Source organism: Hoeflea sp. TYP-13, from assembly GCF_040932035.1.
Taxonomy (GTDB): domain Bacteria; phylum Pseudomonadota; class Alphaproteobacteria; order Rhizobiales; family Rhizobiaceae; genus Hoeflea_A.
Map to the genome: position 1 here is coordinate 634,485 of NZ_JBFRBB010000003.1, position 45,498 is coordinate 679,982.

The window sequence follows — 45,498 nt, forward strand, 5'->3', positions numbered from 1 at the left end:
ATGACGCGCCGGAAAAAGCCAGCAGTGCGGAAAAGGTAGCCGATCCGAATATGATCAGCAGCGCCATGGTCGTTACTTTGAGCGCACCCTTGACTGATTTAATGATGCTGTCCCATGTGAGCGAGCGGTAAAGGACCGCAAGGACAACGACACCCAGGCACCCGAATGCCGCGCTCTCGGAGGGTGTTGCAATGCCAAACATGATGACCAGGATGACGCCGATAACGATCGATACCATGGGTATAATGTCAAAAACGACCAGGCGCAGTCGCTCCTTCCAGCCAATGGGCTGAACCTCATAGGCGGGTGCCGCGCCGGGGTCGAATATCGCCATTCCAAGCACAAGGATCACGTAGAGGCCGGCCAGCATGAGGCCCGGAACAATGCCGGCGATCAGCAGCGCGCCGATGTCGAGCTCTGCAAGTGTTGCGAGCAGCACGGCGAGTGCCGAAGGCGGGATCAGCATGGCAAGGCCGCCGGTGCCCAATATGGGGCCGATCGCCATGTGTTTCTTGTAGCCGCGCTTTTGCATCTCCGGCACCATGAGCGAGCCGAGCAGAGCGGTTGATCCCATTGAGGAGCCTGAAAGCGTCGCAAATGCCGTACCACCCGCAATCGTCACGAATGACAGGCGTGCCGGCAGGCGGCCCATGAGGTGGTCGACGGCGGTAAACATGCGGGTGGCAAGACCGGTGAAGAAGAAGATCTCGCCCATGAGCAGGAACATCGGTACCGGCATCAGATTGAAGCTGGTCACCGTCGGGATGGCATTGTTGGCCAACTGACCGATGCCACGGCTGACCTGTGTGGCGAGCGAGCCGCTGCCGCCCATGAAATAGGCCGCTCCAATCATGTTGGCCGCGAGAAATGCGATGGCCACCGGCATTCCGAGGAACATGAAAAACAGGATCATGCCGAGCAGGAAAAAAAGCGCTTCAAACCATTCCATTATATCTACTCGTGCACGCCCGGCTTGCCGGAATGGAGGATTTCCCGTCCGATGGTGAAACGGCCGAATTGTATGGCCATCAGCCCGAAGCAGATGGGCATTGCCCCAAGCAGCAGAAATTTGGGCATGTCCAGAGAGCGCATTTCCGCGTCACCGAACCGGTAGGCCTTTTCTGTTGCCAGAAACGTGTACCAGGTCAAAACCAGGCACACGATCACACACAGACCCGAAACGCAGCGGCTGAGGATCGGCTGAACCCTTTCGGGTACTGCGGCCGTCAGCAGTTCGATGAAGACATGCCCCTTCTCGCGGGCCAGCCACGGCGAAGCCGCCATGACGATGTACAAAAGCCCGAACTCGGCGAAAGTGAAGATGTGAGATGAGCCGGAAAAACCCAGCGTTCGGACCGTCGCGCTGAAGACGATCCCGAGCATGATGGCGACCAGATAGATGCCGGCCAAAACGGCCAGGACGTCACAAATGCGATCGATAATGCGCAAAATGTCCTCCCCGGGGACTGCGGCCGGGCGAACCCGGCCGCTGCTTGATGGTTACCCGATTTTATTCGGCCCCATAAAGCTTGCGCAACTGATTATAGGTTTCTTCGTCGCCTTCCATGCGGCCTTTCATGCGATCCCAGGCAGCATCTTCCGCGAGTTTCACATAGGCTGCACCGCCTTCGGGGCTGTGTGCAACAAACTCGACGCCGCGCTTTTGCAATTCAGCAGCGTCGTTAATCCGATCCTGCTCGCGGGCTTCATAGGATTTGCCTTCCCATTCGATGACAACATCCTGGATGATCTTTTGTGATTCCGGCGACAGGTTGTTCCAGCTGTCGAGGTTCACGATAATGCCGAGATCGGTGTTGTAGAACTGCGGGTCTACACGATATTTGAGAAACTGGTCCCACTTCAGCTGCATAAGGCCGATGGATGTCCACGCGGCTGAATCGACCACGCCCTTTTCCAGCGCTGCATAGACTTCGGTGGCCGGCATCGATGCCGTCGTCGCGTTCAGGGCCTCGAAAAATGCGTGATAGATAGGGTTGTCGCGCAGCTTGACTCCGGTCAGGTCGAGAATGCCGTCTTCATTGAATTTCGGCTCGTCCTTCATGTAGATGTGGAACTGAACCCCGCCGTCAACCCAGCCGAGGTGCTTGACGTTGAAGCGCTTCTGGTGAGCCTTGTCCATCAACTCGGCGCCGCCATTGGCGCGCGCTTCCATCGGCGTCACGCGTGATGCGACCATGGCATCGATTTCCGGCACGTTCTTACCGTAAAAGCTGCCGGGAATGTGAACCATATCGACAACACCGTCGCGCACAGCAGCGGGCTGCTGGAACATGCCGATGGCTTCAGGTCCGCCGCGCACTTCGATTTCCACGACGCCTTCGCCGCGTTTGTTGATTTCCTCAACCATCGACAGGAATGACTGCGTATAGACCAGGAATGGCGGAAAGGCGTGGACGGCTGTTATCTTGTCGACGGCAAAAGCCGGACCGGCCGCAATGACGGTGCCGATTGCCGTCGCAATGGCCGCGAATTTCTGAATCAGTCCCATTGAGAACCTCCCTTGTTCGGATCGCATCCATGCACCCGTTTTTATATGCATTTACATATAAAACGAATTTTCAAGCAGAAATCAATCGGCTTGTTGCAGTTTCGTGCAGACCCACAAGACAAACAGTAGCGCGTTGTTTCGGTGTTAGAAATAGCGGTTGATTTGACACAGGATCTTACCGCGACAGGCTTCACTCCAAATTCCGGCCGTAACCTGGTGCATTTCGGGACATTCAGGTGACGTGTCGCTTTTTGCCAGAAACCTTCGCTAATTTGATTGCCGCGCAAGTCTTTTCGGGGTCAGTTTTCCTCATTGGAGTGAGGACGATGTCATGACTGAAGCTGCAATTCGGCGTTCCGGCAGGGGTGGACGCAGTGCCCGGCGGGCGCAAAGGACTGCACCTGACTTTGCCATGCTGCCGGGTCTTAAGAGAAACCTGCCGCTGTGCGAGCCCATGGACGAGGAGCAGATCCACAAGATTGATGATGCCTCCATGGCCATTCTGGAAGAAGTCGGAGTCGTTTTCCGTGATCCCGTAGCGCTTGAGGACTGGAGAAAGGCCGGAGCCCGTGTCGACGACGAGCGCGTCCATCTCGACCGGGGCTTGGTGCGCGAACTGATCTCGACTATTCCCTCCGACATCACCTATCACGCGCGAAATCCGCAAAAGAACGTCAGGTTGGGAGGATCACATTCGATCTTCGTGCCCATGACGGGTGCGCCGTTCATCAGCGACCTGGAGGCAAAGCGGCGCTGGCCGACGCTTGATGATCTCGCCATGTTCCACAAGCTGGCCCATATGTCGCCGGCGCTGCATTCGTCCGCACACCACATCGTCGAGCCGATGGACCATGTGGTGAGCCACAGGCATCTGCGCATTACCTATTCGTCGATGAAATATTCAGACAAGACCTTCATGGGCATGACGACCAGCGCGAAAAACGCCGAAGATGTCCTGGATATGTGCGCTATTCTTTTCGGCGCGGATTTTATGGAGGAGCATCCCGTCACCACCGGCAACTGCAACGGCAATTCGCCGCTTGTGTGGGACGAAACCATGCTTGGCGCCATGCGCGCGTTTTGCCGCAGAAACCAGCCGGTTCTGTGCTCGCCCTTCGTCCTCGGCGGTGCCAATACGCCCGCTTCCACCGCGCCGACCGTGGCGCAGCTCAACGCCGAGGCGCTCAGTGCCCTTGCCTATACGCAGGTTATTCGCAAAGGCGCGCCTGCAATCTATGGACATTACCTATCGACGGTTTCGATGCAGTCCGGAGCACCGATGGCCGGCACGCCCGAAATCAGCCTGATGAATTTCATGATCGGTCAGATGGCGCGTTTTTATGGTGTTCCCTGGCGCACTTCAAACACGCTCGGCGGTGCGAAAACCTTCGATGCCCAGGCCGGCTACGAGAGTGCTGCGACGCTTTCGTCGGTTCTGCATGCGGGCGCCAACTATATCTGGCATTCGGCCGGCTGGAACGAGGCGGGTATGCACTGCTCGGTGGCGAAATTCGTGGTCGATGCCGAGCAGTGCGCCATGGGCTACCGCATGGCGGAAGGCGTGCGGTGGGACGATTTCGACGAAGCGCTTGCCGCTGTGCGCGATGTCGGCCCGGGCGGGCACTATCTCGGTCATCCGCACACGCAGGAGAATTTCGAAAGGGCGTTTTTCATGCCGAGGCTGTTTGACAACAACTCCGTCGAGCAATGGCAGGCCGAAGGCGCGAAGGAGATTACCGAACGTGCGCTGGAGCATGCAAAGCGGCTTTTGTCCGAATATGAAGAACCCGGCCTTGATCCGGCCAAGGATGAGGAATTGCGCGACTACATTGCCCGCCGCGAGCGCGAGATTCCGGCGGAGGATGCCCTTAACCAGGATTACTGAGCGGGGCTCTATTCCAGCCAGAAACCGGGGCTGAGTATCAGCAGACCACCAATGATTTCCAGCCGGCCGAGGATCATTTCGAACGCCAGCAGCCATTTGACGAAATCCGGAAGAGGCTGGAAGTTTCCGGCCGGGCCGATGATGGGACCGATGCCAGGGCCGACATTTGCGAGGGCTGTGATCGAGGCACTGAGGCTGGTCTCAAGGTCCAGGCCGGTCACCGAATAGGCCAGTGCGAAAAGGGCGAATGTGCCGGCATATAAAATGGTGAAAATCAGGATGCTTTCTGACACCGATTTATTCACGATCTGACCCTCAAAGTGCGGTTGGGCGATGCGGTGGGGCCTCACCATGATGCGTAGTGCGGAGCGCACGACACTTACCAGTATGACGATCCTGAATATCTTGAAGCCGCCGGCCGTCGAACCGTTGCATCCACCGATAAAGGTGAGCAGAAAAAGGGCTGCGACCGCCGCAGGTCCCCATAAAAGGTAGTCGGACGCCGCATAGCCGGTTGTCGTCACCACCGATACGACGTGAAATACCGAAAGGGTCAGCAGCTCGAACGGAGCGCCTGGCTGATGCCACCTGATCACCAGGAAAACGAACAGGCTGCTTGCCGCCAGTATTGAAACGAACCAGATGACCTGTTGCGTCGCCCGCACGCCCGATCTGTCCGTCAGCCTGATCAGGAACAGGAAGGGCAGGCTGCAGACAGTCATGAAAACGATGGCGATCCAGTCGATTGTCAGGCTGTCGAACCTGCCGAGCGACTGGTCAGATGTTGAAAACCCTCCGGTCGAAACCGTGGTCAGCGCATGGTTTGCGGCGTCGAATGCACTCATGCCGGCGAGCAGGTAGAGCATACCGCAGGTAAGCGTCAGCCCCCCGTATAACATCAGCAGCCGGCGGATGAATGGCTGCAGCGGTCCGACCGTCCAGGCCCTGTTTTCAGACGATTCTATCGAGAAAAGCTGCTGTCCCCCGACACGCAAGACCGGGAGCAGCCAGATGCCTATGACGATTATTCCGACGCCGCCGATCCATTGCAGCAGCGAGCGCCAGAGCAGCAGACCGGGCGGCAGGCCGTCAAGGTGGGTGAGTATGGTCGAACCGGTTGTTGTCAGTCCCGAGGCCGCCTCGAAGAAGGCGTCTGTGATGCTGATATCGAGCCCGCTTGCAAGCAGCGGGACGGCTCCCACAATGCTGAAGACGAGCCAAGTGACCGTTACCAGAATGAACGCCTCGCGCGGCCGCAGCCGCGTGTCCGTTCCCCGGAACGCAGCTTCGGTCAGACATCCGGCAAGGCCAAAGACGATGGCCGAAACCAGGAAGGCTTTCCAGTCCGGATTCCCGGCGGCAAGATCGGCGCTGGCAGGCAAGATCATGATGCAGGACACCATGATCAGAAGTCGGCCGATTGGCAGGATGATGGATGGATAGTTCATATTTCAGCTAGAAATCATTCCGGCGGGGCGTGCATCAATTACCTGAAAATGTGGTTGGTTTCCACCGGCATGGTTGCAAAGTTGATCGCTACCCTCCCGCGGCGGCTCTAGTCTGGCCCAAATTGACCCGGCGATCCGGTTGCGCTGTCGAGGGTGAGTATGGTCTCCGACAGCATTTCGCAAAAGTGTTCAGCGGCCCGGGAAAGCGGCCGGTGGGCTGGCGTGAGAATGGAAATCGGAAACGTCATAGTTGGTCTGAAGGGCACAAAGACCAGCGAGGGGTCCCGCTCGCGATAGATTTGATAACTTGCGGCCGTGATGGCGTCGCAGACCGAATAACACAAACGCTGTTCGACCAGTTCAAGCGCCGGAAGGAAAGTCTGCAGTTCGAAATGCTGGTTAAAATGCGCTTTGGCATCAGCGAAAGCAGCTTTGGTTTTCTGGAGCGTAATGTGGTCGGCAAAGAGCGCTGCCATCGGTTTTTCATGCAGATCGCCTGCAGACAGCCATTCCCGCGACGCCAGAGGGTCTTCCTTGTGAACGGCGCATACGCAGTTGAGTTCAAAGGTCTGCATGGAGATTGTGCCGCGCGGGGCAGGGGTTTCCGCCAGGCCGATGTCATATTGCTGTGAAGCGATCAATTCCTCGATAATGCGCGACGACCGCATCATGAGCGACATGCGGATGTTTGGTCTCGTCTTGACGAAACGCGACATCAGCCGCGGCATCAGGAAACCCGATGCAGCCGGCAGACAGGCAATACGGATGCGACCCCGTTCCAGATTGCCGATCTCCTGCATTGTCCGTGCCGATTGCGCCAGCCGGTCGAGTACGAGATTGGCCTCCTCGAGGAAATAATGTGCCTCTGGTTTCGGTATCAGACGTTTGCGTTCGCGAACAAACAGATCGAAGCCAAGTTCGCTTTCCAGATTGGCAATCATGGCGCTGACCGAAGGCTGGGTTCGCCCGAGCGCGCGCGCTGCCTGGGAAATCGACCCGGTGCGCATGACTTCGCGAAAGGTCCTAAGTTGCCGAAAAGACAGGTTCATATTCGAGAACATAGACAAAATCTATATTTTTAGCAATTTAAACAATTTGTTTCTATTAGCGGCAATGGTTATGCAGAAATAGCCGGCGGCCGTTCGGGTGGCCGGCCTGTTTGGGGAATGCCACTCATGGACAGATTTGCAAAATACCTGCTTACGGGTCTCATCTGTATCGTCGCCGGTGGGCAATTCGTACAGGTCGTGACGCGATACGTTCTGGAAATTCCGGTCATGGGACTGGAAGAGACGATGGTCTATCCGACCATCTGGCTGTACTTGCTTGGCGCCGTCAACGCTTCGCGCGAAGACACGCATATCCGCGCAAATGTGCTCGAAATATTCCTCAAGACGGAACGCCAGCATGCTGTTCTGGCGGTGATCGGCGAGGTGGTCAGCCTGGTTGTCGGCCTGTGGCTGCTGAGCTGGGCGTGGGATTTCACGCGCTATTCGCTGCGCGTCGGCAAGGAAAGCCCGACGCTGTATATCCCGACCTTTTACGCCGACGTGGCGCTCTTTGCCGGCATGGTGCTGATGATGCTCTACACCCTCCTGCACCTCGTCAAACATATCCGGATCATTCTAACGGCGGAGAAAGCACCGTGATCGAGATTGCTCTTCTTTCCGTCGTCGTTCTCGTTGTTCTGCTGACCCTCGGTGTTCCGCTGCCCTATTGCTTTGGCGCCGGGCTGATGGTCATGAGCCTTGTCGGCGGCACCACCATGAAAGGCAATATGCTTTGGGGTGTCGGACAACTGGGCAATCCCATTCTGCTGGCGCTTCCGCTGTTTGTGCTTTCGGGAGCGATCATGAGTGCGAGCGGCATTGCCGCCAGTCTGTTGCATTTCGTCAACATATTCGTCGGCCACATACGCGGCGGGCTGGGCGTCGTCGCGGCTGTGAGCTGTGCAATTATCGGGGCTATCTCGGGCTCGGGTCTGACCGGTGTCGCGGCGATCGGTCCGCTGCTGATACCGGAAATGGAAGAGCGCGGCTATCCGCGCGCCTATGCGACGGCGCTGGTCGCGAATTCCTCCATTCTCGGGCTTCTAATTCCGCCGAGCGTGACCATGATCATCTATGGCTGGGTCACCGACACGTCGATTCTTGCCTGCTTCCTGGCAACTCTTGGACCCGGCCTCCTGATCATGATTTCGTTTTCGATCGTCAATCTGATTATGGCGCGCAGGTTCCCGCTTGTTCTTGAGGCAAGGCCCGTGGGCAAGGAGTTCGTGAGCGAGGCGGCAAGCCGCATCGGCTCCGCGACGCCGGCGCTGCTGATGCCAATCATCATTCTGGGTGGCATTTACGGGGGCATCATGACCCCTACGGAGGCCGCCGCCGTTGCCGTCATCTATGCGATCCCGGTGGGCTTTTTCATCTATCGCGGTCTGACGTGGGACACTTTTCTTGCAGCGGGTAAGGATTCAGCCACAGCCGTCGGCGCCATCATGTTCATGATCCTTTTTTCGATGATGCTGTCACAGATGTTCGTCTTTGAAGGCGTGCCGCAGGCATTGGTATCGAGCGTATTCGAAATCACCCAGAACAAGGTGATTCTGCTGATCCTGATCAATCTCATGCTCTTTCTCGTCGGCATGGTGGTCAACGATGTGACGGCCATCATTCTGATTGCACCGCTGTTGCTGCCGCTGATGGCGGCGCTGGATGTATCGCCGGTGCAGTTTGCCGCCATTATGGGAGTCAACACCGCCATGGGCGGCGTCACACCTCCCTATGCTTCAATTCTATATTTCGCGGCCCGCATCGGCGGCGTGAAAGTCACGAAAGTCATCAGGCCGGCCATGATCCTGATCATCACGGGCTATGTGCCGGTTGTCTTTCTGACCTCTTTCTGGCCGGACCTTTCGCTCTTTTTCCCCCGTCTGTTCGGCTACTGACCAAACCATCAACCTGGAGGAACCATCATGAACAAGTCATTGATAGCGAGTGCAGCGATAGCTGCCATGGCACTCTTTCCAAGCCTTGCCGAGGCCGTTGAGCTGAAAATCAGCCATGTACGCCCGCAGGGCGCGCAGATCGATATCGATATCAACAAATATGCCGGAGACGTCGCAAATGCGACCGGCGGCGATGTTACGCTGAAGGTCTTCGCGGCCAGTGCGCTCGGCAACTATACAACGGTGCAGGAAAAAATCTCGCTCGGTGCGATCGATATGGCCATCCAGCCCGGCGCAGCGGGCACCGACCGGCGCATGCAGATCAGCTATTTCCCGTATCTTGCCAAGGACTATGGCCACGCCAAGATCCTTTATGGCGAGGGCGGAGCGGTTCGCACGGCCATCGAGGACATCTTCAAGGCGCAGGACATCACGGTCCTTGCTGCCTATCCGGTATATTTCGGTGGCATCTCCTTGAACCGTGACGCAGTCGATCCGGGCAATCCGGATGCCGCCAAGGGCATCAAGGTCCGCGTTCCGGGCGTGAAGAGCTTTCAGATGCTTGCCGACAATCTCGGTTACATCGGCTCTCCGATCCCGTTTTCGGAAGCCTTCACTTCGGTCCAGACCGGTGTTGTCGATGGTGTAATCGGTTCCGGTGCGGAAGGCTACTATGCCTCCTTCCGCGATGTCACAAAGACCTTCATCCGCGCTAACACGCATTTCGAGGTCTGGTACCTGATTATCAACACCGAGACGTTCAACGAACTTCCGGCCAAGGACCAGGAGGCGCTGAAATCCGCCGCCAAGACGTTCGAGGACAGCCGCTGGGAAGCCGCTGAACAGGATCAGGTTGCCAACGAGAAGAAGCTTTCAGATGCGGGCGCCACGATCGTTGTCCTGAACGACGAGGAACTGGCTGCCGCGGCAACCAAGGTGCGTGCTGAAGTGTGGCCGGAGGTCGTCGGTGATCTTGGCGAGGACTGGGCTAAGCCGATCCTCGATGCTGCTGCGAAGTAGTAGTAACCTGTCGCCGGGGCGGTGCCGACCAGGTGCCGCCCCGAGGGTCAACCTGGATGTGTCCGAGTGTGATGGAAACTGAATTTGCGATCATCGGAGGCGGTGTGGTTGGCCTGTCCGTTGCCTATGGGCTGCGTAAACTCGGCAAGCAGGTGACGGTTTTTGACGAAGGCGACACGGCCTTTCGGGCTTCGCGCGGGAATTTCGGGCTTGTTTGGGTGCAAAGCAAGGGGCTGAACCAGCCAGCCTACGCACGGTGGACAAGGCGTTCGGCCGCTGCCTGGCGCGATTTCTCGGATGAGCTTTCGCGGCAGACCGGAGAGGACCTGAAACTTGTTCAAAACGGAGGGTATATCTTCCATCTGGATGAGGAGGAACTCGACGCCGAGCGCAAGAAATACGAACAGTTGAAGACGGAGCTGGGTGGCGACTATCCGTTCGAAGTCATGGGAGCCAACGCCCTCAAAAGGGAAGAACCGCATATCGGTCCGAAGGTGGCCGGCGCGCTTTTTTGTGCAGAGGATGGACATGTCAATCCGCTCGGCCTGCTGCGCTCGCTGGCGGATGCGGGACGCAAAAGCGGCGTCGTTTTTCACGTCAATTCCAAGGTGACGGAAATCACGCCGGCTGTCGGCGGATTCGATATCCGCGTTGGATCCTCGCGGGCATATTTTGCCGAAAAGGTCGTTTTGACAGCCGGCCTCGGAGCAATGCAGCTCGGGCCTTCCCTTGGCTTCAGGACACCGATCAGGCCGCAGCAGGGGCAGGTGTTGATTACGGAAAAAATGCCTAAACTCCTCAATCGCCCGTCGGTCGAAATCCGGCAGGTCGATGAAGGCGGCATCCAGATAGGCGCAACCAAGGCCGAAATCGGTCTTGAAGACGGCGAAACGCTGCAGGAGACCGCCAAGCTGGCAAGACATGCCATCGATATTCTGCCAGCCCTTGCCAAGGCAAAACTGGTGCGCAGCTGGGCGGCGCTGCGGATCATGTCCCCCGACGGTTTGCCGATTTACCAGCGATCGGGGTCATGCCCCGGCGCGTACTTCATAACCTGCCATAGCGGCATCACCCTTGCCGCGGCGCATAGCGAGTTTTTGCCGAAATGGATCACGGGTGAGGCGGATGCGCCCGATCTGTCGGTGTTCGGCGAGGAGAGGTTCGATGTTCAAGCGGCTCAGTGATCACGGCGCGAAAACTGTCCGGTTTACCTTTGACGGTCAGACCGTTTCGGCCCGCGAGGGAGACACAGTGGCTGCTGCACTTTTTGCCGCCGGCTATGCTTCGATCAGAAAGACCCCAGTGCATCTTTCCGAGCGCGGACCCTTTTGCATGATGGGTGCTTGTTACGACTGTCTGGTCGAAATCGACGGCATCACCGTGCAAGCCTGCATGACCCCCGTTCGACCGGGCCTGGTTGTCAATCGCGCCGCGCCGGCACACACATTCAGCGGAGATGCCGGGTGAATACCGTTGATGTTGTCATAATCGGCGCTGGTCCGGCAGGGATGGCCGCCGCCTCGCAAGCAGCTGATTTCGGCGCCAGCGTTGTCTTGCTGGATGAACAGTGCGGTCCCGGCGGGCAAATCTACCGTTCGATAACCGGGATCGATCCCCAACGGGAAAAAATTCTGGGAAAGGACTACAGCAAAGGCCGTGCCCTGGCTGGTGCCCTGCAGCACGACAATATCCGCTACACCGGGCGGGTTACAGTTTGGCGGGTCGATGGCGACGGAACCGTTACCTATTCCAAAGGCGAGAAGTCAACACGGATCAAAGGGCGTCAGATCATCATTGCAACGGGTGCGCTCGAGCGGCCGGTTCCGCTGCCCGGCTGGACACTGCCCGGGGTGATAACCGCAGGGGCTGCGCAAATCCTGCTGAAATCGACGGGGCTGGTTGCCGATAATGCGGTTCTTGTGGGCTCGGGGCCGTTGCTTTATCTGCTGGCCGCTCAGATGATCGCCGCCGGAACAGCGCCAGCGGCGATGATCGAAACCCAGAGTTTAAAAAGTCACCTTTCCGCATGCGCCCATTTGGGTGGGGCGATACGGGGTTGGCGGATGCTGGCAAAGGGTGTTCGTCTGCTTGGCGAAATACGAAGGGCCGGCGTTCCGCGTTACAGGGCGGCGCAGGCGATCCGCATTGCCGGTACCGAAAAATCCAAGACGGTTTCCTTCAGGTCCGGCGGCAAAGACCGCAGCGTCGCCTGCACAACGGTGTTGCTGCATCAGGGCGTTGTGCCGAACACCCAGATCAGCCGGTCTCTCGGTCTGGATCATGACTGGAACGCTGCGCAGCGGTGTTTTCATCCGCGCACCGATCAATGGGGCGAAACGACAAATTCCATCTTCAACATTGCGGGTGACGGCGCTGGAATTGCCGGCGCGAGCGCCGCCGAATATGCAGGCCGCTTAGCCGCTTGCAACGTCGCGTTCAAGCTTGGTCTCATTGTAAAATCCCGCCGGGATGAATTGGCCGCTCCCATTTTCAAGCAGCTGGCGAGTGAGCGTGCCGCCCGGCCATTCCTCGATACGCTTTACATGCCGCCTGAGGAAATCCTGCGGCCAGCAGACGACACGCTTGTGTGCCGCTGTGAAGAGGTGCGCGCCGGCGATATCCGCCGCTATGCCAGGATCGGCTGTGTCGGACCCAACCAGACCAAGGCCTATGGCCGCTGCGGAATGGGGCCCTGTCAGGGGCGCTATTGCGGTGCGACGGTGACTGAGATTCTTGCCGCGGAAAACGAACTCCCGCCGGACGAGATCGGATCGTATCGTATCCGCTCGCCGCTCAAGCCTGTGACCCTTCAGGAGCTTGCCAGTCTTTGTGATACAACAGCCGACTGAACGAGCGCTGGCCTATTCGGCTCCCGCCCGCCATTCCTTCCACCGCAACAGGGCGTTGGCGCCGAGAAACGCAATGGGTTCGGGCGGCAGGCGCCGTGGCTCCGGCTCACTCTGCAACGTCGAAACGGTTTCAGTCCGTACGCCGCTGCACAGTTCCGCGGCCGCCAGACCCGAGAGGGTTCCCCTTGCTGTTCCAAGCCCGTTCTGGCAGCAGGCGGAATAAACACCCTCCTCGATTTCGCCGAACGCCGGCACATTGTTCCAACTCAGGCACAAATGCCCACCCCAGCAATATTCCATGCCGGTGTCTGACAGCATCGGGAAGCGGTCGAGGAACTTTTTGCGGTGAACGCGCGCAACATTTTTCAAATAGCCGTCGGTAACTTCCATGGACGGGTTATAGGAAAAGCGGGAGCGTACAACGATGCGGTTGCCGCTCGACCCGCTGATCCTGCGGACCGTTACACCCATTGGATCCGCCGGCGTAACGGCCCAACTGGACTGACCGCCAAGCGCGCGAACCTGTTCGCCGGTCATCGCATGAGTCATCGAGGCATAGGTAAAGACATGCATCAGCCGGCGTCTGAAGAAACCAAAACTTTCCGCATGGCCGTTGACCGCCAGGATCACCTTTAGCGCGGCGACACTGCCCATATTGGTTTTCAGCTTCCAAGAATTCAGTTCGCGCCGTATTTTGACGACGGGTGAGTTTTCATACAGATCAATCACGGGCCTCAGGCCGTCTGCCATTGAGCGGATATAGGCCGCCGGCTGCAGCATGACGGTGTGCGGTGTATAAAGGCCGGAGCGGAAATAGCCCGAGCCCGTCACGGCTTTCATGGCGTCGGCGTCTAGCAACTCCGACGGCTCATCCATTTTCTCAAGATGCTCGGCGAAATCCTGATTATGCTTGTGGCCGCTTTCACTTGCCGCCGCGTTGATTTTGCCGCTGGGATCGAAAATCTCACGATCCATTGCGTATTCCTCGGCTGCGCTGCGGGCAAAATCGATGCCGGTGCGATTTAGCCGGATTTGCTGTAGGTCGTTTTGTCCGCTGCCGGAGTAATTGTCCGAGGAAAGATCGTGCGGCAGGTCGATCATGAAGCCGGAGTTGCGGCCGGCCGGGCCTTCTGCGACGCGTGAGGCTTCAAGGACCGCAATCTTTGCGCCCGGATTAAGCTGCGCCAGACGCCGGGCCGCTGACAGGCCGGCAAAGCCGGCTCCGATGACGGCAAAATCGGCCGATACATGCCGTTCAAGCCGTTCGGGCTGTGCCCGCGGCGGCAAAATTGCGTTCCACGCGGCAGGTCCCGGAAATCGTGGAACCCGCCGGGCACAATATTCAGCCAACCGTTTCATCCTGTCGGTCGCTCAGATCGATCCAGATGGTCTTGAGCTGGGTATACTGGTCGTGAGCATGAAGGGAATTGTCGCGCCCGCCAAAGCCTGATTGCTTGTAGCCGCCAAAGGGCGTGGTGATGTCACCTTCGCCGAAGCAATTCACCGTTACGGTGCCGGCGCGCAATGCCCGTGCGCCACGCAACGCCCGTTTGCCGTTGGCCGTGAAGATGGACGCGGCAAGCCCGTATTCGGTGTCGTTGGCCATGGCGATGGCTTCGTCAAATCCTTTGACTGTAAGAACGGAAAGGACCGGGCCGAAAATCTCCTCGCGCGCCATCGGGTCATCATTGCCTGAGAGTTCTACGATGGTGGGTTCGACGTATACGCCATCGTGAGAGGCGCCGCCCAGAAGCACCTTTTGCCCGCTCTCCAGGTAAGAGCAGACCTTGTTGAAGTGGTCCTTGGATACAAGCGCGCCAACGCGGTTTTCGGGACCGAGCGGGTCGCCCACGGGCCACTCCCGGGCATGGGCAAGCATGTGTTCAAGCAGCCTTTCCTTCACACCTTCCTGCACGATAAGCCGCGAGGACGCGGAGCAGTTTTCGCCCATATTCCAGAACGCGCCATTGATTACGTGGGCTGCTACCAGGTCAAGATCCTCGGCATCCTCGAGAACGACACAGGGATTCTTGCCGCCCATTTCAAGGATCACCTCCTTGAGATTGCTGTCGGCTGCATAACGCAGGAAGCGGCGTCCCGTCTCGGTCGATCCGGTGAAGGACACGACATCCACATCCATATGTCTGCCGAGCGGTTCGCCGACTTCAGGCCCGGTTCCGGTGACAACGTTGAATACACCGCGCGGAATACCTGCTTCCATGGCAAGTTCAGCGATGCGAAGGGCGGTAATCGAGGTTTCCTCGGCAGGCTTGACGATCACCGAGCACCCGGCTGCCAGAGCCGGACCGATCTTCCAGGCAAGCATCAGCAGCGGGAAGTTCCACGGAAGCACAAGGCCGACGACACCGACCGGCTCGCGCACAATCATTGCGACATGATCGTCTGAAGCGGGCGGCATCTGGTCGTAGATCTTGTCGATCGCCTCGGCATGCCATTTCAGGCAGTGGATTGTTTCCGGCACGTCGACGGTTTCGCAGTCGTAAATCGTCTTGCCGCTATCGATGCTCTCCAGAACGGCAAGTTCGCGGGCGTTGCGTGTGATCAGCTTGCACAGGCGTATCAGCACATCCTTGCGGTCCGAGGGCGGCAGGCGCGACCAGCGGCCATCGTCAAATGCTTCCCTTGCTTTCAGGACAGTATAATTGACATCTTCAACACCGCAGGCGGCAATATCTGTCAATTTCTCGCCGGTGGCAGGATTGATGGTCTCGAACGTGTCGCCGGATGCGGCTTTTTTGAAACCGCCGTCGATGAAGGCGCAATTGGGAAAATCGATTGCCTTTGAAAGTGCCTGATATTCCTGATGGGTCAGAAGGTCTGCCATGGTCAGATTTCCGCTTCGATGCTTGCAACGGTGGTTTTAAGGACACGCAAGACCTGCTCAAGCTGGCGCTTGTCGTCCTTGTTCAGTGCTTTAAGGGGAGGACGCGGCGGTCCGGCGCCCATGCCTGCAAGTTCAACGCCGTGCTTGACGCACTGGATGAATTTTCCGCCCTGTTCGAGGACCCGCATCAACGGCATCATTGCCGACATAATCTTGCGGCCCTTGTCGAAATTGCCCTCGACGGCACAGGCCCTGTAGAGAGCAATGTGTTCTTCGGGCAGGAAGTTCGAGCCGGCGCAGACCCACGACCGCGCACCCCAGGCAAAGAACTCAAGCGCCTGGTCGTCCATGCCGCAGCTCAACTGGATCTGCGGATAGTCGCGGGCGAGCAGATGCACGCGGTTGATGTCGCCGGAGCTTTCCTTGATGGCGCAAATATTGCTGGAGCGGCCGACGCGGTCGAGGAACTCCTCGCCCATATTGACGCCCATGCGTCCGGGGTAGTTGTAGAGCATGATGGGCAGACCGGCGGCGCGATCGATTGCCAGTGCATTGAGCGCATTTTCCCGCTCCGTCGGCACGGAGTAGGGGGGCGAGCCGACGAGAATGGCATCGGCGCCGGCTTTGCGGGCTTGCCTTGCAATTTCGAGGGAATCCTCCTGCCTGATCGCGCCCGTGCCGATGATCAGCGGCAGACGGCCGGCAATGACTTCCTTGGCCAGATTGAGCAGAGATACGCGTTCATCGACGCTCTGCGCATAATATTCGCCGGTGGAGCCGCCGACGATAATGCCGTGAACGCCGGCGGCGATCAGATGGTCCGCCATGGCGGCGAAGGCGTGGTGGTCGATGTCTCCGTCAACTGTGTGCGGGGTGATGATCGGCGTGTAGATGCCTTCGAATTTCATTTTGTTCATCCTCACGCTTGACGAGCCGGGCTCGCGACATCGAGAGGAATGTCGAGCCCTGCGGGCGTGACATAGAGTTCGATCTGGTTTCGCGACAGTTCCCAGTGTTCAACGGCCAGCCGGGCGATGGACTGATCGTCGCCGACCTCGATCAGGGCGATGAATTCGTCGTGCTGTTCTGCGGCTGCCTTGAGATTTTCAGCCATCTGTCTTGAGCGGGGTTTGTAGAAGGTCATGCCGATACGGGCATGATCGATCAAGAGACGCGTCAAGCTCGGCTCCAGATAGATATTGTCGGCCATTTCACCGATGATGGCATGAAAGCGCTCATTGTTGAGCGCGCGACCTTCGACATCGCCGCTTGCGATTGCAGCGCGGAACTGCTTTTGCGTTTCCTTCAGTTTCTGGATCTGCAGGTCCGTTGCGTTCTTTGCCGCCAATTGCGAGACGGCCGAATAGATCATTGGTGCTGCAATGAAAAAATCGCGCAGCGTTTTGTGGTTCATGCCGGAGACCTTGGCGCCGCGGTTTTCCACGAGCGTGATGTAGCCTTCGCCCGCCAGCTGGCGCAGGACTTCGCGAAACGGCGGACGTGAAATCTCGTAAGCCTGGCTCAAAGCCGCCTCGTCAATGTCGCTGCCCGGCTCCATTGCCATAGTCAGGATCTTGCGCTTCAGATCCGCATAGCACCGCGCTTTTCTTACCCTCGCTTCGTCTTTCATTCCGCTTTCCTTGAGCATGGTCACTTCGATTGCGATCCGGCCTGATTGTTTGTGCATTGTAAAAAGAATTCAAAAAAAATACAATTATAATTCAGAGTGGAAATCTGAGGTGATTTGTGGTTCCCTCAATTAAAGTGAACGGTCCGCCAAGATCGGCGCAGCAGCGTTTCCCTATAGTGCCGGGAGCCGGGCTGGCGGTTATGGGTTGCCGTTTGCGGGCTGCGTTTGCCGACACAAGACGCGTGAATTGAGAGCGAGTTGACGCTTCAGGGAATTTCGGAGACCAATGCTGCAAGACACAGAGAGTTTTGTGTTTTTACTGATTGAGGATTTTTCGCTGTTGGCTTTTGCCAGCGCCATCGAACCCCTGCGCATTGCAAACCTCGTTTCGGAAAGACCGCTCTACAGCTGGACGCTTGCGGCTGAAAACGGCAGAACCGCGCGCTGTTCAAACAACTCGATCACACAGGTCGATCAGGGACTTCAGCCACTGACCCGCAGCGACCGGCTTTTTGTCGTATCCGGCATCCATGTCCAGGCCCGCATTACCGACAGCATCTGCGGCTACATTCGCCGGGAGGTGCGTCGCGGCGTGCGGCTCGGTGCAATTTGCTCGGGTGCATATGTCCTTGCGACGGCCGGTCTGCTTGAAGACGTTCCCTGTGCGATCCATTGGGAATTTCATGACGGGTTTACCGAATCCTTCCCGGGCGTGCCCTTGCGGAGAAGCGTATTTGTCGCCGACCAGAAAATCATCACCGCCTCGGGCGGTGCGGCATCGGCTGACCTGATGCTGCACCTGATATCGAAAAAGCACGGATCCGATCTTGCCGTCGAGGTTGCCAATCAGATGGTCTACAACTCCGTGCGGCCGGAAACGGCCGAACAGAAAATTTCCTTCCAGTCCCGGCAGGGCATGCGCAACGAAAAGCTGGCAAAGGCCGTGAAGCTGATCGAGGACAATCTGGAGGAGCCGCTGCCGCCTCCGGCGATCGCGGAAATGCTGGGCATTACGACGCGGCAGCTTGAGCGGTTGTTCGGGCGTTACATGAACTGCTCGCCCAAAAAATTCTATGTGGACATGCGGCTGCAAAAAGCGCGCAACCTGCTCCTGCAGACGGAGGATTCGATTACGGAAATTTCCATGGCCTGCGGCTTCAACTCCACGGCGCATTTCGCAAAGGCGTTCAAAACCCAATTCGGCACTCCGCCGGGGTCATATCGAAGCCTTCGAAGCGAGGCGGAAACGCAATGAACCCCGTCTTTTTTTCAGGAATGCGGTGGGAGGCCAGAGCCGGATGGCCTCGGCCTGCAAGGTCATATTGAGGAGATGGCATGCACTATTTTGAAGGAAAGCACGCGCTCGTAACCGGCGCTGCCGGCGGCATCGGTGCTGCCATTGTCGGCATGCTGCGGGAACGCGGCGCGCTTGTGGCGGTCGCCGACCGGGATGTTACTGGCGTGGATGGCGAGGCGCACCTGCCCGGTGATCTCACCGACAGCGCCTATGCCGACGCATTGCCGGCTGCGGCGGCGGAGGCACTCGGTGGTTTGGACATCGTCGTAAACAATGCGGGGATCATGCGCCGCGGGCCTGTGACGGCAAGCAGCGATGAAGATTTCGCCATTTCCGTTGCGGTCAACATCGAGGCGCCTTTCCGGATATGCCGGGCGGCGATTCCGCTTATGGCGAAAACCGGAGGAGGGGCCATCGTCAATACGGCATCGTGCTGGGGTGTGCATCCGGGGCCGGATCATGCGATCTACTGCATGACGAAGGCCGCGATCGCTTCTTTGACGCAATGCATGGCGCGCGATCATGCCCAAGAGGGCGTACGCATAAACGCCGTTTGTCCCAATGAAGTCGACACGCCCATGCTGCGAACGGGCTTTGAACAGCGCGGATTCGATCCGGCAGGCGCCGTTGCCGAACTTGATAAATCGGTACCGCTTGGACGTATCGCCCAGCCAGATGACATTGCCGATGTGGTGTTGTTTCTGGCCTCCGACCAGGCGCGCTACATGTGTGGAGCGCTGGTTGAAGTCAACGGTGGGAAATCAGTGTCATGAAACGATTTGACGACAAGGTCGCACTGGTGACCGGCGGGCGCAGCGGTATCGGCCGGGCAATCGCAACGCGACTGGCGGAGGAGGGCGCGCATGTCTTTACCGCCCAGCGGGGCGAAGACGATGCGTTTGACTGGATCGCTGCCGATTTCGCGGATCCTGAAAGCCCCGGCCGTGTCGTCGGTCACGTCATCGAAAATGCGGGCGCGATTGATGTTCTGATCAACAATGCGGGCATGATGCAGGAAGCCGGTATCGAGGAGATGTCCCTGCCGGACTGGAACCGCACTTTGCAGATCAATCTCACCGCGCCGTTCCTCATGATAAAGGCCGCACTGCCGTATCTGCGTGAAAGCCGCGGCTCGATTGTCAATATCGGATCGATCGAAGGACTGGGATCAAACCCGTCGCACGCGGCCTATTGCGCTTCCAAGGCGGGGCTTCACGGGCTTACGCGCGCGGTGGCTGTGGACCACGGCGCAGAGGGTATCCGCTGCAATGCAGTGGCGCCGGGCTGGATCGATACCGATCTCAACCTGGATTTCATTGAGGCTATGGGAGATCCGGTGGCTTTTCGCCGAGATATCGGCAATATCCATCCGGTCGGGCGCACCGGAAGTCAGGAAGAGGTAGCCGCGCTGGTTGCATTTCTGGCGGCGGAAGAAAGCGGCTTTATTACCGGCCAGATTTACACGGTAGACGGCGGCAGGATGGCCAAGCTCAGCCAGCCTTGAATGACAGGAGCCAATCTATCGATTGGCAGATTTGAGGCGGTGGAAATCGGCGATGGTGACTGCAAAGAGAGGCAATTCGGCTTCGAGAATGTGGGCGGTTTCATTGTCATAACTGCCCGGCCTGTCCATGAGATTGAGCAGACCGATGGTCTGATCGGCAACAACGACCGGGTAATTGACGAGGGACCCAAGCCCGATACCGGCAAACCCGTCGAAGTCGGGCAGCCATGCAGCAATTTCGTCGGTGTTCGCGGCTATAATTGGCGCTCTATTGTCGAACAGCTGGTCGAACCAGGGTGATTTTCGGATCTCATCTGCCAGCCCTAGCGGATATCCGGCAGTATCGGTGGAATAGATTCGGCGCAAATGGGTTCCGGAAATGTCGGGTGCGAGAATTGTTAGCAGCTCGAAGCCGACCAGCGACTTCAGCCGCCGGGCTGTAAGATCGCACAAAGCGTCAACATCACCTTGCATGGCGTACTGCAACACGAGCGGGTATTCCAGCCGTTCCATTTCGTCAGCCGATAATGGTCAGTTCACGGTCAAATCCGCTCAGGGAAATGCTCCCCTCATCGGTAATCAGAACATCGTCCTCGATACGCACGCCGATGTCGCCCGGGCGGTAAAGGCCCGGCTCTACTGTGAAAACCATGCCGGACGACAGTTCCTGCCGGTTGCCTTCCATGATCTGCGGCGCCTCATGCACGTCGAGACCGAGGCCATGACCGGTCTTGTGGACAATCAGATCGGCAAAGGGTGAATCCCTCAGCACTTGCGTCGTTGCCGCATCGACATCGTGCGCGGTGAGGCCGGGCGCGGCCACGTCGCGGCCTTTGGCATTGGCCCTTTTTACGGTTTCGTAGATTTCGCGGTGTTCGTCGCTGGCATGGCCGCAAAAGAACGTACGGGTGAGATCGGCACTGTAACCTGCATAGAGCGCACCGAAATCGATCAGCAGCGGATCGCCGTTTTGCAGGCGGCGCTCACCACTTGGTTCGCCATGCGGATCAGCAGACATGCCACCGGCGAGCACAATCGCCTCGAAAGCAAAGCCTTCGGCACCGTTTTCAAGCATGGCGACCTGCAGCATCTGCTGGATTTCGCGTTCGCTCATGCCGGCGCGGACTTTCGCAATGGTGGAGCCGAGTGCCGCTTCGCTGATGGCAATGGCCCTTTGCTGGCATTCGACTTCGGACCGGTCCTTTTGAAGACGGATACCGGCAATGAGCCGCTGCGCGTCGTCCACGGAGCCATCGCCGAAATGCTTGCGCAGAACATTGCTTTCGAACACCCGCATGCGCTGGCCTTCGACGCCGAGCTTTGCGGCTTTCATGCGCGCGGCGATGCGGGAGAACGCCTCGTCATAGCCTTCACTATCCTGCCAGTATTCGGTGTCGACGCCGGGCATGCCGGCCTGCCAGCGGTTTTTTTCAAGTTCCGGAATGACGCCGTGCAAGCGACCATCCGCGCTGACGAGCAGGACGGTCGGGCGTTCCATCAGGTGGAGGTTGATACCCGTCAGATAATAAAAACTCGGCCCCGGCACCAACGCCGCGCATTCCAGGCCGTTGTTGCCAAGCACATCGACGAGCCTTGCGATACGTGCCTTCAATACCGACTGCTCAACCATCGTTTTCAATCCTTTTTTGAGGCTGCACCGCCGGTGGTTATTTCCATTTCGAAACCGACCTGCGGATCGAGTGTGCGCTTGATCACATTGAGTTCTGACCGCACGTGCTGCGTAATGGCCGCATCGGCCCGAGCTGCGTCCTGGCTTTCGATGGCGCTGATCAATTCCCTGTGCTCTGCAAGGCTTGTCTTTCTCTCCTCTTCGCGAAATTCGGGATAGTAGTGCAGGACATAGGCGCGGCGGCCGCAATCGAGACTGAGGTCGTGAAACTTGCGGGTGAAATGATTGTGGCAGCTTCGGGATATTTCCCGGTGCAAGGCAAGGTCAGAGCCGTATATCTGATAGACGTCGTTGGTTTGCAGCGCCTCTTCATAGGCGCTTGCGGCCAACCGGATCCGCTCAAGGTTCTCTTCAGTGCGGAACTGCGCTGCCATCCTCACCACAGCCCGCGCCAGGAGAAGGTGGGTGTCCAGATGCTCGTTCATATTGTCCAGCATGTGTGGCGTGACAATGCTGGTCCTGTTTGGAAGGAAAGTGACGAGATCGTCGCTCTGAAGCATGACAAGCGCTTCACGGATCGGCGTACGGGACATGTCGAACCGTTTTGCAAGGGCCACCTCGTCGAGGACGGAACCGGGTTCGATCCTGATCCACAAAATGTCTTCGCGCAGTTCCTCGTAAACCCGCGCCGAACCCCTCTTGCGCTTCGGCTTTTCACCGTCGGTCAGGTCCAGCCTGATCGGCGGAAAATCCTTGCGCTGTCCTGTTTCGAGTTTCTTCTTCTGCCTCGATGGGTTCATCAGACCAATTGCGACCATATTCTGCCTCCTGAAACCCGCCGTTTGCAAACCTTGTGCGGTTGCAAAGCGAAGGGCGTTATTTCCGCATCACCATAAGCCTGGCCGGGACTTAAGCCCTTGGCTCTGACCATTGCAATCGTGCTTATCACTTTTGTCGCCAGATAGCTTGCATAAAGTTTGCATAATTTGTCTTGCATAAAGTTTGTATAATTAATATGCTGCCTTGTCCAATGAATTTGGGCCTGCAAAGGGAGGAAGCAGTGATCAACAAATTTACAATGACGGCCATTGCCGCCGGACTGGCGGTTGGTGGCCTGTTTTCAAGCGCCGCGCAGGCGGAAGATCTCAAGATCGCCTTTTTTGCCGCGTCATCGCAGAACGGCTTCAACCAGGCGATCTATGCTGGGATCGAGGAAAAGGCCAAAGAGCTCGGTGGTGTGACCACCGAAATCTATGACGGGCAGTTTAATGCCGCCCACCAGTACAGCCAGATCGAGGATGTGCTTGCCAGCGGCAAGTTCGACGGCTTCGTCCTTGCAGCCAATGACACGGTCGGCATTGCCGGCGCGGTCGAGCAGGTGGCTGCTGCCGGCAAACCGATCGTGACGACGCTGTTTCCGATCGGACCGGATCTGACAACACTCAAACGCCAGGTCGATGGCTTGACTTCAACGGTCGCCTCGCCGCCCGCCGACGGTGCGAAGGAGCAGGCCAAGACGGTTGTCGAAGTATGCAAGGATCGCAATCCCTGCAATGTCGTGATCATTGTCGGGCAGCTGATATTTCCGTTCGACAATCTTCGCTACGAATCCTTCCGTGAGGTTCTCGATGTGCACGACAACATCAAGGTCGTGGCAACGGGCGAGGGCAGCTACAGCCCGGATGTCTCGCTGACCGCGATGACCGATATCCTTCAGGCCAATTCCGATATCCATGTGGTGCTTTCGAATGCCGACCAGCATCTTGTCGGTGTGGAAATCGCGCTGGAAGCGGCTGGCTACAATGTTCCGGATGTCTTTTTGTCAGGCGGCGGCGCAGCAAACATCGCGATCAACGCTATTCGCGAGGGACGCTGGGATGCAACGCTTGCATATTTCCCGAAGACCATGGGTGCCATGGCGCTCGATATTGTCGTCAAGGAACTCAAGGGCGAGGATGTGCCCGAGTTCATCAACATGGATGAGGTCGGCCCCATGCCGCCGATCATCGACAAGGCCATACTTGATGCCAACCCCGACTTTGTCGGCGAGTGGGAACAATAGGTTCTCCTGACGAATAATGGCGGAAGGCCGCGTGCTTTCCGCCTCCATATCCAGGTAAAAACGGAACACGTCCCGTGACCAGCAATAGCTACCGCATTTCCGCCGACATCGGCGGGACCTTCACCGATATTGTCTATCAGGACCGCGAAAGCGGCATCTGCGGCGCAGCCAAGATCCTGTCGACACCCGACAATCCTGCACTCGCCGTCATTGAAGGCATCAACAGCGTCGTGCCCGAGGATGCGAAAATCGACTTTTTCGTGCATGGCACGACTGTTGGCCTCAATGCGCTTTTAACCCGGCGCGGAGCCAAGGTGGCGCTGCTGACCACCGAGAATTTTCGCGACATCTACACCATCCAGGGAAACGACCGCGGTGAGATTTTCTCGATCCGCTGGAATAAGCCGGAGCCGCTGGCGGGCCTTGAAGACACCTTCACCGTCCGTGAACGCATCGCCGCCGACGGCGAAATCGTAACGCCGATCAACACCGACGATCTCGACCGACTTGTCGAGGCAACCCGTCAGAACGGCTACGAGGCAATCGCCATCTGCTTGCTGTTTGCCTTCCGCAATCCGGAACACGAGCTGGCGGCCGAAGCTTATCTGAGCGAACGCCTCCCGGGCGTATCGATTGCGGTGTCGCATCGCGTCTCGCCGGAGTGGCGGGAGTTCGACCGGACATCGACGACGGTTATGGACGGCTATCTCGCACCGGTCGTGCGCCGTTATATCGAGACCCTTGTGGGCGAACTCAGTCACCGGCTCCCCGAAGGGCTGCATGTTATGGAATCGAACGGCGGTGTCATGTCGGCGGCGTCGGCCAGCCGCACGCCGCTGCAGACGCTGCTTTCGGGGCCGGTCGGCGGCGCTATCGGCGGGCGGGCGTTGGCGGAAAAGACCGGACGCAAAAACCTCATCTGCGTCGACATGGGCGGCACCTCATTTGACGCCAGCCTGGTCATCGACGGGCTGCCGTCATCATCGACGGAGACCAAGCTCGAAGGACTTCCCGTTCAGATTTCGGTGGTCGACATCCATGTCATCGGCGCCGGCGGCGGCTCCATCGCCTGGACCGAGGCCGACGCCGCACGCGTCGGGCCGCAATCGGCAGGTTCGAAGCCGGGTCCGGCCTGTTACGGGCTGGGCGGAACCGAACCGACGGTGAGCGACGCTAATCTGGTGCTTGGCCGGCTCGACGGCGCCAATTTCTCCGGCGGAGAAATGACACTCCACCGCGATCTTGCCGAAAAGGCCGTGGGAGAGATGGGCGCCAATTTCGGCATGAATGCGCAGGAAATGGCGCAAGGCATTATCGACATCATCAATGCCAAGATGGCCGACGCGATCCGCACCATCACGATCCGCCGCGGCATCGACCCGCGCGATTTCTCGCTTGTCGCCTTTGGCGGCGCCGGACCGGCTCAGGCGGCGGCGCTGGCGGAGGAACTCGAGATCGGCGAAGTGATCGTTCCGGTGCATCCCGGTGCATTTTCCGCCTGGGGCATGCTGCAAACGGATGTCCGGCACGATTTCAAGGAAACGCTCTACGGTTTCTGGGATCAGTTGGAGGTCAGCGAACTTGAAAAACGGTTTGCGAAGCTTGAAGCCGACGGTCGCGCCTATCTGATCGATGAAGGTGTCAGGGACGCGGCCATCAGCTTCGAGCGAAGCGCCGATTTCCGCTATCACGGGCAGGAATATGTGCTGACCATTCCGATCCCGCCGGGACCGATCGATATGGATGCGACCCGCGGGGCGTTCGACAGGGCCTATGACCGCCAATACGGTCATTCGAGTCCCGAGGGACGTGTGGAAATCGCCAATCTGCGCGTGGCGGCGATCGGCAAGCTCGACCGGCCGGAAAATGCCGATCCTGAAACCGGGGAGGCCGGGCCAACCAGCTCGCGCATGGTGTATTTCAGCGGACGGGAACAGGAAACGGCGATTGTCGACCGGGCAGGCCTTGCCGCCGGATCGGTCACGCCCGGCCCGGCCATCATCGAGGAGGGAACCGCGACCACGCTGGTGCCTCCCGGCTGGCAGGCGGAGGTCATTGTCGGCGGCCATCTGTCGGTGACGAGAACGGAGAATGCAAAATGAGTGTCAAGGCTGATCCGATCACGACCGAAGTCGTGCGAAATTTCGTCATTTCCTGCGCGGAAGACATGAATGCATCGCTTTGGCGTTCGGCATTTTCCGCCATCATTTATGAGGGCCGCGACAGTGCGGTCGCCCTGCTCGATGAAAAAGGCAACATGCTTGGCCAGTCGACCGGTGTGCCGCTCTTTATCGGCGCCATCGATGCCTGCGTCCATCTGGTGAAGGAACGCTATGGCGACGACATGGCCGAGGGCGATGTCTTCCTCATCAACGACAGCTATCTGCAGGGAACGCACCTGCACGACATCACTGCCGTCGGCCCGATTTTCCACGAAGGTGAGCTTGTCGGTTTCGGTGCGGCACGCGCCCACTGGAACGACATTGGCGCCATTGATCCCGGCTCCACGATGGGATCCACGTCGATCTATCACGAAGGTATCCGGCTTGGTCCGACACGCATCATGCGCAAATTCGAGCCGATCGAGGAATGGTACGACCTCTTGAGGCGCAATACGCGCATGCCGGACATGTCCATCGGCGATCTCAATGCGCAGATCGCCTCGATCCGCACTGGCGAGCGGCGGCTCGGTCAGTTGCTCAACCGGATCGGCGTCGAAACCTACCGCAGCGCCTGCGAGAACATATTCGAGCAGGCGCGGCGGATGGACCGGGAAGCGATTGCGGCCCTCAAGGACGGCACGTATTCGCGCGAAGGCTATCTCGACGATGACGGTGTCGGCGACGAACCTGTGAAAATCGCCATGTCGATGACGATTGCCGGAGAGCGGATGATCATCGATTTGACCGGAACGTCCGGTCCGGTCCTCGGCTCCATCAATTGCGGCGCGGTGCAGACCAAGTCGCTGCTGCGGCTTGCCTACAAGACGATGATCAATTCCGACAGGGCGATCACCGGCGGATCGTTCGAGACCATGACCGTGAACATTCCGGACGAGTGCCTTTTCAATGCGCGCGAGCCGGCCGCATGCGAGTGGTATTTCACTGGTCTCGGCCTTCTGGCTGACCTGATGATCTCCTGTATGAGCGAGGCGATGCCCGAAAAGGCAAAGGCCGCCCATTACGGGGACTCTATGGTTGCCGCGTTTTTCTCGATGGATGAAAAGCGCGGGCAGTGGATTTCGGTGGAGCCGACCGCCGGCGGTTGGGGCGGCGGCGTTGGCAGCGACGGCCAGAGTGCGCTCGTCAATCTGGTGAATGGCGGCTTCAGGAATATCCCGGCGGAAGTCTATGAAACGAAATTCCCGGTTCGGATCGAGGAGTTTTCGATCCGGCAGGATTCTGGCGGTCCAGGCAGGTGGCGCGGCGGCTGCGGCGTGGTTCGCACCTACAAGCTGCTGGAGGACTGTTTCAGCGCCCTTTGGTTCGAACGCGCCAAGACACCGGCCTGGGGGCTCGAGGGAGGACACGACGGAGCGGGACCGAAAAACACCATCACCCAGCCGGACGGCTCCAGGGATCACCTGCTTAAAATGCGGGCGCGGGAGTTTGCAGCCGGAACGGTTGTCGAGACCATGACCGGAGGCGGTGGCGGCTTCGGCAATCCAAAGGCGCGGCTGTTCGAAGAGGTGCTTGCCGACGTTCGACAAGGCTACGTCTCTGTTCAGGCGGCCTGGGATGATTATGGTGTACGCATAGCCGGAGATCTGAGCGTTGACGAAGCCGCATCCGAACCACGCCAAACAGCCTGAAGTTCGCAAGGGCCATGGCAAGTAGACAGGCATCCGCCGGGGGAGAGCCCTGCATCAGCCTGCGCGGCATCGGCAAGTCGTTCGGTGGCGTGTCGGTGCTCGGCGATATCGATCTCGATATTGGTCTTGGCGAAATTCATGGTCTTGTCGGCGAAAATGGTGCCGGCAAGTCGACCCTCGGCAAGATCATCGGCGGATATTATTCGGCGAGCACCGGCAGCATCGAGGTATTCGGTGAACAGGTCAGCGCCTGGACGCCGCCGCTGGCGCTTGAGCGCGGCGTTGCGATGATGCATCAGGAACTGCAGCTCGTTCCCGCACTGAGCGTCGCGCAAAATGTGTTTCTGGGCATAGAGGACCAGCGTTTCGGCGTGCTGGCGAACACGGAGAACGCCCGGCTTTCAGATGTGATGGCGGCGTCGGGCTTTTCGCTCGATCCGGCCGCGATTACTTCGCATCTTTCCATTGCGGACCAGCAGAAAATCGAGATCATGCGGGCGCTGGCGCGTGAGGCGCGGGTGATCGTCATGGACGAGCCGACCTCGTCCCTGACCGCTGACGAAGCCGAGCTTTTGCATGAAACCATGCTGCGGCTGAAGCAGGGCGGGGCAACCATCATCTATGTCTCGCATTTTCTCGACGACATTCTCGCGGTCTGTGACCGCGTTACCGTGTTGCGCGACGGGCGTCTCGTGCGCACGAGCGATGCAGCGGAGGAGAGCAAGGGATCGCTTGTTTCTGCGATGCTCGGCGGCGGCCAGACCGAAACGCCTTACCCGCCGAAATCGGTCCCGGAACCCACTGCTGGCGAGCCGGCTCTCACGGTTGAGAATCTGACGGCTCCGACCGGCGTGTCGAATGTGAGCCTTAACGTCAATGCTGGTGAAATCGTGGGCCTGATCGGGCTTGTCGGCAGTGGACGCACGGAAATCGCGCGGGCGATATTCGGTGCTGACCGGGCCAGCGGCGGTGCTGTCGTGCTGGGCGGCGAACATTACAATGACCGCACGCCCGCGGATTCTGCCGAACGCGGCATGGTGATGGTTCCCGAAGACCGGCGCAAGCAGGGTCTGGTGATGACTCTGCCGGTGCGGGCCAATATGACGCTGCCGCATCTCAGCCATTTCATCATGATGGGCGGTATGCTCAGAACGGCGCTTGAAAAAGCCCGCGTCAGGGAACTGATCGACTATTTCCGCGTCTCGCCGCCCAATGTCGATGGCGAGATCCCTTACTATTCGGGCGGCAATCAGCAGAAGGTGCTTTTGGGTAAGTGGCTGATGAGGGATCCCGGCATCGTTATCCTCGACGAGCCGAGCCGTGGCGTCGATGTCGGCGCGCGCCAGCGCATCCACGAGGCGATCGCCGATCTGGCCGCCAAGGGAACCGCCGTCCTTTTGATCTCGTCGGAAATCGAGGAGGTGCTGGGTCTCGCACACCGTGCCTATCTCGTTCATGACGGCGGTCTTGTCGGAGAGGTCGATCCCGAAACGTCGACGACACAGGACGTTCTGTGGGCTCTTTTCCATCAGAATGAATACAATTCCGAAGCATTGAGGGGTAACGCGCCGTGAATTCCGCGCTTTCTTCAGCTCAGGTCGCACGGTTCTTCCAGACCTACGCGGTTCTCATCATGATTGCGGCCCTGATCGTGGCGCTGACCATGATGAGCGACAGTTTCCTGACGTTCCGGAACCTGCAGAACATACTCAACCAGAATGCACCGCTGGCGATCATGGCGAGCGCCATGACGCTGGTGATCATCGGCGGCGGGTTCGATCTTTCGGTCGGCTCGATCTTTGCAGTGGCGGGCGTATCGGCAGCATGGATCGCGCTCAATGTCGATCCGGTTCTGGGGCTGGCGATCGCACCGTTTATCGGCCTTGCGCTCGGCGTGATGAACGGTGTTGTGATCACCTCGCTCAACATTCACTCGTTCCTGGCGACCATTGCCACCAGCATGGTATTCAAGGGCGTTGCCATATTGATTACGGACGGACGGCTCATTCCCGTGCGCATTGCCGAATTCACCTGGCTCGGCCGCGACAAGATCGGCGGAATTTTCGTAGCCGTCATCGTGCTCATTGCCTTCGCCCTGATCCTGACATTCGTACTGACGCGCACGTCTTTCGGGCGCAAGGTCTATTCGGTTGGCGGCAACGAAGAAGCGGCGATCCTTTCAGGCGTGCGCACCAACCGGATCAAGATAGCCACATTTGCGATTGCGGGAATGGCGGCAGGTCTTGCGGCGGCGATCTCCGTCTCGCGCATTTCCATGGGCCAGCCGAGCGCCGGTATCGGCATGGAGCTGCAGGCGATTGCGGCGGTCATTCTCGGCGGCACCAGCATCTATGGCGGGGCGGGGGCTGTATGGCGCAGCGTTGCCGGCGTTTTGTTGCTGGCATTGATCAATAACGGCTTTAATATCCTCAACGCCGATCCGTTCTATCGCGATCTGACGACCGGCCTTATTATTTTGGCAGCCGTCGGTATCAGCGCATCGGGACAGCGGCGCTGACGGTTTACAAAAGGCGTATCGAGTATGGCGAACCACACATTCCAGTGCATTGACGGACACACCTGCGGCAATCCGGTCCGGGTCGTTAGCGGCGGCGCACCACGTCTTGAAGGCGCCACGATGCTGGAGCGCCGGGCGCATTTTCTGGAAGAGTTCGACTGGATACGCACGGGGCTGATGTTCGAGCCGCGCGGGCATGACCAGATGTCCGGTTCGATCCTTTACCCGCCGACCCGCGGAGATTGCGACGTCGGCGTGTTGTTCATCGAAACATCCGGCTGCCTGCCGATGTGCGGGCACGGCACCATAGGCACGGTGACGACGGCCATAGAGCACGGGCTGGTATCGCCGAATACGCCGGGTGTGCTGCGTCTCGATACGCCCGCCGGGCTGGTCGTTGCCGAATACCGCCAGGAGGGCCGGTTTGTCGAAGAAGTGCGGCTCACAAACGTGCCGTCATTTGCATATAAATCGGGACTGTCCGCGCATGTCGACGGGCTTGGCGAAATCACCGTCGATGTAGCCTATGGCGGCAATTTCTATGCGATCGTCGAGCCGCAGGAAGCATTTGGCGACATGGCGGATCACCGCGCCACAACACTTGTCGGCTGGAGCCCGGTTTTGCGTGCCGCCCTCAATGAAAAATACGATTTTGCGCATCCGGAACATCCCGACATAAAAGGCCTGTCGCACATCATGTGGACCGGCAAGCCCACACAACCGGATGCCGATGCCCGCAATGCCGTCTTCTACGGCGACAAGGCCATCGACCGTTCGCCCTGCGGCACCGGCACCTCGGCGCGCATGGCGCTTGAGGCGGCGCGGGGCAATCTTGCTGTCGGCGATACGTTTGTCCATGAGAGCATTATCGGCTCGTTGTTCAACGGCCGCGTGGAAGCAACTGCAAAGGCTGGCGATCTGGACGCCATTGTGCCGTCCATCGGCGGATGGGCGCGCGTTACCGGCTTCAATACGATTTTCATTGATGACCGCGATCCCTATGCACACGGATTCGTGGTGACCTGAGAGGCAGAACATGCGTTCGAGCAAGACCATTCACGTTGTCAGCTGTCACGCTGAGGGGGAGGTGGGCGATGTCATCGTCGGCGGCGTTGCGCCTCCACCGGGCGATACGATTTGGGAGCAGCGTGCATTCATTGCTAAAGACGAAGGTTTGCGCAATTTTGTCCTTAACGAGCCGCGCGGCGGGGTATTCCGTCACGTCAATCTCCTGGTTCCGCCGAAACATCCGGACGCCCATATGGGTTTCATCATTATGGAGCCGGAAGATACACCGCCGATGTCAGGGTCGAACTCAATGTGTGTTTCTACCGTCCTGCTCGACACCGGCATCGTGCCGATGCAGGAGCCGGTAACGGAGCTCGTTCTGGAAGCGCCCGGCGGACTGGTTCGCGTGAAAGCAAGCTGCAAAAACGGCAAGGCCGAAAGCATCACCGTGCAGAATCTGCCCTCGTTTGCAGACCGGCTGGATACGGCGCTGGAAGTCGAGGGCCTGGGCACGCTGACGGTGGACACGGCCTTTGGCGGCGACAGTTTTGTGGTTGTCGATGCCGCGGCACTGGGATTTGAAATTACTGCGTCGGAAGCGCGCGACATTGCGCTGACCGGGATCAGGATAACCAATGCCGCCAACGAACAGATCGGGTTTCGCCATCCCGAATTGCCGGATTGGGACCATATTTCATTTTGCCTGTTTGTCACCCCGCCAGTGAAAACCGAGCAGGGTTATTCAGGCCGTTCGACCGTCGCCATTCAACCGGGCAAACTGGACCGGTCGCCCTGTGGAACCGGTGTTTCGGCGCGTATGGCAACACTGCATGCCCGGGGGCTGATGAAAGCCGGCGATCTGTTTGAGTCCAAATCAATTATCGATTCGACCTTCCGGGGCAGGATTGCAGAGGAAACCCGGGTCGGGGGCAACGCCGCCATCGTACCTGAACTTACAGGGCGGGGCTGGATCACCGGCACGCATCAGCACATGCTTGATCCCGATGATCCGTGGCCGCAGGGCTACCGGCTGAGCGACACGTGGGGCGCACGCTGACGATCCAGGTGTCCGCGTTCAGTCAATCGATGCGTGTTTGAGCCGACGCACGAGCTGGTTCAGCGCTTCACGTTCGTCGATCAGGTTGAGCGCAACAGCGATACCGGCCTTGTTGACGCCGAGATCGTGCTGCAGGCGCCAGGCTGTCCTGACCCTGGTGATGCTGACGGATGAAAAACGCCATCGCGCCGGGGCCGCGCCTTCCGGCTCGAGAATGCCTTCTTCGACGAGTTCGACGACCCATTCGGCCCTGACGCCGCAGGAGCGGCACAATTCGGCGAGACTCACCACTTCAACAACTTCGCCCGAAACCACTTTTGCCGTTTGTTTTGCCATGGTTCCTTATACTCCGAGCTTCGCACGCGGGTCGAATTTCATCTGACGCGCCATCTGTTCGTAGAGTTTGCGGTCTTCATCCGTTTTGGCAGGCGGCACCGCGATCTGCAGCACGGCATAAAGATCACCGGCGGATTTTCCCGGAATGCCACGGCCCTTGAGGCGAAGCTTCTGTCCGGCATGCGCGTTCTGCGGGATCTTGAGTTCAACGACACCGTTGGGCGTCGGCGCTTTAACCTTGCCGCCCATCGCCGCCTCCCAGGGAGTGATCGGCAGGTCGAAATAGACGTCGCGTCCCTCCGCCGTGTAGTGACCGTCGTCACGGAAATTGATTTCGAGATAAAGATCGCCTGGCTTGCCCTGGCCGATGCCCGGCGTTCCCTGACCGGCAAGGCGTATGTGTTTTCCCTCCGTCACACCCTTGGGAATATTGACGCGTATGGACCTTGTCTTGAGCGTAACATGGCCGGACGCATCGACCTCGGGGGCCTGCAGGGAAATCGTCCGTGTGGCGCCTTCATAGGCGTCCTTCAGATCAATGGTGATCCTTGCATAATGATCCTGGCCGTGGGCGTGGAACTGACGGCTGCTCTGCTGCCTTGCACCCTGGGCGCGCGCCCGTCCGAACAGCGTTTCGAAAAAGTCGCTGAAATCTTCCTCGTTGGCTTCCGTGTAGCCGCCGCCGGAGAATTCGAAGCCGTCGTTCCAGTCTGGTGGCGCGCGGAAATCCTGCCCGGCCTGCCAGTTGGCGCCGAGCTGATCATAGGCAGCGCGCTTTTCGGGATCCTTGAGAACCTCGTAGGCTTCGCCTGCCTCCTTGAACTTTTCTTCAGCACCCGGTTCCTTGTTGACGTCAGGGTGGAACTTGCGGGCAAGCTTGCGATAGGCGCGCTTGACTTCGTCCTGGGTTGCACCGCGTTCCAATCCCAGCGTTTCGTAATAATCCTTGAAGTCCATATGAAAATTCCGATGCGGCGCGTGCAAAGCGCCCAGTACGAAGTGAAGTTCAGAAGCCTGGCTCCGTGCGAAACGGTCCGGATCAACTCTGAATTGTTCCGGCTCTTTTGTCCAGATATGTACTGGGAGCCCTGCGGACAAGCGTCACGCTGTTTCAGACCGGGAGGTGTGTTAGAGCTTGTAGATGTTGCATCAAAACAGCAGGCCGACATAAGAGCATAAGCCCAATGAAACTGAGTGAAGCATTTGCATATGATCCGGACGATCCGGCGGAAGTCAGGGCCGAGAAATTCGCGATATTTCTTGTCTCCATATCCTGCTGCGTTGCCGGCCTCGTGTGGTCGGCCATGTACTACGCCGTATTCGGCGCGGGACTCACGGCGGCGCTGCCGGCGCTTTTTGTCCTGATCGTCGGTTCCTCCCTTGCAATATCGCATCTGTTCAAAAACCACCTGATTGCCGCCTATTCGCAGATCATCTGCATCATATACATCACCACATTTTCGCAGTGGAGCATTGGAGGTGTCGTAGATTCCGGTTTTGTGATGATATGGGCCCTCTGCGGCCCGGTGATTGCGCTCATGTATTTTTCTGTTAGAGAATCAGCGGTCTGGCTGGCGCTTTATCTGATCAATATCGCCATAACAGTGGCCTTTGAGGGCTATTTCAGCGCGCATGGCCAAGCGGTTTCCGACGGAACCAAAACGCTGTTCTTCCTGATGAACCTGTCTTTTGCCTCGGTGGTCGTTTTCGTCTTTGCCAGGTTCTTCGTCCAATCGACGATCCGCGAACGGGAGAAATCCAACGCGCTTCTTCTCAATATCCTGCCGGAAAAGACGGCCCGGACGTTGAAATCCGGAGAGGGAATAGTCGCCGAGAAACATGATGAGGTCAGCATCCTGTTTGCGGATATTGTCGAATTCACGAAATATGCGAGCCGGCAAAAGCCCGAGGAAATCGTATCTAAACTGAATGATATATTCAGCCATTTCGACACGCTGGTGGAGGACCATGATCTTGAAAAGATCAAGACGATCGGGGACGCCTATATGGTCGTCGGCGGCCTAACCGGCACAAAGGCGGACCATGCGGGACAGATTGCGGATCTTGCGTTGGACATGATGGCATCCATTGACCGGTTCAAAAGGGAAAGCGGCGTGTCGTTTTCATTGCGTATCGGCTTGCACACCGGTCCGGTGGTGGCGGGGGTCATTGGCAGGAGCAAATTTGCCTACGATCTATGGGGCGATACGGTAAATGTCGCCAGCCGCATGGAATCGACCGGCGTCGATGGCGCCATTCAGGTAAGCGAGGCGATGCGCAGGGCGCTGAATGGCCGGTTTGAATTTGAAAAGAGAGGCAGTGTCGAGGTCAAGGGGCGCGGCCTGATGGATACCTACATATTGCAACGCCGGATTTGACCGTGCCTAACGGCTGCCATCAAATCAACAGCATCCATCCTCGAGCCCACAGCAGGCCCTTATGTCCGGATGACCGTTGCAGCAATCGTTGAGCAGAAACGAGATCGTGTTTCCGATGTTGTTCAGATCGGCGCGATAGATGATTTTCCGCGATTGGCGTTCACTTGTGATCGCACCGGCGTTCTCCAGCGCCGACAGATGAAATGATGCTCCTGACGAGGACGCACCTACCTTGTTTCCGACTTCACCGGCAGAGGCGCCCTGGGCGCCGCACTGAACAAGATATCTGACGATCCGCAACCGCGTTTCCTGGGAAAGCGCGCCGAGCAGTTTCAAGGCCTGTTTTTCTTTCATATTTCAATGTCTCTTGAAATTTTGAATTATGAGTCATATAACCCCGATCAACACAAACAATCAAGTCAGTTCATTCATCAAGACAGGACCCCGATTATGAAAATCATCAGCTTCAAAATCTGTCCCTTCGTGCAGCGCGTTACCGCACTGCTTGAGGCAAAGGACATAAAATATGATCTTGAATTCATCAGCCTGAGCGACAAACCGCAATGGTTCCTCGACATTTCCCCAAACGGACAGGTGCCGGTTCTGATCGCTGACAGCGGCAAGGCGCTTTTTGAATCCGAAGCGATCGTCGAATACCTCGAAGAGGCATATCCTCCGCTTCAGCCTAAACTGGCGCCGGAGGACAGGGCCGTTAACCGGGCATGGAGTTACCTGGCGTCGAAGAACTACCTGGTTCAGTGCAGCGCCCAGCGCAGTGCTGATGAGGATGTGCTTAAGGAGCGCAGCGACAAGCTTGGAAAGGCATTTGACAAAGTCGAAAGGCAACTCGGCGACACACCCTATTTTGCCGGTGACACAATCGGCATGGTCGATATTGCCTGGCTGACGCTGCTTCACCGCGCCCACATCATTGAGCAACGCACAGGGTATGATTTCATTGGCGACCGTCCTAAGCTGAAGAAATGGCAAAAGAAGCTCATGGAAACGGGACTTGCGGAAAGGTCGGTCGCGTCCGACTTTGAGGAAGCGTTTTCTGAATTCTACCTGTCGGATAAAACCTATCTTGGACGCGGCTCCAGGGTGGATAATTGTTGTTTCAGCGAAGCATGCGCAACAGATGCATGCTGTTAGTGCAGCGGGTGGATGCCTGCTGATTTACAGACGGGAAGGGTGTCCGGATGAGTGTTCTGTCAGGTGTTAATGTGGTCGAAACGGAGATATCGGCGGCTGAGCGCGAGTGGAACCACGAAGTCGTCCGTAAAATCGGGGCGGATTTTGCCAGATCATCCGACACGCACCTGATCAAACTGGAACTGCCGCGCCTGACAGAAGCGGGCATCGATCTTTACCTGAAGGATGAATCGACACATCCTTCAGGCAGTCTGAAACACAGGCTTGCCCGTTCGTTGTTCCTCTACGGGCTTTCCAATGGCTGGATTCGCCGGGGCAGGCCGGTTGTTGAAGCGTCTTCCGGCTCCACGGCTATCTCGGAAGCCTATTTTGCCCGCCTTCTGGGGATACCTTTCATCGCCGTCGCCCCGAAATCGACGGCACAGGCAAAAATCGAGGCGATTGAATTCCTGGGCGGAGAGGTGCGACTTACCGAGCCGGGTAATATCTACGAGGACGCCAGCCGCATAGCCGAAGAGACCGGCGGCCACTATATGGATCAGTTCACCTATGCCGAGCGGGCGACCGACTGGCGTGGCAACAACAATATCGCCGAGAGCCTGTTTTCGCAGATGCGCCTTGAGCGCAATCCCGTTCCTGCCTGGGTTGTTGTCAGTGCCGGAACGGGCGGAACGTCATCGACGATCGGACGCTTTATTCGCTACAAACCCAACCAGGTCGGCGACACGCGGCTTTGTGTTGTGGATCCGGAAAATTCCGTGTTCTACGACTGTTATCAAAGCGGAGACCGCAGCCTGACATTGAGCACCGGATCACGTATCGAGGGCATCGGACGGCCGCGTGTCGAAGCTTCCTTCATTCCAAGTGTAATCGACCGGATGATGAAAGTGCCCGATGCCGCAAGTATTGCGGCTGTCCATTGGCTGGAACGCCTCATTCACCGCAAATGCGGTGGCTCAACCGGAACCAATCTTTACGGTGCACTGAATATTGCCGAGGATATGATTTCGAACGGCCAGACGGGTTCCATCGTGACCTTGATCTGCGATCCGGGCGATCGTTACCTTGGAACCTATTTTAATGACGAGTGGATTGAAGGGCAGGGTCTGGACCTTGCGCCCTATCTTGCGGCACTCGACAAATTTGCGGTCGGCACATGAGATGAACGTACCCGGTTGCAGTTCTATTCGATCAAAATCGAAAGCGGTGGGACACCGGCGGCTTGGGCAAGCATCCGGTCGCCGGCCGATACCGGGCCAACGCCCTCAGGCGTGCCGGTAAAGATGATGTCGCCTGGCCGGAGGCTCAGATAGGTTGAGAGCTCGGCAATGACCTCGGCGGTTGACCAGATCATGTCGCTGAGGTCACCGCGCTGTCTTTCCTCATTGTTGACCGACAGGGTGATTGGGCCGGCCTGCGGCAGCGATGCGGCATCGAATTCGACCATCTCGCCGATGACTGCCGATCCGTCAAATCCCTTGCCCATATCCCAGGGTCTGCGCGTTGTCTTTGCTGCTGCCTGTATGTCCCTGCGGGTAAAATCAATGCCGACGGCGGCGCCATACACATGGTTCAGCGCGTTTCCGGTTGCGATGTCGGCACCACCGCTCTTGAGGCCGACAACCAGTTCGACTTCGAAATGGAGCTCTTCGGTTCGCGGTGGATATGCAAGGCTGCATTCAGCGCCTGCGATAATTGCGTCTGCCGGTTTGCAAAAGAAAAAGGGTGGTTCGCGGTCAGGATCGGTGCCCATCTCGCGGGCATGGGCAGCATAGTTTCGCCCGACGCAGAATATACGGTTTACTGGGAAACACAGGTTGGATCCGGCGATCGGTATCGACGATCTTTCCGCAATAGAAAAGGCTGGTTTTCGTGTTCCGGTCATGTGCTCTCCATCCATTTTCCTGCGCTCGGAATCGCCGGCGGACAGGCTGCTGCCAACAATGTCGATTTTGCCGGTGGAAACAAGGGTAGGATAGCGAACACATTGTTGCGCGGCGTTGAACCAGGTTTACTGAAATAGAGGCAAAATCAGCACATACAGTGCGTATGAATCCCGGTGCCCTGTTGAAAGACGGTTTTCGCCGGATAAATAATAGCGTCGCAGGGAGACTCTCACCATGAAATTCAAAAGGCTTGGCCGCACGGAAATGATGGTCAGCGAAATCTGCCTAGGGACTATGACCTGGGGTTCGCAGAATTCACTGACCGAAGCCCACGAACAGCTCGATTATGCGATTGGAGAAGGCGTGAACTTCATCGATACGGCCGAGATGTACCCGACAACGCCGCGCCTGGCCGAAACCACCGGTCTTACCGAGGAGATTTTGGGCGCATGGCTCAAGGGCAGGGCGGACCGCGACAAGCTGGTGGTGGCGACCAAGATCACCGGTGAGGGCAACAAGGATGTCCGCGACGGAAAACGGGTTGATGGAAAAATGATCCGGCACGCTCTCGAAGACAGCCTGGGGCGCCTCCAGGTCGACAGGATCGACCTCTATCAACTGCACTGGCCCAATCGCGGCTCGTATCATTTCCGCAAATACTGGAAATACGACCCTTCAACCCTGCCGCCGGGAGACATGGACCAGGAAGTTGCCGATATGCTTGGCGAGGTGGCGCTACTACAGGAAGAAGGAAAACTGCGCGCCTTTGGTCTTTCAAATGAAAGCGCCTGGGGTGCGATGAAGTTCCTTGAGGTCAGCCGCATGCACGATTTGCCGCGAATGGCCTCGATGCAGAACGAATACAGTCTATTGTGCCGCCTTTATGATCTCGACATGGCCGAGATCAGCGTGCATGAGGATGTCAGCCTGATGGCCTTTTCGCCGCTCGCGGCGGGTGCGCTTTCGGGCAAATATCTGGACGGAACCATTCCCGCCGGCTCGCGCCGGTCCATGCAGCCGAACCTCAACGGGCGCTATGTTCCGCAATCGGAAAAGGTCATCGCGCTTTATGCGGAAGTGGCGGCCCGCCATGGCCTCAATCTTGCACAGATGGCGCTCGCATTTTGCCTCTCCCGGTCCTTTATGACGAGCGCAATCATCGGCGCGACTTCGATGGATCAACTGAAGACGAATATTTCCGCCAAGGATGCCGTACTGAGCGACGAGGTGCTGGCCGACATTCAGGCAATCTACCGCGATCACCCGCGGCCGATGTAGGCTCTGTGGAGATCACTTCGAAATCCGGCTAAGCTGGATGCAACCCAAAAGGCAAACCGTCAGCAAGGCCGATATGAAAGGTGCACCGCCGCAAACAGCAGCCGAATTGGTGGATACACAGTCCATTCTTGCCCTTGAGCATCTGACCGGACCGTGCCGCGGAACCGTGACATGGCTCTGGCATCCGGACATGCATTTGCGGCTTGGTCCCTATGGTCATATGCATGTTACCGACGGGCCGCCCAATGAGAACCGGGAAACATGGGTCGCACGTATTCGCTGGGCAGAGAGCGGCTATGAAATCTCGGTGATCGAGGACCAACAGCTCTGGGTGAACGGCAAACCGGTTGAATCGCAGCTCCTCAAACACCATGACATGATCGAGTTCGGCAATAACGGACCCATGTCCCGGTGCTACGTCTATGACAACACGCATCCCATGCGCGAGAGTGTCGGCGACATATTGAGCGATACGGTTGCCTATTTTCGTAGCAGCCGCCAACCGGCAGCCAAACGGTTTCTGCGATCCTGTCGGCAGTTAGCGAGCAGGCTGGCAAGTGAAACCACCACACTGTTCCGATTTTCCGTAATTGCAGTACTGCTCATTCTCGGTGGACTGGCCTACCAGCAAGGGCGGATTAATGCGCTTCTTACCCAGCAGGTTGAAAGCGGCAAAACGGAGTTGGAGAATTTTTCGAGAACGCTCGCCCGTTCCAGGGAAGAGGCCCTGACGCCGGATGACCTGGCCGCGCTCAGCAGCGAATTGCAGGGGCAGATTGCGACGACGGCCGAGCGCGTCGAGGATATCGAGCGCCGCTCGGAAGCGAGCGCAAATGTGATTGCCGAAGCAACGCCTTCGATCCTTTTTCTGCAGGGTTCCTGGGGCTTTAAGGAAAAGGATAGCGACCGGATGCTGCGTCAGGTTCTTGATGCGAACGGCAAACCGATCGTTCTGCCGAACGGCACCTTGTCGTTGTCGCTTGAGGGGAATGGGCCGATCGCGGAGCGCCAGTATACAGGAACCGGATTTTTTATCGGCGACGAAGGCCTGCTGGTGACAAACAGGCATGTCGGATTGCCGTGGGAATATGACGCTAACATCAAAATGATCCTTGCCCAGGGGCTTGAACCGGTGATGACAAAATTTATCGGCTATCTGCCTGGCGTCGAAACACCAGTGCCGATCGAACTGGTTACGGCGAGCGAGACGGCCGACCTTGCTATCCTGCGCCAGACGGAACCCGGAAATGACACCAGGGGACTTCGTCTGGCCGATGCGTCGCCGGATCCGGGTGACGAAATTATCGTCTTGGGATATCCGACGGGACTGCGTTCAATGTTGGCGCAAGCGGGCAAGCGGTTCCTCGAAGATCTCAGAAAATCAGGCGACACCGGCTTCTGGATTGTTTCTCAAAAACTCGCCGATGCGGGCCGTATCCTGCCGCTTGCAAGCCGCGGTATTGTCGGCGGGACATCTGAAGAAACTATCGCCTATGACGCGGAAACGACCCATGGCGGCAGTGGCGGGCCGGTGCTTGATATCAATGGCGATGTCGTTGCGGTCAATGCCGCCATTTTGCCGGAATATGGTGGCTCCAATCTCGGCGTTCCGGTTGAGAAGGTCCGGGAACTGCTGAACGGCGCAAAGCTGAACTAGAGGTTCGTGCCATATTGTCAGCGGTCGCGCACGAAACCCTTTTCGGCGACATCCAAATCCTTTGACGGATCGTCCTGCAAATCGGCCTCAAGAAATGCCTGCGTTTCGGGAATTCCGACGTGAATATCGGTCTCGAGATGCAGTGATGCGGTCAGCCGCTTCGCTCTCAGTCCCAATACATGACCGCCCTTGGTGCGGTCATTTGAGATAAAATGAAGGTGATATCCCGGCACACCGATGGCTTTGGCATAGGCCGGTGTCCAAAAGCCGACCAGCGTTCCCTCGATATTGTCGAAGCCGAATTCACTCTGGTGGCTGGTCGCTTCGACGAGGCCCTCGCCGGGCTGTGCCTTGCAGGCTGCGCGCATATCGATCCGATCGAACAGACCGTCAATGCGCAGACCCGCAAATATGTTCTGTGAGGGACGCAAACCGTCAAGTTTTTCCTGTAGGGTCTCGAGCGTGTCGATACCGTCAAAAACAGCCGTCCGGTCCGCTGAAAAGCGTGTGGCCGTTGCAAAGGGGACGAGCCAGGAATCCTCGGCCATGGCAGCGACGCCGCCGGCACCCGCCTGATAACAAAGACCATCCAGCATGACGAGTTCGCCATCGAGATCTTCGAACGTGCCGAGACCGAAATCGCCGTGGCTTTTGAGATCGCCGACGCTGGTGCAGCCCTTGAACACGCCCTTGACCACGGCGCCGCTGGTGGAAACCTGGAACAGCGAGTGGTGTTCCAGTCCCAGGGCTTCGGAAAGTGCGTGCTGCACCGTGTGGGAAAGACTGTCCCCCGTGCGCGCCGTTTCACGCTGCAAAGCATCCCAAAGACTATCTGATATCCGGCATTTCAGGCGGTGGCTCATGGAACAATCCCGCAATTAGCAGTTGATCTGAACCAGAACCTACGTGCCGTAAAACGCGATGTCCACAAATGGCCGAGTTGATCATTCCTATGACAGCTCGCATTCCGAATGTGGGGCAAGACAGTACCCGCATGCTGCGTCCAGATGTTTGGCTACCGCCAGTATTTGCGGCTGCCTGATAGTTTGCGCCAGCGCTTGTCTGCATTTCGCATTGCTTTTTTGGCCCTTTGATTGTGCCAGTCGCAAATTTTAGCGACGCTCTTTTGCAGATCCTTGCGGTCCGGGTGGTCAAGGGCAATGGCGGCGGCAAGATTTTCGGCCATGGCAACATCATTGAGATAGCCGAAGACATTCTGCAACTGCCTCAGCCGGGCAAAGAATTTTTTCGCATCCGGTCGCGGATAGAGTTGAAGGAAATAGTCGCTGGCATAGCGCATTGTCTTCAGCATTTTGCGCAGTTCATGCCGTTCTTCGAGCCTGTGATTGGCAAAACCGCGGCCCCTTTTTTGGACACGGCGCCAGACCCTTTCAAGTTCGCGTCCCGACAGGGCATAAGCCTCTTCATAAACCACGCCTGATCTTGTGTTCATGAGCGCCCGATCCACCGCCTGATCGAACAGCATGCAATTGAGCTTCAGATGGGTCCATCGTTCGCCTTCCAGCGCCTCGCGCACGGATCTGCGCTGCAGCGCCTGGTTCTGTTTCAGATAATCCAGCATGGCGCGGTGTTTTTTGTCCTTGCCCAGCGCCTTGATTGCCGGGGATGCAATGTCATCCAGAAGGACGTCCGCGTTCCTCAAATGGCCGACAACCCGGCCCATGTCGCGCGCTTCCTTTGCAAGGCGCATGAGGTCGTCACTGGTGACGAAGGATCTGAATATCTGCAGGGAGGCTCGCAACCGTCTCAGCCCGATGCGAAGCTGGTGCGGCACTTCGGGATCGTTCGACAGGGGCAGCAGATTCCAATTGTCGAGTATCTGATCAGCCGCGGAACGACCGATCACCCTGAAGGCATCGTCCGCCGGCATATCCGCGCTGAGGTCCGGCTTTTTAAACAGGTGCGGCTGCGGTGCATCGTTACAGACCTGCCTGGACAGAGCATAGCCGCGTTCCGCTTTGCTTGCGCCGGATGCAGCAATCTTATCACCGTCAAACAGCTTTTCCGAGACGGTCAACAGGGCATGGGGCAAACCCGATTTCAGTTCCAACTCGACCTCGTTGATGGCTTCCGATTTTTCCGGATTTCTGACCTCTCCATTGTCAATCGCCAGTTCGACCGTTCCGACGTCATCGCAGCTCAGCATATGGATTTCGCGGTTGATGTTCGTTTCAAAGACCGGAAGCAGCGGTCCTGCGGAAACGATCTTCATCAGCCAGGGCGTGAGTTCAGGGTCATCAATTCTATCGAGGTCAAGCTCGGGCTCGTCCACCACGTGCTCGATCTCGATCGGGTTCGACAGGCCATGCGCAACTGCGGTCCCGAATTTCAGTGTCTGGATCCAGCGCCTTCCGTCCCAGCGCAACCGCAGCGAGGCATTTTCGCGGTGCAACCGATGATCGGCAGTGTCGTAGTAGATGGACTGAAGCTCTTTGCGGGCCGGCTGCCCGAGGGACATCTGCCGTAGTGCCGTCTTGCCGGGCAGCCTGCGAACGACATCTGTGCCTATCTCGAGTTTGACTTCAAGCTCGGTGCTGCTCATCCACTAAAAGACAGTTTTACGAAAAAACAGAATAACATTTTTTATCATCCGGGTGGGGCGGCAACAAGGCAGGCTTTAGTCGCACACAACAAAAACAGGCCGGTGTGAAGAACACCGGCCTGCTGTTTTTTCGTTTGTCTGACGACGCTAACCGCCGCCCGGTCCGGGTCGCAGATTATTCGGCAAATAGGTTGCCAGATCCGGGAACACGATGAGCACGAAGACCATTAAAACCATGATCAGGAACATCGGGATCGCCGCCTTGGCGATGAAGTTCATCTCGTGGTTTGTCATGCCCTGCATGACAAAGAGGTTGAACCCGATCGGCGGAGTGATCTGCGCCATCTCGACCACGACCACGATAAAGATGCCGAACCAGATCAGGTCGATACCGGCCTGAACGATCATCGGTTCGACAACCGCCATGGTCAGCACGACGGACGAGATCCCGTCGAGGAAACAGCCGAGGATGATGTAAAAGACAAGCAGTACCATCAGGAGTTCGAAACGGGAAAGTTCGAGCGTTGCAATCAGATTGGCCAATCCGCGCGGAAGACCGGTAAAGCCCATCGCCAGCGACAGGAACGCGGCACCTGCAAGGATCAGCGCGATCATCGCGGATGTGCGGGTTGCGCCCATCAGGCTTGCTGTGAAGGTGCTCCAGGACAGGGACCCCTGACTGGCAGCCAGCACCAGTCCGCCGATGACGCCAAATGCCGCCGCTTCGGTGGCCGTGGCGTAGCCCAGATACATCGAACCGATGACAACGATGATCAGTGCGATGACCGGCGCGAGGAAGCGGGAATTTTTAACTTTTTCCGCAAAACTCAACTTCGGTTCCTCATTGGGCTGCCATTTGGACGAGACCTTGGAATAGATCGCCACATAGCCCATGAACATGAGTGCAAGCACGAGGCCCGGCAGGATGCCTGCGAAGAACAGTTTGGTGATCGATTCGTTGATGGTCACTCCGTAAACGATCAGTGTCAGCGAGGGCGGGATCATGAGACCCAGCGTTGCAGCGCCCGTCAGTGTGCCGATGACCATCGTTTCAGGATAGTTGCGTTTGCGCAGCTCCGGGATCGACATCTTGCCGACGGTGGTCAGTGTTGCGGCCGATGAGCCGGAAACAGCGGCAAAAACGGTACAGCCGACAATGTTGGTGTGCACGAGGCCGCCCGGCAGTCGCGCCATCCAAGGGGCGAGGCCGCGGAACATATCCTCGGACAATCGTGTTCGGTAGAGGATTTCTCCCATCCAGATAAACAGCGGCAGGGCCGTCAATGTCCAGGACGATGAGCTGGTCCAGATTGTCGTGACCATGACATCGCCGACCGGGCGCGATGTGAACAGTTCCATTCCGACCCATGCGACGCCCATCAGGGCAAGGCCGACCCACACGCCGGTGCCGAGCAACAGGAAGAGGACAAAAAGGAACAGGATTATGATTGAGATATCTTCCATTTTTCTACTCCCCGTGGCTCTGATCGACCAGATCGGTCTCGATGCGGTGGTCTCCGACAAAAAGCACATGGATCAGATGGTCGGTCAGGGCGATTGCAAGAATCACGGCACCGATAACCATCGACAATTGCGGGATCCACAGGGGCGAAGCGTCCTGTCCCTGGCTGACCTCGTGGAATTTCCACGACCAGTAAACAAACTTGTAGGCGTAGTAGGAAAAGTACCAGGCGACGGCGGTGCCGATGCCGAAGCACCAGACTTCGAGTATCCTGCGCACGCCGTCCGGAACGGCGTTCAGCACGATCGAAACGCGGATATGGGCGCCGCGGTGCAGGGCATGGGCAAAAGCGAAAAACGAAGCAGCGGCCATGCAGTAACCGGCATAATCCGGTGCGCCTGCGAAAACCTCTCCCGTCCAGCGTGCCAGCATCTGGATGACGATCAGCGTCAGGATGGCGATCAGAAACAACGCCGCGAACACACCGGACGCCAGGTAAATAAAATCGAGACCGTTGCGTAATTGTCTGAGTGCAGCCATTTAACCCCTCCCGTTATTCGATTTTGACACCGATCCTCCACAACCGATGTCTGGGAGCCCGCCGCGGTTGAACGCGACGGGCTTGTTTGATGATCATTCAAGTACGGATTTTCCGCAACAGGCTCTATTCCATTGCCTTGTATGCATCGATGATGGCCTTGCCGTCATCGCCTGAGTTGGCCAGCCACTCGGCCGCCATGGTGGCGCCGATCTCCTGCAGTTCGCCCTT

The 45,498-nt window shown here is 57.9% G+C and carries 42 protein-coding genes (1 of these 42 cut by a window edge); 22 read left to right on the forward strand and 20 right to left on the reverse strand.

All coding sequences use genetic code 11. The annotated features are described in order from the left end of the window. The 3 genes from ABVT35_RS20035 to dctP (ABVT35_RS20045) form a co-directional block, all read right to left on the reverse strand. A protein-coding gene (locus ABVT35_RS20035) for a TRAP transporter large permease subunit (RefSeq protein WP_368468768.1) crosses the window boundary here: on the reverse strand, positions 1–949 show its 5' portion. Its footprint begins 389 nt before the window's first position; the window shows 949 of its 1,338 coding nt (coding positions 1–949); its start codon is at positions 947–949; its stop codon lies off the left edge, out of view. A gap of 5 nt (positions 950–954) precedes the next feature. Beyond that, positions 955–1,449, reverse strand: a complete 495-nt coding sequence (locus ABVT35_RS20040) for a TRAP transporter small permease (protein WP_368468770.1) — start codon at positions 1,447–1,449, stop codon at positions 955–957. A gap of 61 nt (positions 1,450–1,510) precedes the next feature. Further along, positions 1,511–2,509 carry a TRAP transporter substrate-binding protein DctP gene (gene dctP / locus ABVT35_RS20045; RefSeq protein WP_368468771.1) on the reverse strand — a complete coding sequence of 333 codons (999 nt, stop codon included), beginning with the start codon at positions 2,507–2,509 and terminating at the stop codon, positions 1,511–1,513. Positions 2,510–2,840: 331 nt separating this feature from the next. On the opposite strand from dctP (ABVT35_RS20045), the gene ABVT35_RS20050 reads away from it, so the two are divergent. Further along, on the forward strand, positions 2,841–4,394 hold the full coding sequence (locus ABVT35_RS20050) for a trimethylamine methyltransferase family protein (protein WP_368468772.1): 1,554 nt from the start codon (positions 2,841–2,843) through the stop codon (positions 4,392–4,394). A gap of 8 nt (positions 4,395–4,402) precedes the next feature. Here ABVT35_RS20050 and ABVT35_RS20055 read toward each other — a convergent pair whose 3' ends face one another. Together ABVT35_RS20055 and ABVT35_RS20060 are read right to left on the reverse strand one after the other, a co-directional pair. Further along, entirely contained in the window at positions 4,403–5,842 is a 1,440-nt protein-coding gene (locus ABVT35_RS20055; protein WP_368468773.1) for a TrkH family potassium uptake protein, read from the reverse strand. 107 nt (positions 5,843–5,949) lie between these two features. Beyond that, positions 5,950–6,891 (reverse strand): LysR family transcriptional regulator, encoded by a 942-nt coding sequence (locus ABVT35_RS20060; protein WP_368468775.1) that lies wholly within the window; start codon positions 6,889–6,891, stop codon positions 5,950–5,952. A gap of 126 nt (positions 6,892–7,017) precedes the next feature. On the opposite strand from ABVT35_RS20060, the gene ABVT35_RS20065 reads away from it, so the two are divergent. The 6 genes from ABVT35_RS20065 to ABVT35_RS20090 all read left to right on the forward strand — a co-directional run bounded on the left by ABVT35_RS20065 (position 7,018) and on the right by ABVT35_RS20090 (position 12,655). Continuing rightward, positions 7,018–7,491: a TRAP transporter small permease gene (locus tag ABVT35_RS20065; protein WP_368468777.1), complete on the forward strand. Its 474-nt coding sequence runs from the start codon at positions 7,018–7,020 to the stop codon at positions 7,489–7,491. Beyond that, positions 7,488–8,786, forward strand: a complete 1,299-nt coding sequence (locus ABVT35_RS20070; RefSeq protein WP_368468778.1) for a TRAP transporter large permease — start codon at positions 7,488–7,490, stop codon at positions 8,784–8,786. The genes ABVT35_RS20065 and ABVT35_RS20070 overlap by 4 nt, the downstream gene beginning before the upstream one ends. 27 nt (positions 8,787–8,813) lie before the next feature. Continuing rightward, on the forward strand, positions 8,814–9,806 hold the full coding sequence (gene dctP, locus ABVT35_RS20075) for a TRAP transporter substrate-binding protein DctP (RefSeq protein ID WP_368468779.1): 993 nt from the start codon (positions 8,814–8,816) through the stop codon (positions 9,804–9,806). A gap of 71 nt (positions 9,807–9,877) precedes the next feature. After that, positions 9,878–10,990 (forward strand): NAD(P)/FAD-dependent oxidoreductase, encoded by a 1,113-nt coding sequence (locus ABVT35_RS20080; protein WP_368468781.1) that lies wholly within the window; start codon positions 9,878–9,880, stop codon positions 10,988–10,990. Further along, positions 10,971–11,273 carry a (2Fe-2S)-binding protein gene (locus tag ABVT35_RS20085; RefSeq protein WP_368468783.1) on the forward strand — a complete coding sequence of 101 codons (303 nt, stop codon included), beginning with the start codon at positions 10,971–10,973 and terminating at the stop codon, positions 11,271–11,273. Before ABVT35_RS20080 ends, ABVT35_RS20085 begins: the two co-directional genes overlap by 20 nt. Continuing rightward, positions 11,270–12,655, forward strand: coding sequence for an NAD(P)/FAD-dependent oxidoreductase (locus ABVT35_RS20090; RefSeq protein WP_368468784.1), 1,386 nt, complete (start codon positions 11,270–11,272; stop codon positions 12,653–12,655). Before ABVT35_RS20085 ends, ABVT35_RS20090 begins: the two co-directional genes overlap by 4 nt. Positions 12,656–12,667: 12 nt before the next feature. Here the strand turns inward: ABVT35_RS20090 and ABVT35_RS20095 are convergent, their stop codons facing one another. The 4 genes from ABVT35_RS20095 to ABVT35_RS20110 are packed head-to-tail and all read right to left on the reverse strand — an operon-like array spanning position 12,668 to position 17,130. After that, positions 12,668–13,942 carry an NAD(P)/FAD-dependent oxidoreductase gene (locus ABVT35_RS20095; RefSeq protein WP_368468786.1) on the reverse strand — a complete coding sequence of 425 codons (1,275 nt, stop codon included), beginning with the start codon at positions 13,940–13,942 and terminating at the stop codon, positions 12,668–12,670. Between the two features lie 55 nt (positions 13,943–13,997). Further along, positions 13,998–15,500 carry an aldehyde dehydrogenase gene (locus tag ABVT35_RS20100; RefSeq protein WP_368468788.1) on the reverse strand — a complete coding sequence of 501 codons (1,503 nt, stop codon included), beginning with the start codon at positions 15,498–15,500 and terminating at the stop codon, positions 13,998–14,000. A 2-nt stretch (positions 15,501–15,502) separates the two neighbouring features. Then, positions 15,503–16,408, reverse strand: coding sequence for a dihydrodipicolinate synthase family protein (locus ABVT35_RS20105; RefSeq protein WP_368468790.1), 906 nt, complete (start codon positions 16,406–16,408; stop codon positions 15,503–15,505). Positions 16,409–16,419: 11 nt separating this feature from the next. Then, on the reverse strand, positions 16,420–17,130 hold the full coding sequence (locus ABVT35_RS20110; protein ID WP_368468792.1) for a GntR family transcriptional regulator: 711 nt from the start codon (positions 17,128–17,130) through the stop codon (positions 16,420–16,422). Positions 17,131–17,416: 286 nt separating this feature from the next. Between ABVT35_RS20110 and ABVT35_RS20115 the strand changes: the two genes are divergently transcribed. The 3 genes from ABVT35_RS20115 (at position 17,417) to ABVT35_RS20125 (ending at position 19,931) form a co-directional block, all read left to right on the forward strand. After that, positions 17,417–18,385 (forward strand): GlxA family transcriptional regulator, encoded by a 969-nt coding sequence (locus ABVT35_RS20115; protein ID WP_368468794.1) that lies wholly within the window; start codon positions 17,417–17,419, stop codon positions 18,383–18,385. 80 nt (positions 18,386–18,465) lie between these two features. Beyond that, positions 18,466–19,200 carry an SDR family NAD(P)-dependent oxidoreductase gene (locus tag ABVT35_RS20120; protein ID WP_368468796.1) on the forward strand — a complete coding sequence of 245 codons (735 nt, stop codon included), beginning with the start codon at positions 18,466–18,468 and terminating at the stop codon, positions 19,198–19,200. Further along, positions 19,197–19,931, forward strand: coding sequence for an SDR family NAD(P)-dependent oxidoreductase (locus ABVT35_RS20125; RefSeq protein WP_368468798.1), 735 nt, complete (start codon positions 19,197–19,199; stop codon positions 19,929–19,931). The genes ABVT35_RS20120 and ABVT35_RS20125 overlap by 4 nt, the downstream gene beginning before the upstream one ends. 15 nt (positions 19,932–19,946) lie before the next feature. On the opposite strand, the gene ABVT35_RS20130 is transcribed toward ABVT35_RS20125, so the two are convergent. The 3 genes from ABVT35_RS20130 to ABVT35_RS20140 are packed head-to-tail and all read right to left on the reverse strand — an operon-like array spanning position 19,947 to position 22,379. Beyond that, positions 19,947–20,444: a GAF domain-containing protein gene (locus tag ABVT35_RS20130; RefSeq protein ID WP_368468799.1), complete on the reverse strand. Its 498-nt coding sequence runs from the start codon at positions 20,442–20,444 to the stop codon at positions 19,947–19,949. Positions 20,445–20,448: 4 nt separating this feature from the next. Next, entirely contained in the window at positions 20,449–21,561 is a 1,113-nt protein-coding gene (locus ABVT35_RS20135; RefSeq protein WP_368468801.1) for a M24 family metallopeptidase, read from the reverse strand. Positions 21,562–21,566: 5 nt separating this feature from the next. Continuing rightward, positions 21,567–22,379, reverse strand: a complete 813-nt coding sequence (locus tag ABVT35_RS20140; protein WP_368468802.1) for a GntR family transcriptional regulator — start codon at positions 22,377–22,379, stop codon at positions 21,567–21,569. A gap of 242 nt (positions 22,380–22,621) precedes the next feature. On the opposite strand from ABVT35_RS20140, the gene ABVT35_RS20145 reads away from it, so the two are divergent. From ABVT35_RS20145 to ABVT35_RS20175, 7 genes are all read left to right on the forward strand, one after another. After that, on the forward strand, positions 22,622–23,623 hold the full coding sequence (locus ABVT35_RS20145) for a sugar ABC transporter substrate-binding protein (protein WP_368468803.1): 1,002 nt from the start codon (positions 22,622–22,624) through the stop codon (positions 23,621–23,623). Between the two features lie 74 nt (positions 23,624–23,697). Then, positions 23,698–25,725 (forward strand): hydantoinase/oxoprolinase family protein, encoded by a 2,028-nt coding sequence (locus tag ABVT35_RS20150; protein WP_368468805.1) that lies wholly within the window; start codon positions 23,698–23,700, stop codon positions 25,723–25,725. Beyond that, complete coding sequence (locus tag ABVT35_RS20155) at positions 25,722–27,434, forward strand: hydantoinase B/oxoprolinase family protein (RefSeq protein WP_368468806.1); 1,713 nt, start codon at positions 25,722–25,724, stop codon at positions 27,432–27,434. Before ABVT35_RS20150 ends, ABVT35_RS20155 begins: the two co-directional genes overlap by 4 nt. 14 nt (positions 27,435–27,448) lie before the next feature. Then, the gene (locus ABVT35_RS20160; RefSeq protein WP_368468807.1) at positions 27,449–29,008 is read left to right on the forward strand and encodes a sugar ABC transporter ATP-binding protein; all 1,560 of its coding nucleotides are present in this window, start codon (positions 27,449–27,451) and stop codon (positions 29,006–29,008) included. Beyond that, on the forward strand, positions 29,005–29,952 hold the full coding sequence (locus ABVT35_RS20165; protein WP_368468808.1) for an ABC transporter permease: 948 nt from the start codon (positions 29,005–29,007) through the stop codon (positions 29,950–29,952). The genes ABVT35_RS20160 and ABVT35_RS20165 overlap by 4 nt, the downstream gene beginning before the upstream one ends. Positions 29,953–29,976: 24 nt before the next feature. Beyond that, positions 29,977–30,978: a 4-hydroxyproline epimerase gene (locus ABVT35_RS20170; protein ID WP_368468810.1), complete on the forward strand. Its 1,002-nt coding sequence runs from the start codon at positions 29,977–29,979 to the stop codon at positions 30,976–30,978. A gap of 10 nt (positions 30,979–30,988) precedes the next feature. Next, complete coding sequence (locus tag ABVT35_RS20175; protein ID WP_368468812.1) at positions 30,989–32,017, forward strand: proline racemase family protein; 1,029 nt, start codon at positions 30,989–30,991, stop codon at positions 32,015–32,017. 18 nt (positions 32,018–32,035) lie between these two features. On the opposite strand, the gene ABVT35_RS20180 is transcribed toward ABVT35_RS20175, so the two are convergent. Next, positions 32,036–32,353 carry a chaperone modulator CbpM gene (locus ABVT35_RS20180; RefSeq protein ID WP_368468814.1) on the reverse strand — a complete coding sequence of 106 codons (318 nt, stop codon included), beginning with the start codon at positions 32,351–32,353 and terminating at the stop codon, positions 32,036–32,038. Positions 32,354–32,359: 6 nt separating this feature from the next. Further along, entirely contained in the window at positions 32,360–33,310 is a 951-nt protein-coding gene (locus ABVT35_RS20185; protein ID WP_368468816.1) for a DnaJ C-terminal domain-containing protein, read from the reverse strand. A gap of 227 nt (positions 33,311–33,537) precedes the next feature. On the opposite strand from ABVT35_RS20185, the gene ABVT35_RS20190 reads away from it, so the two are divergent. After that, positions 33,538–34,731, forward strand: coding sequence for an adenylate/guanylate cyclase domain-containing protein (locus ABVT35_RS20190; protein ID WP_368468818.1), 1,194 nt, complete (start codon positions 33,538–33,540; stop codon positions 34,729–34,731). A gap of 24 nt (positions 34,732–34,755) precedes the next feature. Here ABVT35_RS20190 and ABVT35_RS20195 read toward each other — a convergent pair whose 3' ends face one another. Beyond that, positions 34,756–35,085: an ArsR/SmtB family transcription factor gene (locus ABVT35_RS20195; RefSeq protein ID WP_368468820.1), complete on the reverse strand. Its 330-nt coding sequence runs from the start codon at positions 35,083–35,085 to the stop codon at positions 34,756–34,758. 96 nt (positions 35,086–35,181) lie between these two features. On the opposite strand from ABVT35_RS20195, the gene ABVT35_RS20200 reads away from it, so the two are divergent. Beyond that, positions 35,182–35,883 carry a glutathione S-transferase family protein gene (locus tag ABVT35_RS20200; protein WP_368468822.1) on the forward strand — a complete coding sequence of 234 codons (702 nt, stop codon included), beginning with the start codon at positions 35,182–35,184 and terminating at the stop codon, positions 35,881–35,883. A gap of 47 nt (positions 35,884–35,930) precedes the next feature. Further along, positions 35,931–37,043 carry a PLP-dependent cysteine synthase family protein gene (locus tag ABVT35_RS20205; protein ID WP_368468823.1) on the forward strand — a complete coding sequence of 371 codons (1,113 nt, stop codon included), beginning with the start codon at positions 35,931–35,933 and terminating at the stop codon, positions 37,041–37,043. Between the two features lie 23 nt (positions 37,044–37,066). Here ABVT35_RS20205 and ABVT35_RS20210 read toward each other — a convergent pair whose 3' ends face one another. Further along, on the reverse strand, positions 37,067–37,768 hold the full coding sequence (locus ABVT35_RS20210; protein ID WP_368468825.1) for a fumarylacetoacetate hydrolase family protein: 702 nt from the start codon (positions 37,766–37,768) through the stop codon (positions 37,067–37,069). A 235-nt stretch (positions 37,769–38,003) separates the two neighbouring features. Here ABVT35_RS20210 and ABVT35_RS20215 point away from each other — a divergent pair, with 235 nt between their 5' ends. Together ABVT35_RS20215 and ABVT35_RS20220 are read left to right on the forward strand one after the other, a co-directional pair. Continuing rightward, positions 38,004–39,047, forward strand: coding sequence for an aldo/keto reductase (locus tag ABVT35_RS20215; protein ID WP_368468827.1), 1,044 nt, complete (start codon positions 38,004–38,006; stop codon positions 39,045–39,047). Positions 39,048–39,120: 73 nt separating this feature from the next. After that, a complete protein-coding gene (locus ABVT35_RS20220; protein WP_368468829.1) occupies positions 39,121–40,704 on the forward strand; it encodes a serine protease in 1,584 nt (527 codons plus the stop codon). A gap of 17 nt (positions 40,705–40,721) precedes the next feature. Here ABVT35_RS20220 and budA read toward each other — a convergent pair whose 3' ends face one another. The 4 genes from budA to ABVT35_RS20240 all read right to left on the reverse strand — a co-directional run bounded on the left by budA (position 40,722) and on the right by ABVT35_RS20240 (position 45,269). Further along, on the reverse strand, positions 40,722–41,567 hold the full coding sequence (budA, locus tag ABVT35_RS20225; RefSeq protein ID WP_368468830.1) for an acetolactate decarboxylase: 846 nt from the start codon (positions 41,565–41,567) through the stop codon (positions 40,722–40,724). A 152-nt stretch (positions 41,568–41,719) separates the two neighbouring features. Beyond that, positions 41,720–43,267 carry a CHAD domain-containing protein gene (locus ABVT35_RS20230; protein ID WP_368468832.1) on the reverse strand — a complete coding sequence of 516 codons (1,548 nt, stop codon included), beginning with the start codon at positions 43,265–43,267 and terminating at the stop codon, positions 41,720–41,722. 147 nt (positions 43,268–43,414) lie between these two features. Continuing rightward, on the reverse strand, positions 43,415–44,731 hold the full coding sequence (locus ABVT35_RS20235; protein WP_368468833.1) for a TRAP transporter large permease: 1,317 nt from the start codon (positions 44,729–44,731) through the stop codon (positions 43,415–43,417). 4 nt (positions 44,732–44,735) lie between these two features. After that, positions 44,736–45,269: a TRAP transporter small permease gene (locus ABVT35_RS20240; protein WP_368468835.1), complete on the reverse strand. Its 534-nt coding sequence runs from the start codon at positions 45,267–45,269 to the stop codon at positions 44,736–44,738. Between the last annotated feature and the right edge of the window lie 229 nt (positions 45,270–45,498).

Coding starts and splice junctions, on each gene's coding strand:
- dctP (WP_368468771.1), bottom strand. CDS start 2,509: ATGGGACTGATTCAGAAATTCGCGGCCATTGCGACGGCAATCGGCACC.
- ABVT35_RS20050 (WP_368468772.1), top strand. CDS start 2,841: ATGACTGAAGCTGCAATTCGGCGTTCCGGCAGGGGTGGACGCAGTGCC.
- ABVT35_RS20055 (WP_368468773.1), bottom strand. CDS start 5,842: ATGAACTATCCATCCATCATCCTGCCAATCGGCCGACTTCTGATCATG.
- ABVT35_RS20060 (WP_368468775.1), bottom strand. CDS start 6,891: ATGAACCTGTCTTTTCGGCAACTTAGGACCTTTCGCGAAGTCATGCGC.
- ABVT35_RS20065 (WP_368468777.1), top strand. CDS start 7,018: ATGGACAGATTTGCAAAATACCTGCTTACGGGTCTCATCTGTATCGTC.
- dctP (WP_368468779.1), top strand. CDS start 8,814: ATGAACAAGTCATTGATAGCGAGTGCAGCGATAGCTGCCATGGCACTC.
- ABVT35_RS20080 (WP_368468781.1), top strand. CDS start 9,878: ATGGAAACTGAATTTGCGATCATCGGAGGCGGTGTGGTTGGCCTGTCC.
- ABVT35_RS20085 (WP_368468783.1), top strand. CDS start 10,971: ATGTTCAAGCGGCTCAGTGATCACGGCGCGAAAACTGTCCGGTTTACC.
- ABVT35_RS20100 (WP_368468788.1), bottom strand. CDS start 15,500: ATGGCAGACCTTCTGACCCATCAGGAATATCAGGCACTTTCAAAGGCA.
- ABVT35_RS20105 (WP_368468790.1), bottom strand. CDS start 16,408: ATGAAATTCGAAGGCATCTACACGCCGATCATCACCCCGCACACAGTT.
- ABVT35_RS20110 (WP_368468792.1), bottom strand. CDS start 17,130: ATGAAAGACGAAGCGAGGGTAAGAAAAGCGCGGTGCTATGCGGATCTG.
- ABVT35_RS20115 (WP_368468794.1), top strand. CDS start 17,417: ATGCTGCAAGACACAGAGAGTTTTGTGTTTTTACTGATTGAGGATTTT.
- ABVT35_RS20120 (WP_368468796.1), top strand. CDS start 18,466: ATGCACTATTTTGAAGGAAAGCACGCGCTCGTAACCGGCGCTGCCGGC.
- ABVT35_RS20125 (WP_368468798.1), top strand. CDS start 19,197: ATGAAACGATTTGACGACAAGGTCGCACTGGTGACCGGCGGGCGCAGC.
- ABVT35_RS20130 (WP_368468799.1), bottom strand. CDS start 20,444: ATGGAACGGCTGGAATACCCGCTCGTGTTGCAGTACGCCATGCAAGGT.
- ABVT35_RS20135 (WP_368468801.1), bottom strand. CDS start 21,561: ATGGTTGAGCAGTCGGTATTGAAGGCACGTATCGCAAGGCTCGTCGAT.
- ABVT35_RS20140 (WP_368468802.1), bottom strand. CDS start 22,379: ATGGTCGCAATTGGTCTGATGAACCCATCGAGGCAGAAGAAGAAACTC.
- ABVT35_RS20155 (WP_368468806.1), top strand. CDS start 25,722: ATGAGTGTCAAGGCTGATCCGATCACGACCGAAGTCGTGCGAAATTTC.
- ABVT35_RS20160 (WP_368468807.1), top strand. CDS start 27,449: ATGGCAAGTAGACAGGCATCCGCCGGGGGAGAGCCCTGCATCAGCCTG.
- ABVT35_RS20170 (WP_368468810.1), top strand. CDS start 29,977: ATGGCGAACCACACATTCCAGTGCATTGACGGACACACCTGCGGCAAT.
- ABVT35_RS20175 (WP_368468812.1), top strand. CDS start 30,989: ATGCGTTCGAGCAAGACCATTCACGTTGTCAGCTGTCACGCTGAGGGG.
- ABVT35_RS20180 (WP_368468814.1), bottom strand. CDS start 32,353: ATGGCAAAACAAACGGCAAAAGTGGTTTCGGGCGAAGTTGTTGAAGTG.
- ABVT35_RS20185 (WP_368468816.1), bottom strand. CDS start 33,310: ATGGACTTCAAGGATTATTACGAAACGCTGGGATTGGAACGCGGTGCA.
- ABVT35_RS20190 (WP_368468818.1), top strand. CDS start 33,538: ATGAAACTGAGTGAAGCATTTGCATATGATCCGGACGATCCGGCGGAA.
- ABVT35_RS20195 (WP_368468820.1), bottom strand. CDS start 35,085: ATGAAAGAAAAACAGGCCTTGAAACTGCTCGGCGCGCTTTCCCAGGAA.
- ABVT35_RS20200 (WP_368468822.1), top strand. CDS start 35,182: ATGAAAATCATCAGCTTCAAAATCTGTCCCTTCGTGCAGCGCGTTACC.
- ABVT35_RS20205 (WP_368468823.1), top strand. CDS start 35,931: ATGAGTGTTCTGTCAGGTGTTAATGTGGTCGAAACGGAGATATCGGCG.
- ABVT35_RS20210 (WP_368468825.1), bottom strand. CDS start 37,768: ATGACCGGAACACGAAAACCAGCCTTTTCTATTGCGGAAAGATCGTCG.
- ABVT35_RS20215 (WP_368468827.1), top strand. CDS start 38,004: ATGAAATTCAAAAGGCTTGGCCGCACGGAAATGATGGTCAGCGAAATC.
- ABVT35_RS20220 (WP_368468829.1), top strand. CDS start 39,121: ATGAAAGGTGCACCGCCGCAAACAGCAGCCGAATTGGTGGATACACAG.
- budA (WP_368468830.1), bottom strand. CDS start 41,567: ATGAGCCACCGCCTGAAATGCCGGATATCAGATAGTCTTTGGGATGCT.
- ABVT35_RS20230 (WP_368468832.1), bottom strand. CDS start 43,267: ATGAGCAGCACCGAGCTTGAAGTCAAACTCGAGATAGGCACAGATGTC.
- ABVT35_RS20235 (WP_368468833.1), bottom strand. CDS start 44,731: ATGGAAGATATCTCAATCATAATCCTGTTCCTTTTTGTCCTCTTCCTG.
- ABVT35_RS20240 (WP_368468835.1), bottom strand. CDS start 45,269: ATGGCTGCACTCAGACAATTACGCAACGGTCTCGATTTTATTTACCTG.